A 57,671-nucleotide genomic window follows, 5' to 3' on the forward strand; every position below is an offset into this window, starting at 1 on the left:
CTTCATCATTAATAAAACTAAAAAACAAGTAAATTATGTGAAGTTGTAAGTCAGAAATGAAAAATGTTCTAGAAATGAGTGAATCTGAGTTCAATAATAGCATCCAATCAGGATCACTCAAAATATGTGTAATTGGAATTGGGAGAATAGGTCTTCCAACTGCATTATCGTTTGCCAATTCTGGTCTATCTACTATCGGTCTTGATATCAACTCTGAACTAGTTGATATGGTCAATCAAGGAGAATTTCCTTTAAAGGACGAACCTGGATACCCTACAATCTTTGAAAAAGTTTTAAAAGAAAAAAAATTCACTGCAACTACTAAAATTCAAGATGCTGTTCCTCAGTCAGATGTAATAGTTTTATCATTGCCTACACCAATGGATAAACAAAACGTACCAAATTATGATGCCTTACGTTCAGTAGGAAGACAACTCCACGAATTTTTAACTCTAGGTTCTATAGTCATTGTTGAAAGTACCATTGAGCCAGGTTTTATTGAGAACGAATTAAAATCAATTATAGAAGGAAATGATCTCAAACTAACTGCTGGCAAAAATTTTGGTATAGGAGTATGTCCAGAAACTGCAAATCCAGGACAAATTCTTAATGACTTTGAGAGATTACCTAGATTAGTTGGAGCAATAGATCAAAGAACACATAATATAATAAAAAAAATCTACAAACATGTTTTTACTGTAGACTTGATTTCAATGCCTGACTGTAAAACAGCAAATGCAGTAAAGTTGACAACAAATGTTTTTCGTGATCTAAACATTGCATTTATCAATGAGCTGGCATTAATCTTTGAAAAATCTGGAATAGATATCATGACAGTTTTAGAAGCTGCAAAGACAAAATATAACTTTCAAGTTCATTATCCTGGAGCTGGAGTTGGCGGACCGTGTCTTCCTGTAAACTCTTATCAAATGATAAATTTTGCAAAAACCTTTGGCTTTGATAACTTTTCAATTGTTGAAACAGGAAGAAGAATCAATGAATCAATGCCAGATCATGTAGTTGAACTTTTGAAAGATGCTTTTAGCGAATCTTGTACAGACATAAAACAGTCAACAATATTGGTTTTAGGCGTAACATACAAACCTGATGTAAAAGATGTTCAATTAACTCCTGCTGAACTAATTATCTCAAAATTACACCAATTAGGTTCTAATGTAAAAATATATGATCCGTACTTTAAGAATTCAACTCTGTTTGGAATAAACTGCGAATCAAATCTTGTGGAATCTTTGAGGCAGTCAGATGCATTAATTGTGGTTACAGCTCATAAAGAATTCCATGATCTAGAGCCAGCATTCTTAAAATCAACTATGAAATCACCCGTGGTAATTGACTCTAGATGTATAATTAATCAATTTGATGCAAAAAATGCTGGATTGATTTATCGTGGAGTCGGGCGTGGAAAAATCTAGTTCAAAATTAGCTCCTAATTCAATCAAAAATATTCTTACTCTTAGATACAATCCAACAAAAAATTCACTAATTCCAAAAAAAACCTGGAAAGATTTTGTAGAAAAACCTATTTTAAATCCAGTTGACTTTGTTGAAGATTCTATAAAATCAAACATAAAACATTCTATAAAAAATCCCAGAACAAAGGTGGCAGTTGCATTAAGTAGCGGCGTTGATTCTACTTTGGTTTTGGCACTTTTGAAGAAAACATATCCTACAATTCCAATCAGTACAATATCTGTAAAATTTGCAGAAAGCATAGATGAATCAAAACATGCTGCAAAAATTGCACAAAAGTTTGATGCAGATCATCATATTTTATATATTGAAAACTATCTTGCGGAACTTCCTGCAGCCCTAAGTATTATCAAGCAACCCTTTTGGGATTTGCATTGGTATTATATTGTAAAAAAGGCAAAAACCCTGTCCGAGTATCTTGTATCTGGTGATGGCGGTGATGAGTTATTTGGAGGATATACTTTCAGATATGAAAAATTTCTTTCACTTACAAAAAAAAATTCTTCCCCAATTGCAAAGATAAAGGCATACATGCAATGTCATGAAAGAGATTGGGTACCTGATCAGCAAGACTTGTTTGGGCAAAGGGCAAATTTTTCATGGAAGGAAATATACAATTATCTTTTGCCACATTTTGACAATTCATTACACCCACTTTCACAGGTGTTTTTAGCTGATTTTAACGGTAAATTACTCTACAATTGGATTCCACTAAACACTGCATTTCATAGACATTTTAGAGTAAAACCTGTAACGCCAATTCTATCAAAGAATGTGATTTCTTTTGCTACTAATGTCCCAATCGATATGAAATATGATCAAAAAAGAAACACAGGCAAATTAATTTTGAGACAAATTTTACAAAAGTACTCACTTGAAAAAATGCTCATAAAGAAAAAACAAGGCTTTTCTGTAAATACTACTAATTTATGGAAATCACACGGATATGATCTGTGCAATTACTATCTATCTGATGCCAGAATAACACAAGACAAATGGATAAACAAAACCTGGATTCAAAAACATTTTCATAAAAATGATCTAGATATAAGATATGTAAATAAATTTTTAGGAATATTGGCATTGGAAATTTGGTATAGGTTGTTTATCACAAAAGAAATGAAATCAACTACAATCCTTTCTTAATTTTTCAATTATTTTTTATCAATATGTTCTTGAACTATTTTGAGAAATCCATTTGCCATTCTTTCCCAACTGAAATTATCTATGACAAATTTCCTTCCAGAATCTCCCATATTTGCTGCCAATACTTTATCATTTATCAACAAAGTCAATTTATTGATCCAATCTTCATGATCTCCTTTTTTGATTAAAAATCCTGTTTCCTTATCAATCATTAATTCAGGTATTCCACCAGCATTGGTAGCGACAACTGGTTTTTTCATGAGCTGAGCTTCCTGCAATGTCAAAGGAGACATGTCTATTCCACTTGCCAAGGCGTATACATCCAGTGCTGCAAGATACTGTCTTACTTTATCTGGATATTCCAAGGCGCTAAGCCATTTGAAATTATTATATTTACCAAGTACATCTGTAATCTTTTGTCTGTATGGACCATCGCCTGCCCAGTAAAATGTAACATCAGGCATTGCCTCAATTACTTTAGTTAATGTAAGAATTTCTTTTGTTTTCCCCCATATCCAAGCTCCTTGTAATAATCCTACACATGGATGCTTTAATTCCATTTCTTTAACTGGATACCATTTTGAAGAGTCTATTCCACCATACAATACTTGAATTGATTTTTTTGGATAGTGTTCTTTTACTATGGGTTCCAGATATTTGCAGATTGGCAAAATTACTGCTGCACCGTTGAAACATTTTTCTGCAATTCTCTGCTTCCACCATAACACTATACGTTTTATTGGTGATTTGTAGAGTGTTTCTTTTGCCCACTTCATCTCAGACCAATAATCTCCTCTTAACAAAATAAACAATGGAATCTTGGAAATAACTGCGGCAACTCCAAAATGTGCTTGCCTATCGATAAATATTGCATCAGGTTTGAACTCTGATACTAGTACATCGAACTTCTTACGTGTTTGAAACCATTTTCTAATATCTCTACTTGGAAAACCTGTGTAAACATCAAGATCATGAACCAGTTTGTATTCAACACCAAGCTTTGCTAATGCATCACCAAACTCCTTTAGATGGAAAAATTTTGGTTTTGCACCTGCAATGAGTAATCTCAACTTAATCTAACCTCATTATCCATGTTTTTTCTAAATTCATGACTGACAAATTTTGATATCTTGTACATTTATTGCATACAATTAATTTTTATTTAGCAAATTAAGGGTCAAATTTGATTGAAATCCATTCTTGTAAATTACCTTGCATGTCCTGAATGCGGTAAAGGTTTTACGCTAAAATCACAGATATCAAAGGGTACTGAAATAATAGAAGGCAGACTTGTATGTACCAAAGGTCATAAATTTAGCATTATTCGTGGGATTCCAAGATTTGTTGTTGATAAAACCGCTGGTTTTGTAAAAACTGAAGACGCATTCTCATCTAAATGGAAAAAATTCAACAAAACATATCATGAAAAAAAATGGCTCCTTCACCAACAAAACTGGTTTTTGGACAGATTTGGATGGAATAATCTGAAAAATTTTAATAAATTCCTAAAAACACGTACCTTAATTCTTGATGCTGGTACTGGCATTGGCAACAGTGCAAAGCTATTCTCTACAAACCCTGATGCCCAAGTTTTTGCAATAGATGCAAGTGCAAGTGTGGAATTTGCTTACAAAAGATATGGGGCAACTCCAAACATTCATTTTTTACAGGCAGATCTTCGTAAACTTCCATTTAAAAAACAGTTCTTTGATTTTATCTGCTCTGATCAAGTTCTTCATCACACAAAAGACACAGAGACTTCCTTCAAATACCTAACAAAGTTTCTGCAAAAAAGTGGACTTGTCTCAATTTATGTGTATAACAAAAAAGCACCAATGCGTGAATATGCAGATACATACATTCGTGAATTCACTACAAATATGAGTGAAAAAGAATGTATCGAGTTTTCAAAAGACATGACGTATCTTGGAAAATCCTTGTCACAACTAAAAAAGAAAATTACAATTCCACGTGACATTCCAGTTTTGAAAATTAAAAAAGGAACGTATGATGTTCAAAGATTTATCTACTGGTATTTTCTAAAATGTTTTTGGGCTGAGGATGGAAACTTTGAGCGAAGCGTTGGTGTTAACTTTGATTGGTATTTCCCAAAATTTGCCTACAGACACACGCCAGAAGAAGTACGTAAATGGTTCAAAGATGTTAAAGTAAAGATTACCCACTTTAAAGAAATTGAAAGTGGAATTAGTGTAAACGGAAAAAGTTCAAATTAATTTTTTTGTTATTTTTATTACTGTTTGAACAATACCGGTACCATTTTCTTGAGGCTTAATTACAAATTCATCTTCCTTTAGTTGTTTTAGAAGAGTTTCTTTTAATTGAATTAGTGATATATCATTATAATAACAACCATCATCATCTCTCCAACTCATTTTATGTTTTTTTAAGTCAGGGAAATATCCTCTATATGCATTAATGTAAGCATATTTTTTACATTGTGTGCAAATCTTTGAAATAAACTGTTCAATATCATATACATGATCCACTACTGCATGCGAATAGATTAAATCATATTTTTCAATACTCTCCATCTTTATCCAATCTCCACAAATAAACTGAAAATTAGATTGCTTTTTACAATAATCAATATTTTCTTGTGAAATATCTATTCCTGTATAATTTAGATCTTTAAACAAATGTTTGTATTTTATTGGGTAAATACCAGTTCCACAACCTATCTCCAAAACTGTAGAAATATCCCTTTTTTCTTTTAAATATCTAATAAAATCTTCATGTAGCAAATAATTTCTTTCATGTATCTGAGAATACCATTCATTATCAGCTTTTTTCCATTCTTTATTCCCATAATTTGACTTTCCAATAATTTTCTCTTTAATTCTCCTACGAACAGTTTTTGAAATTGCAGATATGTCCAACTCTTTCTCTAAATTCATTTTTTACTCTTAAATAAAACTTAATCTCTCTTAATCTTCTCTAAGGTTATTAAAAGAGTAAATAATGATGAAGAACTGATGATAAAAAATGAAATATCAAAAATTAGCAAAAAATATTATTTTTCAGATTTTACTGAAAAAATTATGAAAAACTTTTAAGTTTGGCTAAAATTAATTATTCCTTTATTTCATTCTAGAATCCAACTAAATTACCTTATGTTTTATGGAGACATGATGTTGATTTCTCAATTCATAGATCACTACGTCTTGCTGAAATAGAAAATAAAATAGGTGTAACCTCAACTCGGAAACCATCATACAATTAATTGTAAAAACTGTAAAAATACATTTACAGTTACTGAAAGAATACCTAGATTTGTTGTTGACAAATCTAAAGATTTTATTAAAACTGTTCATCTATTGGCATTTTTTAAAATGTTTTTGGGATCCTTCTGACAATTTGGAAAGAAGTGTAGGTGTTAATTTTGATTGGTACTATCCGAAATATGCTTACAGACACACTTCAGAAGAAGTTAAAAGATGGTACCAACAATCTAAAATAAAAATTACACATTTTCAAGAAATTGAAAGCGGTATAAGTGTTACAGGCAAAAAATAATTCTCTTACCTATGTTGAAATTTTAACTCATCTCTAGCTCTATGTTAGTCATATTTAGTAAAAATTTTTTATGAATTTCTTTATATTAGATGATTTCTTCATCAATAGAGAATGTTATGGTAGTTATAAATAAAAATTTGGGATTCAGAGGCTGGTTTTATTTTAGGCAAGGGTGGAGTACATATTTTGCATTTATTTTTGCAGCTATCAATACAATGGTAGTTACTTATTATCTTGCAATAGAAAACATTCCTGCATTAAAAGAAGTATTTCCAACTTTTTACATCTATTTTTTATTCATGTCTTTAATTGGCATCCCAATACTGATTGCAGCTGGATACATTCATTTTAAACGAACCCAAGCATTCAGAGCAGAAGCTGATATTTCTTGGGAATCAAATCCATTTCAACTAAGAATGTTTACCAATTCTGAAATTTTAGTTAAATTAAATCTTCAACTTATTGATAAATTCATCAAGTTTTCCCAAACTGGACAAATTAAGGAAGAGGAACTACGTGAAATAGAGAAAATAAAAGAAGAACTTGAGAAATTTGTTAATACAAGAAGTTTTCAAAATAAAACTGATCTGGATTTTTTTAAAAAGATTAGACGGACATAAATTTTTTACAGGTTTAATTTGTTTTTTCCATAAAATCGTTCTCTCTAAACCATATTCTAAATTTACTGTGTTTCCATAAATCCTTTTTCCCATAATCCTTTGTTTCAATTCTCTTTTTAGTATTCTTGATTGCAACTAATCCATTGAATCATTCGGGTTATTCAAACATTAATTGTTACATTACCAGATAAGATAGTTCTGCTACAAATTATTTAGATGTCTAATTTTTTCTTTATTTTACCTGGTACACCAACACATAACGAGAAATCTGGCACATCATTTATCAATACAGTACCGGCTCCAATCACACACCATTTACCTACATGAATTTTTTCTTTTGTCGTTGTACCAGAACCCAGAAATACCCCTTTTTCTATGATATTGGACCCGTTTATGTGGACACCAGGACTCAAGTCTACAAAATCATCAATTTTGGAATCATGAGCAATTGAACACAAATTATCAATCCTACAATGTTCACCTATTTGTACGTCAACCGTAATGATAGTTCCAGCTTGAATTATAGTTCCTTTTCCTACTATAACTGATTCAGACATGATAACTGATGGATGAATCAGGGTTGCAAATTTCACATTCCTTTTTTCAAGAAGCGCAACAATTTTTTTTCTTATTAATCCGTTACCTATAGCAATTACACACTGAACATCTTTCGCCGTTTTATTTTCGAACCACTCTATACCACCTAATACTTTTTTTTGATGAATTAATTTACCATGTAATTTAGTATTATCATCTATGAAACCCAAAATCTCATAAGTATTTGAAATCTTGTTGTGTTCTAGTAATGTCCATAATACCTCATTTCCAAATCCACCAGCTCCAATGATTACAATTTTATCAGCTTTTTTCATATTCATTTTTATACATTAATTTAAAAGATAAGTTATTGATAAACACCGCTGTAATTCCAGCCGCAGGATTTGGTACAAGATTATTGACACTAACAAAAGAATCACCTAAAGAAATGGTTCCATTGTTTTACAAATCTAATAGTGAAATTACTGTCACTCCTTTGATAGAGAGAATATTCTTGCAGCTTTTTGATGCTGGAATAAGAAATTTTTGTTTTATAGTTGGGAAGAAAAAAAGGGCAATAGAAGATCATTTTACTATTGATAATGAATATTCTAAATTGATTAAAAAAAATAATAAAAACTTTAAACAAGTATTAAAAAATTTCTCTAAAAAAATTGAACAATCAAACATAGTATGGATCAATCAAAATAATCCAAATGGTTTTGGTTCTGCTGTTTTACATGCAAAAGAATTTGTAGGCAACAAGCCATTTCTGGTACATGCAGGGGATGCTTTTGTACGTAGTAATGAAAAACACATCAAGCAGATAATTGACGCTCATAAAAAATACGAATCTATCGCAACTCTATATGTTCGAGAAATAAAAAATCCAAAATTATATGGTGTTGCAGAGGCAGCAAAGATAAACAAAGAATTATACTCAATTCAACGAGTTGAAGAGAAACCAAAACAACCCAAAAGCAATTTTGCCTTAATGCCAATCTACGCGTTTACGCCTATTATATTTGAAGCACTTTCAAAAACAAAACCAGGTTTAAGAAATGAATTACAACTAACTGATGCAATACAAAAACTGATTGATTGGAAATATCTTGTAAGAGCAATTAAATTTAAAAATGCCGATGATTGTATAGACATTGGAACACCAGAAAATTATTTTCGAGCACTTACAGTTTCTTTTAAAGATGCTAAATTGAGGAATTGAAATTTCATCTTTCAAAAAATTCGCGTATGGAGTCTGCAATTAATACTATTTCTTCTTTTTTTAAGTTAGGATACATTGGTAAACATAAAATTTGATCGCTTACTTTCTCTGTAGTTTTTAAAATCCCTTTTTTATATCCGAATCTCTTCTTGTAGAATGTTGTTAAGTGTATTGGTTCGTAAATCACTTTTGTCTGAATCTTTTTTCTATTCATAAAATCTCGAAGTTTATCTCTTGTTTTCTTGCCATTTTTTATTCTTATTGGATATAACATAAAATTACTTTTTCTATCTGCTGGGATTTTGGGAGTTTCGATGTGCTCTATTTTTGTTAATAATTCCGACAAATAATTTGCATTATTATTTCTTAATTCAATTAGTTTTTCTAATTTTGCTAGCTGAGAAAGACCTAAGGCAGCATTTATTGAAGACATTCTCCAATTGTATCCAAGCGAAACATAATCTGGAGAGGCTGATGATATGAAGTAGTTTTCTTTATCAATTCTACCGTGAGAACGAATACGAATCAGTTTTTCATAATCTCTCTTAGAATTTGTAAAAGCAACTCCACCTTCACCTGATGTTATAACTTTATTCCAAGCCATGCTAATGATGGAAAAGTCTCCAAACGAACCTCCATTTTTCCCTTTAAATTTAGAACCCAAGGCAGTTGCCGCATCTTCAATTAATACAAGATTATTCTTCGTTGCTATTTTTTGTAATTCGTTAATTTTACAAATATTTCCTGCATAATGAACAGGGATTATCGCTTTTGTTTTATTTGTTATTCTGGCTTCAACATCAAGTGGATCTAACCCAAAAGTCTCTTCTTCAATATCTGCAAAAATTGGAGTTGCACCTACATATTGTATTGAATTTGATGTTGCAATAAAAGTAAATGATGGTGTGATAATTTCATCACCTTTTTTGAATCCATTGATGATCATAATTGCATGCAAGGCAGAAGTTGCCGAATTAAACGAAACACAATATTTCATTCCAGTTTTGTCACAAAAATCCTGCTCTAATTTTGTAATCTCAGATGAAAGTCCCCAATACATTCCTCTTCTTAACACAGATAGCACATTACTCTCATCATTTTCATCATAATGCATTTTAAAAAGTGGGATTTTCCAATCAATCATTAAATTAAATTAATTTCATGAATAATTAAACAATTTGGAGAAATATGTTATATTGCGCCATAACCCTATAACTCATAATGGAAAGTAAAAAAGAAAGAATTAACGTTGCATTTGTTTATAAACCATGTCCTACGCTTACTAGCACTAACTATCATACTCTCTCATATAATTTTTTTATGAAAGCATTAAAGCGTAATACAAGAATTAAAGTAACCGACATTGCTACTAATGAAAATTATGATGCAAGTTCATTAAAAGACAAATTTGACATCATTTTGCTTTTTGAGAATAGTAATTTTGGTCCTGGATGTATGCCAGATGAAATCTCAAATATGGAAGATCTAGACATACCAGTGATTACAAGAGCTGGTGATCCGTGGAATGCAGATCAGAAAAATATAATGAAAATACACAAAAAAAATAAAATAGATGCCTATTTTGGATTCCATCACCCAGATCTATTCTATGAGTATTATCCCAAGGATTTTGCATATGGTGTTGTGCTATATGGACTAGAACCATTGTTATACAAGCATCTTCAACCATACAACAGCAGAATCAGAAACAGAATTCTAAATTCAGGTGCAGTGGCAAGCAAGAAAATATCCTCTAAACTTATTTATAAATTTAGAAAAAAAACTTTAGATCCTAGAATGCATTATAATCTTCGAGCTAAATGTAATGATTTATCATATGTTGACTATACATCAACTATTCAACATGCATATACTGGAGACAAATATCCATTACTTTTACAAAAATATACTGCCGCCATAGCTGCGATGACGACAAGTTATACTACAAAGTATTGGGAGATTCCTGCTGCAGGATGTCTAACTTTTATGGAAGTTACAGAAAAAAATCATGGCGAATATCTTGGTTTTGTTGATGGTGAAACTGCAATATTCATAAATGAAGACAATTACAAAGAAAAATTTGAACAATATCTAAAAGATACAGATAATCCAAAATGGGAAAAAATTGCTAATGCCGGAAAAGAATATGCATTAAACTATCTAAATAATGATGTAGCTTTGAATTCATTAGTGGATTTAATGGAAAAATTACTCTAAACAGGTTTGTTGAATTTGTGAATTCAATGCTTAATTCAATTTTTGTTATGTAGATACCAATCAATTGTTTGTCTAATACCGCTCTCAAAATCAATTGTTGGTAACCATCCAAGCTGAGTTCTGATCTTTGATGAATCCATACTATATCTATAATCATGCCCAGGTCGATCTTGTACATATTCATAAAGATCTTCCGGCTTGTTCATTATCTTCAAGATTTTTTTCACTACAGTTAATGCATCAATTTCATTTGCCGATGAAATATTATATGATTCTCCAGATTTACCATCCTCTAAAACTCTCATAATTGCTTTGCAATGATCATCTACAAAGATCCAATCTCTAATTCCTTTGCCTTGATTCTGTATCGGTATTTTTTTATTGTAATGAGCAAGCATAATTGTTTTTGGTATTAATTTTTCAAAAAATTGGTGAGGGCCATAATTATTTGTACATCTTGTAATAACAGCATCTATCCCATAGGTTACAACATACGAATTAACAAGTAGTTCTGCAGAAGCCTTGCTTGCAGAATATGGACTAGATGGATTAAATCTAAACATCTCACTAGCACTACCTACTTCTAGACTACCAAAAACCTCATCTGTTGAAATATGCACAAGTCGTTTTTGATACAGTTTTATTTTTTCCAAAATTGTAAAAACTCCATAGATATTAGAATCAATGAATGGTTTTGCGTTATCGATACTTCTGTCTACATGTGATTCAGCTGCAAAATTAATAACTGCATCACAATCTTTAATCAGAGTATCCATTAGTTTACTGTCTGTGATATTTCCTTTTACAAATTCATAATTTTTGCTATTTTGTATTTCTGTTAGATTTTTATGATTAGAACCAGTAAGCTCATCATCTACGTTCACAACTTGGTGATTGAAATTTTTCAAAACATGCAGTATAAAATTACTACCTATGAATCCTAGCCCACCGGTTACTAATAATTTCATGATTTCTCTTAATTTCTAATATTATATGAACTCTCATATCTATTATAGTTAATCTCAAAAATCTTTACTTTGTATTTTTTTAAATTATTTTCATTATTGATTTTTTCAAGAAATGAATAGTCAGATTCATTTTGATAAATCATATTAAAAATGCTATTTTGACTATCTTTCTCTATTACTAAATGTGTTAAATTATTCTGTTTTGCATACGTCATTAACTGTTCAATAGACTCGTAGTCAATGTTTGGAATTATCTTGATTTTATGTTCTAGACTAGTTCTTATGGATTTTCCTTCTTCCCTTTGAATCAAGAAATCCCTCTTAAACTCTTCTACATTATTTGGTAAATCCGAAGATTCTAACAAATTGCTATTAGGATAGAAGTCATTCAAAATTTTAGGAGATTTGTTTAATTCTTTGGTGATTTCCAATACTTCTAGTTCATATTCAGAATCATATTTTATTAAAATAAAGATTGTTGATAATATAATAATAACACACAATGGAATTACTAAATGAATTTTTGAAAATTTATCAAATTTCTTTACTAAAAATATAGTCCATATTGAAAGTAATGGATATAGAGGAAGTAAGTATCTGGTATCTTGTAGCGGTATTGCATAGGAATAAAAAATTGGAGTAGACAGGATTATTCCAGTTAAAAATAGAGAAAATTTATTGAAATCCAGTTTTTTAAAGGATAGAATAAATCCAACTGGTGCAAAAATAATAAAATTTGGTATTAATATCCATCCTAAATACTTTGGAAAGTTTTCAAGACCTTTTATCAAAAATGGAATACCTGAATTATTTTCAGTCATTTTAGGATCTTGTATATGATATGCAACAGTATTTTCTAACCTGTTAAAAAGTAAATCATTACCATGGATATTTTGTTGATAATTCATAAATGGATAAATTGTTACTAAAAATATTAACAAACAAAATCCATATTTAAATAATTCAGAATGATTTTTTCTATGTTTTATGAAATACAATATGGTTAGCGTAAAAAATAGGAATAATCCCTCTGGTCTAACTGACGATGCCATTCCAGCAGTAAAAAATGCAATATAAGAAAGAAAAATATTTTTTCTCAAAAATAGTGCTAAACTTGTTGCTATTAAAAATACAAACATGGGGTCTGTTGAACCTAAACTTGAATTACTTACTACTCTTGGATCAAAAACGAAAATTATTGCAGCAAGTATTCCATATTTTTTTGGAAAAAATAATTTAGATAAGTAAAATATTGGTATTGCAGTAATTGAAGAAAAAACTACACTTGTTAGTTTTTGTATTTCCATGAATGTGTATGTCTCATTGAAAGGAATGATACTAAATAGACCGGATAAGAAAAATGGCCACCCTGCTTTTGATGGTGAGTAATTTGGAATTTCATGGGTGAATTTTATGTCCATTGCAAACATATAGTAATCAAAACTATCAAGAACGACGGGAATCTTTATTGAAAAAAATAACAATCTGAGAACTATTCCAGAAATTATTATTAGCCCTAAAACAAAAAATGGATTTTTATAAAATTGCGAATTATTATCTAAAATTGTTTTACTCACTCTCCGTCTAATTTTTTCATATAATTAAACATTAAATTCCTATTTTGTGATTATCGCATATTTTTTTATGCAAATTAAAAATACTGCGTAAGAAGTTTGACCTAAAACATATGCTATAGCTATTCCTAAGACATCAAATTTTGTGCCTAAAATCATTATTGATAAAACAAGAACAAGAATTGATATGGCATATCCTATAATTATTGGCTTGCTGTTTTCTTGGCTCAAAAATGAAGAAATTAACATTGATGAAATAGTAGAAGGGATTACTGCTAAACTCAATATTGGAATCAATGTGACTGATTCTTGATATTGAGGAAATACATGTGGTATTACTAATGGTGCAACAAAAAATCCTAAAATTGCTAATATGAAAGACAATAAGATAGTATATAATTTAATTCTCTTTGTTGAATTACCGGCAGCTTCTTCTGGAATTACAAAATTTGAAACAATTCCAGGTACTATAGAAAGCAAAGAAAGTACTTGTAATCCTAAATAATAATTTCCCAAAAGTGAAAATCCGAACATGGGACCAATTAAAATTTTATCAATATTCCCGTTTAATGCTCTTCCCAAATCTCTTAAGTATATATTCATTACAAAAACTATTTTTTCTTTTAGTAATGTAAAATTAATTCCATTTTCTTTAATTGTTTTAAAAAAATATTTTAACATAACTAAAAATGATAATGCGACTCCTAGAATAACACCTGTTTGATTTAAAATAAAAAATAATCCAATCGCTAAAACAAACTGAAGAATTTTTTGGATTAAAAAAAGTTTTGAATACTCACTATATGTTCTTCTACCTAATAATTCTGCAATAGTTAAATTATAAATTACACTTCCAATAACAAATATACCAATCTCAAGATTTTGTAAAAATACATAAAGAATAACTGCTGAGATTATGCTTGTAATAAACGAAGTCACATAAATTGTACCTTGAATTTGAATCTTCTTTGCAGAGAAAATTACTATGGCTTGAGGACCACCAATTAAACAAACTGTGGCAACAATTCCTCCTATAGATAACAAATAACTTAATTCACCATATTTTTCGGTTTGTAACATCCCTGCAATAATAAACCATAAGCCTACTGAAATGACACTACCAGCTATATTTGCTATCCCGATTTTAGAAATATTTTCTAATTTAGAGCTCCATTTCATACTAATAATCAAAATAAAATATTAACTATAATCTATCTGTTTTTTCCCAAATGGTTACCTATTAATTAAATTGATTTATTCTTGAATTAATTGAAAATCCCTGAATCATTAGCGCATATAATTCAAAAATCCGCAAATAAATTTGGATATAAATTTGAACCATTCTATAACCCAAATTTAACAAACTTTGAATCTGATGTTTTATCCTCAGTAAAACCATATACTTTTACTCCCATTCATGCCATTTTGAGTTTAATAGATTCTGTAAAATATATTGTAAAAAATGATGTGAGTGGTTGTTTTATTGAATGTGGTGTCTACAAAGGTGGTTCCATAATGACTATGATAAAAACACTGAATGAACTCAAAATCAATGATCGTGAAATTTTTCTATTTGATACTTTTGAAGGTATGCCACCCCCAGGAAAATTTGATTATAGACCAAAAACTGGTACTGTTCCAAATCTTGAAAATGATGAAACAATAGTATCATTAGATGAAGTCAAAAATAATGTTCTTAGCTTGGAATATGATGAATCAAAAATCCATTTTATCAAAGGAAAAGTAGAAGACACTCTACCTAAAACAGAGCTTGGTTCTATTGCTTTATTGCGTCTTGATACTGATTGGTACGAATCTACAAAAATTGAGCTAGAATATCTCTATCCCAAACTTTCACAAAATGGAGTGATAATAATTGATGATTATGAATCGTATTTTGGAGCAAAAAAGGCCACTGATGAATATCTGAATGATAAATTATACTTACACCGGATTGTTCCATCTGGTGCAAGAATTGGAATTAAAACAAATTAAATGGTTTTGTCTGCATACTTTTTAATACAATTGATCACAAAATCTAATTCTTCTTTTGTAATTTGTGGATATAATGGCAATGAAATGATTCTTTCATATAATAACTTGGAATTTCTTAATTCATCATATGTTTTTCCAATTTTTTTAAATGCAGAAAATTTATGAACTGGTTTATAGTGTACTGATGTTCGAATTCCTTCTTTTAGTAACTTTCTAAATAATTCATCTCTAGAAATTCCGTACTCATTTGTAATCTGAACTATATACAAATGATAAGAATCTACATTTCCTTTTGATAATTTAGAAATTTTAACTCCTTTTATTTTATTTAGATTTAAATTATAATGAGTTACTGCCTTTTTTCTTAAATTATTCAATCTTTGAAGATTTTGTAATTGACTAATTCCTAATGCGGATCTTATTTCATCTAATCTATAATTATATCCTGGGATTTTAACATCATATTCCCATGGCTTACCTTTATGGTATCTCTCCTCAAGTGTTTTGGTAATACCATGATTTCTTAATATCCGAATTGAATCAGCAATTTTTTTAGAGTTTGTAATAATCATACCACCTTCAACGGTTGTTATGTTCTTCGTTGGATAAAAGCTGAAACAGCCAGCACTTCCAAAATTTCCAACATGTTTATCTCTATACTTACTACCTATAGCATGAGCACAATCTTCAATTATAGTAAGATTAAATTTTTTTGCTATTTTTCTAATCTCAAACATATTACATGGTTTACCTGCTAAATGAACAGGAATGATCGCTCTAGTTTTTTTTGTAATATTTTTTAAAATAGAATCTGATGAAATATTCATATCATCTTCTAAAACATCAGCAAATACTGGTGTAGCACCTAATAGCGATACTGCACTAGCTGTAGCAACAAATGTAAGATCAGGAATAATTACTTCATCATTGGGTTTTATACCAATTGATTTTAGTGCTAAATGTAATGCTGATGTACCATTCGATACACCTACTGCATATTTTGAACCAGTCATTAACGCAAATCTTTTTTCAAATTCTCTAAGCACTGGTCCATCGGTAAGCAATGGAGATTTTAATGCCTTTTGAATTTCTTTTACATCCCTATCTGAAATATATGGTAAAAAAAATGGTACTTTGATTTTATTATTTTCAAAAGAATCTTTACTTTTTTTCATCAGGGAATCCACATCACTTCTGATTTTTTAACTGTATGGTTTTTTCATAAATAGAAAGAATTTCGTTTGTCATACTTTCTAGATTTGCTTCTTTTATAATCATATTATAACCTGCTTCTCCTAATCTTTTACATTCATTTGGGTTTTCTAATAACTCTATGATTGATTTTGCTAACGCCTTTGGATCTGAAGCAGGAACTAAAATACAATTTTCATTATGTGTGATTGTAAATGGTATTCCGTGTGCAGTAGTACTTATTGTTGTTTTTCTGCATGCAAAACCTTCTAGTGGGGTTAAAGGAGATAACTCCCATTTTGACGGTAGTACAAGAAACTTACATTGATGATATGCAGAGATTACATCTTCTCTTGGTGGTTTTTTTATAACCATGATCTTTTTCTCTAAATCCAATCTTTTGATCATTTTCTCCATTTCGGATTCAAATCCAAAATCCACCCCCATTATAACAAACCTAATTTCATTTAAAATTGGTTCATTTTTAATTAAGCTAATTGCTTCTAGTAATGTATCAATCCCTTTTACCTTATGAAATCTTCCTAAAAATAAAATGAATTCTTTATCAATATAATATTTTTTAGAAAAATCAATTTTTGATTCTTGAAGATCATCAAAATCAATTCCATTTTTTACAATTAAGATTTTTGATGTGTCACAAAATCCTAAAAATATATTCTTTTCATATTCATTTGGAACAATTATGGTATCTGCTTGTTTTATAATATAATTTATTAATGGTCTTTGCAAATTGATAAGAATTTTTTTTTGAATTGAAGAATTTTTCAAATCTGGATGTGTTGTTAATCCACCCTGATCAGAAATTACTAAAGGGATTCTTTTCTTTTTAGCAACTAATGCTGCAATTAAAGCTTGGAAGCTTCTAATTCCTATAATGTGAATTATATCAAATTCATCTTCCATCATTTGTTTATACATTCTAGGATTGACAAAAAATAGAAATTTTGAAAAAACTACATGAGTGCGTTTTATCCAAAAATTTCCAATTTTTTCTTTTCCAGGTAATTTTTTGTTAAATGTAGATGTGTTATTAGCAAAATCAAGATCAGTTGTGTATATTGTAACGTGGTTACCTATATTGGAAAGTTTTTTTGCAATATGTATTGATAAAAACATGATCCCTCCAAACTGAGTTGCAGGTAGAGAAGCAGGACATGCAATTGCGATTTTCATTATGTTCTTCCTATTTTTTACCTATAGTTAAAGTAATTACTTTAAAATTTAAAATGGCTAATTATTTTTTGATGCATATAATATTCCCATATCTGGAGTGGTTGAATCCACTTTGATTTTAAAATTCTGTGATGCCAAAATCAATTTTATCTCCTCTAATTTTTCAGGAAATTTATTAAACATATGATATTCCATAACAATTTTATTGATTTTTTTGAAATATTCTAAAGGAAGATTCTTAAGAATTTCATATTCTGCTCCCTCGCAGTCCATTTTTAATAGATTACAGAATTGAATTTGATTTTCATCAAAAATATTTTTTAATGATGTGGATTCTACTAATACACTATTTTGTGATTTTGTGTATATACTATGACCTGCATCATCATCATTTAAGAAAATTTGAATTTTTTTCTTTGAATCTAATACTGCACAATTATATGCATTTACTTGTTTTAAACTGTTAATTTTGATATTTTCAATCAATAATTCAAAATTTGTTTTGACTGGTTCATATGCATAGATTTTACCCTCCTTACAAAACTGTGATACATATAGTGTAAAAAGTCCTATATGAGCTCCAATGTCTATAACAACATCATTAGAATTTATTTTCAAATATTTCTTATCATATTCTTCAACTACCCAGACATTGATTAATGCCATTAAATCTGTTGAATGATTTCTAATCTTAATTTTAAAATCATTATGTGTTTTAAAAATTGTGAACTTATAAAAATTTAAATTAAAATATACAGGAATGATATTTATCCAGTTTTTGAATATTTTTCTTGATTTATTTAAAATAAAGATCTTCTCTTTAATTGTGAGCAATTACAAATTGAATTAATTAGATATTAATAAATTAGAAGAATTTATTCTAAGATTATAAAGTGAATTCAATGAAAATTTTGATTACAGGTGGAGCTGGATTTGTGGGAAGTCATCTAGTTGAGCATCTATTATCCAAAAACCATGAAATTACAGTAATTACCAGAAGCCATACACATAATTTACATAAAATTCGTAGAGACATAACAATTGAGAAAATAAATGTAACAAATTTCTTGAAGCTGGAACATTCCATAATTAAAAATAAACCTGAATTAATCATACATTTAGCTGGAAATACATCTCATTCTAAATCATTTGAAAATCCTTTTGATGATCTTTCTTCTAATGTAAGATCTACTCTTAATATTTTAGAAATAATACGACATTCACTTCATGATTGTAAATTTATTTTAGGTAGTACTTTTGTTGTAATTGGAAAGCCATCACATATCCCTGTGGATGAAAAAACCCCTTGTAATCCAACTACATTGTATGGTGTTAATAGATTATCCAGCGAATATTACACTACTATTTATCATAACCTTTACAATATTGATTCGAAAATTTTTAGAATTACAAACTCATTTGGGCCACGTGAACAAATTATTCCAAATAAAAATGCCATAAATTATTTAATTTACAAAGCATACAAAGGAGAAGATATTACTATATACAATAAAGGTAAATTTTTTCGAGATCTTGTATACATATCAGATGTGATTAATGGAATAGAAAAAATTATTCAAAAAGGAAAGTCAGGTGAATTATACTGGATTTCTTCTGGTAAGAAGACATGGTTTTATCAGCTAGGACAGTGGTTAGAAGAATTAACACATTCAAAAATTTCTTATGTTCCTGCTCCTACTTACACAAAAAAAGTTGATGTTGGAAACTTTGTTGTTAATAATTCTAAACTACGCTCTTTAGGATGGAAACCATCAATTTCTGTAAAAGAAGGTATTCAAAACACTCTAGATTATTTCAAAGACATAAAATTATAGTGATTTTTGGTATTTTTCAAATGAAGTAAATTCAAAGTTTTGAAGAATTTCATTCATTCTGTCAAATGTTTTCCTAATATTATGAAATGTTATAAAATGATCTTTTTTTGGCAAGGATATATCTGGCATTAATTCTGGAGTTAGCTCCCATGAATGTACATAATACGTTGCAGGAACATTGTTGCTTTCATATCTTTTAATCGTATCTTTAGAAACTTTCATTGGTAATGTTCTTAAATAAAATCCCCCACACGAAGGGATTTTTTTTCCTAAGATATTAGTTACAGCTAGTGGATATTCTATAATCTTTGCACTTGGATTATTCTTTTCAATAATCTCACTAGATATTCTATATGGTTCTTTTTGTGCATTAGTAATTCCATACATAGAAGTTTTTGCAGGCACAATACTACTATCATATTCATAATCGTTTTTCTCTAGGACATTAATTGCCCATGATGTCGAATAATTTAGTGAAAAGCTAGGAGCTCGAAATCCTTTGGATCTTTTTCCGGTAAGTTTTGCAAATTTTTCAATTTCAATATTAAATTTTTCTTCATTACTTTCTGTTAAACTATCATGATACATTGAATGAAATGCAATTTCATGATCATTTTTTAAAATTTTATCTAATATCTCTGGTCTAAATTCAATTAATTCACCAACCACAAAAAAAGTTGCAATAGTGTCAGTTTTTCTTAATAACTCTAGAATTTTATCAATTCCATCAATTATTCTTGGAATTTTTTTTTCATTTGTAAGATGTTTTTTTATTAAATGAGGATGAAACCAGTCTTCAAAATCAATGCCGATAATGTTCATTTCTTCTCGATATGGTTAGTTTGATATATTATTCAATCTTTTTTACTATTCTTGCAGGATTACCCATCACTACACATGAATCAGGAACGTCTTCAAAAACAGCACAGTTTATTGATACAATAGAATTTTTCCCTATTGTAATACCTGCAGTAATTACTGAACCAGGATTAATTACTGCACCGTCCTTGATGACGACTTTTCCAATTTTTCTTGGATATTTTTCTTGTTTTAAAAATAAATTGGCTGTAGGATTAACATGAGCAAAAATCATTACATTTGAACCTATGGTAACATTATTTCCGATCTCAACCAAACTAGGATATACTAGATCAATTAGGACATATGGAGAAATATGACAATTTTCACCTATCTTAACTCCTCGTGATCTTTGCATACTTATTACAAAATTTGATCTCGGTGAGGAATATGCTAATTTATGGTAAATCCACGATTTCAACATTTTTAATTTGAAATTTAGTTTACCTGAATTTCCAGATAATCCATAATATTTTAGTAATTCTTCTTCATTTTTTTTGAAAATATTGTGATCATTCAATATGTACCTATCAAATCCAATTAATCTTTAAAGCTTATGCAAAAATATTCAAGAAATATCTAAATTAGTATGAAACATTTATTGTGTTATCCTCTTGAATCATATAATGGAAAAAGCATTATCTGAATATATGCTGATAGCAGAAAAACTGGAACCTAAAGATCATTCTAAAAATATTAAACTTGCTTTTCTGTCGAGTTTCACAATTAATGGTTTAGCTGAAGTAGTAAAAACCAAGTGTCATTACAAAAAAGTATTTTGTAATACATACGTTGGATCGTATAATCAATATAATCAAGAGATATTAAATAATAAAAGTAATTTGTATAAGTTTAATCCAGAATTAACATTTCTTATTTTAGATGTACGTTCTATTTTTGATGAATTATATTATTTTCCTCATCGTTTTTCTCTTGAACAAAAAAATAATTTTATTTCAAATAAAGTTAATGAACTTATAAATTTAGTCACATATTTTAAAACCAATTCAAATTCAAAATTAATTTTATCAAATCTTCCACTAATGTCTCAAAATTCTCATATTATATCAGAATCAAAAACTGAGTTTAATAACAATCAAATGATATTACAATTTAATAAATTACTAGAAGATAAAATACGTAATCTAGAATCTGTTTTTATTTTTAATATGAATGACTTTGTAATTAAATATGGTGAAGAGAATGTCTTTAATTATCAAAACTATTTTTTTGGCGATATAAAAATTGCATTAAATTTTATTCCACATCTTGGAAATATGTTGATGTCATTTATTATAGCATTTTTAGGGATTTCAAAAAAGTGTATCGTTTTAGATCTAGATGATACTTTATGGGGAGGAATAGTTGGAGAAGATGGATTTGATGGAATTAGTTTAGGACCTCAACCACCTGGAAATTCTTTTGTGGAATTTCAAAAATACCTAAAGGCTATGAGTGAAAGAGGAATAATTCTTTCCATAAACAGTAGAAATAATGTACACGATGCTCTAAATGTTATCAGAAATCATCCGTATATGATTCTAAAAGAAGAAGATTTTTCATGTATTGTAATCAATTGGGGTGATAAAGTTGAAAACTTGCGTGAAATTTCTAAAAAACTGAATATTGGGCTTGACAGTATGGTATTTTTTGATGATGATCCAGTTAATAGAGAATATGTTAGAAATCGACTTCCAGATGTACAAGTCCCAGAAATGCCGTCAGATCCATCTGACTATTGTAGAGTATTGTTAGACATGAATGAGTTTAGTTCCTACGAAATAACTGAAGAAGATCTTAAGCGTAAAGAAATGTATTCACAACAACAAAAAAGAATTGAACTACAACAAAATAGTTCGAATCTTGATGATTTTCTTAATACCTTAAATCTACATGTAATTCTAAAGAATGCAGACAGTTATTCAATTCCAAGAATCTCACAACTAACATTAAAAACTAATCAATTCAATTTAACTACTAAAAGATATCAAAAATCGGAAATTGACGCATTCAGTAAATCTCAAAATATGCTAGTGGGATCTGCTCAAGTATTAGATAAATTTGGTGATAGTGGAATTACTGGCGTGTATATAATAAAAAAGACTAACTCAAAGGAATGGGAGATTGATTCATTTCTTCTTAGTTGTAGAGTAATGGGCAGAGAAATTGAAAAAGTTATGATGGAACATATAATAAATTTAGCACGAAAAAATAATGTGGAAATTCTAAAAGCAAAATTCATTCCAACAGAAAAAAATGAACCAATTAAATCTTTTCTACCAGCATGTGGTTTTATAAAATCTGGTGATTCTTGGGTTTATGATATTAAGCAACCATTTACTTCTCCTACTTTTGTTAAAAAGGAGATAAAATAATGTCCGAAAAGCTTTATTCGTTAATTTCAAAAATTCTAGGAATTCCTATACAACAAATTAATGATGATTCTGGTCCTGGAAATCTTTCTTCATGGACTTCATTCAAAAGCTATGTTTTACTTTATGAACTAGAAAGCACATTTGATGTAAAATTCAGTATTGATGAGATAATGGATGTGAAAAATGTATCTGATATAAAACGACATTTGAAAAATCACGGAAAATCATTTGACTAATTCACAATCTTTCAAATTTAATGAAATCCAGGTAGGACAAGAAGCATCTTTTCAATTAAAAATAACTAATGATATGATTAACAAATTTGCAGAAATTTCAGGAGATTATAATCCACTACATGTAGATGAACAATTTGCAAAAAATTCAAGATTTGGAAATAAAATATGTCATGGAATGTTACTCGGTTCTTTTATCTCACAATTAGTTGGGATGCATATGCCAGGAACAAACTGCTTATACCTCTCACAGAATTTAGAATTTGAAAATCCATGTTATGTTAATGATAAAATTACGATTAAAGGCATAGTTGTTGGAAAAAGTAATAGTACCAAAATCCTAGAGATTTCAACTACTATCATAAATCAAGATAAAATAGTCCTTGTAAGTGGAATTGCAAGAGTTATGGTTTTGGAATGACTTATGATAGATAAAATTGGAATTGGAATCGATTTAGTAAAGGTTAGTATGTTTAACAGTTTACCATATGATTCTAATAAAAACTTCTATACAAAAATTTTTACAAATTCCGAAATCAAATATTGTCTAAAATTCTCAAATCCATATCAACATTTTTCAGGAAAGTTTGCAATAAAAGAAGCTGTACAAAAATCTATTTTAGACAAAATACCAATACTTCATATAATTACTGATCATAAAAATTCAATTCCAACAGTCAAAATTAAAAATAATCAAAAATATTCATTTAAGATCTCATTGTCTCATGAAGATGAATATGCTGTGGCTGTTGTTATTTCTGAAAAAATCTAAGTTCTAAATTTTTGTTTTTGTTGCTTGCTTAAAAATTCCAGAATTTTTAAAAAAATTTTTCCTTCAATCCCATCAGAGACATTTTTTGGAACCTCAATCTTATCAGGAAAAGAATTAATCAATTCTATGTCTGATACAATTTTATTTTTCTCGATCTCGATTTGTTTTCCTTTAATAAAGTCTTTATTATCTCGTAAACTCTTTTCAGCATTAATTTTGACACGTAAATATCCTTTCACTAAATAAAATACCCAGACAAGAATTTCTGTCAATACAAGATTTATTTTCATTTTTTTTAATGTATCATTTGAAAAATGTGTTAAGAGACAATACTTACGATTTCTTTCTAACCAATAAAATTTAGCTTTACTCCATTTCAATGAATAACTTTCAGCATGAAAAATCACTGCTTTAGGTACAAAAAATGACTTAATTCCTTTTTGTGCTGCTCGCCAGCCAATATCTAGATCATCATGATATAAAAATAGAAATTCGTCAAAATAATTTAATTCCTCAAAAATGGTTTTGGAAGAAAACAGACAAGTCCCTGATGCATAACCTACTTGAGAAATTTCTGTATATTGTTCTAAATCCATTTTACCTTTATCTCTTGCAAATCCAAACCCAAAAATATGAATCATGTTTCCTGTACTTTGAATAATTTTTTTATCCTCTATCGATAAAATTTTTGGTTGGTATAATCCTCTACCTTTATTTTCATATGCATTAAGTAATTCGTAAACAAATCTTTTTTCAACTATTGTATCTGGATTTAAAATGATCACAAATTCTCCATTTGCAGCTTTTATTCCCACATTATTTCCACCACAATATCCAAGATTCTTTTTATTTTCAATCAAAATAATATCAGGAAATTTTTTCTTGCATTCAATATGGCTGTTATCCGTTGATAAATTATCAACTATTATTACTTCTATATTCTTGTATGCTTGTTGAAAAATTGAATTAATGCAATCATCCAATAGTTTTCCTGCATTATAATTTAAAATAATTATGCTAATTAGTGGTTCTTTCATTAACATCTCTTCAATATGGGTTTAGACTATTAAAGAAAAATTCTTGTTCCTTCTCCGAGTAAGAATGTCTTTGCTTCATCATTATGAACACTTAGCTCTGAATTTGATGCTATTATGCTGTTTCTTATTTTTATATCAACTTGAATTTTACAATCATTCATAATTATTGAATTTTCAATTTTTGCTTTAGCAATCAAACAATTATCTCCTATACTTGTGTTAGGACCAATCACTGATCCACTTTTAATTATTGATTTTTTTCCAATCAATACTGGACCTATTAATTTAACATTATTCTCAATGATTGCTCCAACTTCAATAATAATTGGATCATTAATTATCTGATCCACATTAACATCTTTTTCAATATGTGTATGCATTTTTTCTAAAATCTCTTTATTTGCATTAATAATATCTTCTGGAGTTCCAGTATCCTTCCAATAGTCAGTAATCATATGATAATCAATTCTATTACCTCTTTCAAGTAGCATATGTAGTGCATCTGTAATCTCTAACTCATTCCTCCATGAAGGTTTTAAATTTTCAATCATATCAAAAATTTTCTTATTAAGAAAATAAATTCCAGTCACTGCAAGATCTGAAGGAGGATTTTTTGGTTTTTCAATAATTTTCACAATTTTATTATTTTTTATTTCAGCAATACCAAATCTTGATGGATTATCTACTTTACAAAGTAATAGTGTTGCATCACTTGTAGAAGTTTCAAATTCTCTTGCAAACTCTTGAATTGATTTTTGAATTATATTATCACCTAAAAATACTAAAAATTTTTCTTCACCAACAAAATTTCTTGCTAGCATTATTGCATGAGCAATACCTCTAGGAGAATCTTGTTCTATATACTCAATTTTGACTCCAAAATTATTTCCATCTCCGTAGTATTCTTTTACTTTGTTAGCACCAATTCCTCCGATTATTATCACAATTTCTTTTATTCCAGCATCTTTCATACTTTCAATGCAGTACTGAGACATAGGTTTGTTTGCTATGGGTAAAAGCTGTTTTGGTCCAGTGTGGGTTAACGGTCTTAAGCGTGTTCCATGACCACCATGCAATAATATTCCTTTCATAACAATACCTATTTCTATTTCTTAATAAATTAATTATTGATTTCTCTAAACATTATATCTAAGATATCAGGATGTTTTACATGCGTCCAAATTTGTTAATAATTCTAGTTGATTCATTACGCGCCGATAAATTTTATGGTAAAGAAAAATCATCTGATACTCCAAATATTGACTCATTTATATCAAAAGGAGTTTATTTTAATAAAAATTTTAGTTCATCAGATGGAACTGTTTTATCTTGGTCAAGCATATTTACTTCTTTACATTCATTTAAAACAGGAGTCACTGGAAAAAATTTCAATAAAATTAATAGCAATATAAAAACGCATTTTCAATTATTACAGGAATCTGGTTATCATGCTTATTCATGTGTTCCAAAAATTGCTTATGTAGTTGGTCTATTAGATAATTTTTCAAATGATGATAAAACATATCCGAATTTCCTAAATCTAGACGAAGGTCTTGCTGAAAAAATTATTACAAAATTAAAATCAGGTCAGATGCTAGAGCCTTGGATCTTTTTTATTCATATTAATGATATTCATTTTCCAATTAAACCCCCACAAAAATTTGATAAGGAAAAATTTGGTGTTACCAAATATGAAAGAATGATTTCCTCAATTGATTACTCACTTGGTAAAATTTTGGAACATGTTAATCTAGAAACAACTACAGTTGTTCTGTCTGCAGATCATGGAGCCTATATTCCAAGTATAAAAAATTCTGATATTAAAATTAATTTTGAACCTAATGGTCAATTACAACGCACTATTACAAAATTTGCTAATAAAATACCCTCTTCTTTAGAGCCAATAAAAAGAAAATCATTTTTTATTTTGGAAAATATTAGAAAAAAATCTAAAGAACAAAAACTCAAAAATCTGGATTTATCAGAAAAAGAAAAACGAGCGTTATTATCACAACGTGGAGATTCGGATCATTTCCTCTTTGACGAAAAAATACACGTGCCACTACTTTTTATGGGATATGGAGTTAAAAATCCAAAAATTGTAGATCAGCTTTCAAGGAGTATTGATATTTTTCCTACTTTGTTGGAAATAATCGGTATAACTTATCCTAATGTGTCATTTGATGGTCAGAGCTTATACCCACTTTTTGAAAATAAATTATTAAAAGAATTACCAGTGATAATACAAAGTAGTCCTCAAGTAGAAATTAAATCAAATGATGTAATTGGAGTTAGAACAAAAGATTTCAAATATTTCAGAGATATAGATAATGCCGGAAAAAGAGTATTTCTTTTCGATTTATCAAGTGATCCTGACGAAGAAAATAACATTGCTTCTTTAAATCCTGAAAAAGTTTTTGAGCTTGAGAAAATTTTACAAAAAGAATCTTTGAATTCCATTCATAAAAATGAAATGGAGATTGATGAAGATGAAATCAAAAATATAGAAAAGGAACTCAAAAAACTAGGTTATGTTTAATCTCTATTAATCCATTTTAACAATTCTCTTTTTAATTCTGATTCAATTTTTATTCCTGTTCCATACAAATTTTTTGTTTCATTGGGATCATTTTCTAAATTATATAATTCCCATTTATCAGGTGTTTTGAGATACATAAGCTTGTATGATGGGGATTTTATACAAAAAACATTTGGTTCCATTGGAGATGGATATGGCCCATGTAGAGCACCAGTCTCAGAAAATGTATATTTTTTTTCACTAATTCCTTTACTATCGTCTTTTAAGAAGTTTACAAAACTATCTCCTGGTAGATTTCCATATTCTATCTCACAATAATCTAGTATTGTTGGTAAGATATCGATTGATTCTCTCAATTTGCTAGTCTTTCTACCACTCTTAATCTCTGGTCCTATGAAAATATAAAATGATCTTATGGTTTCTTCAAATGTAAACGAACCATAATTTCTTTCACCAAATCTCTCTCCTATGCCAGTACCATGATCACTGAAAAATACAATTAAAGTATTTTTTTCTATTTTTTGTTGATTTATTTTTTCAATAATTTTTGTAGCATATTTTCCTGCCTCAGAAAATACTAAATCATAATTTTTTAAATTTTCTTGTTTATTTTTATAAAATCTCTCATCATTCCATTCATACTTTTTTAAAATTTCTGAAACAGTAATTGTATGGATTCTGGTAAAATGAAGAAATAAAAATATTGGCTTATCTTTTGCCTGTTTTATACAATCTTCAATAAACTCTGGATGTCTATTAAACAAATTATCCTTGTATTCGTCATGTGATTGATGAATGTCAAATCCCCGATTTGCTATTATTTTATCTGATAAAAGATCACATGCTGTGAAATACCCATTCTCTTTAAAGTATTCTGACATAATTTTAATTGAGTTTTTCAATCTGAACATCTTGTAATATGCGTTTATTCCGTTTTCTTTTCCATAATTACCTGAGAATAATGCATTGACTGAGCCTATGGTGTATGGAATTGCAGTTGTTACATTATCTAATAAAGTTCCGTTTTTAAGGACGCTGGTGAATTCTGAATTATTTATTCTGTCCCATCTTGCTCCATCAATTAAGACTATAATTACATTATATTTCATTTCTCAGCTCTAAAAAATCTTGAAATATTTCCATTTTTATACATTTTATTATATAATTTATAATCATTAATAGAATCTAATTCTAACCACCCATTTTTTATTGATACTGCTTTAATTTTTTCTCCTGAATTAATTAAATACATTAGGAAATCTGTCATAAACGATTTTTCAAATGTTGTATTGGGATTCATTATGTTTTCACCGTTTAAACTTGCTTTTTTTAAAGCATCATATTTTTTTCTGATTTTATTAATGCTTTTTCCTTGAAATTTCATTAGACCAATATATTGCCCATTTATTTCCTCTATGTTTTTCACTTTCTTTCCAATATCTGTAATGTACCCGTTTTTGTTAATTTTTAGGCTCTCTGCATCAGAAAGTGGCTCAACAAATCGTAGATTCCAATACTTTTTCCAATTTTTATCAATTACAACTGAAAAATCTTCTTTAACTGATAATAACTTTTTTAGAATTCTCTCTTCAAAAATTATATCTCCATATGATACTATAATGGAACTTGAATTTTTGAAAAATGGTTCAGCACAAAATAATGAATACATCATGTTTGTTTTATGAAATTTTTTATTTTTTAAATATATGATATTTGGAAATCTAATACTATCACCTAAATATCCTGTAACTACAATGATGTTATTTATACCACAATTTTTGAAACACTCTATCTGATATTCTAATATTGATTTTCCAAATAATTTTACTAAACATTTTGGTTTGTGTACAGTTAAAGGCCTTAACCTTCTTCCTTCTCCTGCAGCTAAAATTATTGCTATTGGCTTATTTGTCATTCCCTTTTAAAAAATCTAATAAGTGTATTTGAAAGTCATTCATATCTCTTTCAGGATGCCACATGACACCAATGATTGGTAGTTTTGTATGTCTTATCCCTTCAACTGATTCATCATCTTGGCATTTTGCAAATATCTTTAAGTCTTTTCCTAAATCATTTTCTTCAATTAGATTTCTATGAAAAGAATTTACTTCTATGACATCAGTAATATGTGGCACATCATTAGAAATAAATTTGATATTGTGTCGTTTACTTACATGATCCACTGATTTATTCTTTTTAATATTTCCACCAAAAAATACATTTATGGCTTGCATTCCTCTACATACACCTAAAATTGGAATTTTGTTTTTTATCCCAAAATCAATTACTTTTTTTTCTGTTTGATCTCTGATAAGATCATCACCTAAATTATCTCCTCCCGAAATTATTATCCCTTCTATTCCTGATTCTGACAAATATTCATTTATGTTTTCAATTGAATTGGGAATGAATATGGGTAACAAATTTAATTTGTTTAAAAATTTGCCCCAATCATGGCTTATCGCATCTCTTTTTTCCGTATATGATTGAGAATCTGAAATTCTCATTGTGATGCCAATTTTTTTTAAACTCATCATTAAAACTTAGATGATTTCCTTATTTACTTTTTAGTTATTTTATATAACCTAATGAACGAAGTGTTTTTTTGACTTCCAGAATTTCATTAATTGTTTCATTTTCTAAAATTGTTATCTGTTCATTCTTACAGTCCAGCATTATCTTTTTTGATTTTTTTAGATTTTCAAATAACATTTCTCCACAACCTATAGCTGCTGGCAATCCTAATTCAGAACATCTAATTGCCATATGTGATGCGACTCCACCGTATTTTGTTATTAATCCTAGAGGATTTTTAGTAAATATCCAGTCATAACCAGGATCTGCATTCTCTATTAAAACAATTTTATTTTTCAAATCATCATTATTCAAGTTTTTTATAATTTTTATGTCTGCAGTTATTTTTTTTTCTGAAATATAATTTGGTTTTGACACAAAATAATCAACAATAAAAAAATCCTTGATGTCTGAGATTATAGGTGGTAATTGAAGATAATTGTTAATCTCTTTATGAATTGCATTTTGTTTTATCTTAGAAGACCATTTTTCTGTTAGTTTCTTCCTAGATAATTTTTGTGAATTAATTATTGTACTTAAATCAAGATTCGCCATATCTTTTCTGGAGAAGCCAAGTTTTTCTCCAGACAATGCAATGAATTCCAAGGATTCGCTAAGATTTTTAGTAAACTCAAATTTCAATCTCTCTCTTTCTGAAATAGAGCTTTTTACCAAATCAATAAAATCATTATATTGGATTTTTAACCCTTGTCTTTCTAAAACTTGTTCTATTTTCTTTTGATTAATTTTTTTATTTATGTGACTTTGAATAGGTTGAAATTTGTATTTTTCAAAAAATTTTTCATTGTCATATCTTGTTGCAGTAATGTCGTATGTTCCAGGTCGTAAGTGTCCATATTTTTTAATAAATTGTTTAAAAGTCATTTTTTTGTTTGAAAATAATGCAAAATCTTTTCTAAAATCGGTTAACGGTGATTCAATTGACTCTAATATTGAATTATAATCTTTGACGTTAAGTATATTCTTAGATACAAAGCTCTTGATAATAATTGAACTAATAAATGCAATTCTTGCCATTGTTGAAAATGGTATTGTTCCAAATTTTTTACAATCTTCTAAAAGAATTTTCGCTGTATCAAGATAATCTACATAAGTTTTATTCGAATTTTCTAAATTTTCAATAATTATTTCTCTATGTGTTTTTAATTCCTTAATTGAATTTTGAGAATCTTTTAATATCTTTGAAAAGTTTTCAAAAATAGTATTTGTAAATTGTTTTAACTCCATTTCAATATTGTTAATTTCTTCATTTGTAAATCCATATTTTTTTAACTCCTTTAATCTCTTTGTTACTGTTAAATCATAACATGAAAATAATATTTCAAATTCTACTTTATCATGTAAATATGGGTATTTTTGTAATTTTGATAAATAATACTTCATTATTTTTTTTTCAATTGATGTTGAAAATTGTTTTGGAAAAAATGACGAAAAACTAGTTGTGACATTGACATATGGTTTATTTCCAAATTTTTTCATTAGGTTTTTACTGTATGGTTTTTTATATCCAATGACTGTTCTGCCTTTAAACCAAGCATAATTCATTATCAAATTATCATATATTGAATAATCCAATTGGTTGGGGTTTTTTCCAATTATCTCTGATGGATTCCAATCAGCCATATCTGAAAAAATACTAATTTGTTCATTTGGAGAATTTTTACTTCTTATGAAGTCATATTCTAATTTAGAAATTCTGTTCTGTAATCTTAAATCATTATATGAAAAACTCTGATTAGATAATCCTGTTAATGGTCTTACCTGAAAGATCACAATATTTTGGTTTTTCCTTATGCCAAATTCTACATCTAAAATATCGGAATTTAGGATCTTTTCTAATTCAAAAATTGATAAAATTAATTTTCTCCATTTTTTTGGAACATAATTTTTTTGGCAATATCTGTAAATCTTTATTGTGCGATTTACAAGTCCTTTCGTTACACTATTTGTAATTCTTGAATCGTCATAATTTATTATAAAATATGGTGCTCCTGTGTCTGGTGTTCTACTAAAAATCACTCCACTAGTAACAATGTTTTTTGATTGATTCTGAATTAATATTTTATTTCTAATTTCAAAATTATTTTTAATTTTATATGAATTAATTACTCTATTTATGGCATTAATAGTTGATTTTTTATTTGTTGGTAATACATCTAAAACACTTTCATAACTTCCAGCTAATGAACTATTTTGTGAATCTTCATCAATAGCAGAGCTTCTAACAATAATTTTATTATTAAATGAACTTGAAATAGTTTTTAGAATTTTTTCAGGATCTGAATTCCATTCTTCAACAGTAAAGAAAAATAATTTTTCAATTTCTGCTTTTTTGATTTTTCGTTTTAATAATGCTAATATGTCAGCTTTTGTATTGAAATTCTGTTTTGCATCTTTGTCAAATATTTTTTCATTTTTAAAATTATTCATATTTTTAGATTTTCTTATTTTGAAACTTCTTAAATCGTTCAATTATTTCAGAATGTATTACTCCATTTGTAACTAATAATCCGTTCTCATGATTTATGCTCTCTGTATTGTACACTAACTTTTCTCCACACATATCAGTCATTTTTCCTCCTGCCTCATGGATTATACAATATGATGCTGCTGTATCCCATTGTTTGATCTTATTTGTAGTTGTAAAGTACATCTGTGCTCTCCCTGTAGATATGTCCATTACTTTTAATGAACTTCCTCTTGACACAAATTCTTTTAAACCAAGAGAATCCGAAAATTCTTTTTCAATAGGTGCTAAATGATGTCTGCTTCCAACTGCAATACATTGTGAAAGGTCTGAGATTGGATTTATTGAAATTTTTTTCCACACCCCATTTTCATTTTGGAATGCCCCCCTACCTTTTTCTGCAACAAAGAGAATTCTATTTTCTGGCCAATATACAATGCCTACTGTTGGTATCTTATTTTCTATCAATGCAATCATTACCGTGAATTCTCCTGTTTTATTTATAAAATCCGCTGTACCATCAAGAGGATCAATTATCCAAATTGAATTTTCTTTAATTCGACTTTTATCATCATTACTTTCTTCTGATAAAACTTGTATCCCTGTTTTTGAAAGATACTCTAAAATTATTTCGTTACTTGCAATATCTGCACGAGTAATTGGCTCTTCATCTTTTTTATAAGATGTTTTAAAGTCAGAGTCATAAATCTCCATTATCTTTCTCCCTGCAAGTATAATACTGTCTATAGCAATTTCAATATGTTTTGAAAATTCAAAAGGTTTTTCCATTATGATAAAAATATTTATTCATTATAAAAATTAGTGTTTTTAGTATTTCTTATTTCATCTCTTATAAAATCAAATTTTAACAATTTCCTTATCTCGTTTTAATAATAAATTCACGTCTACTAATTCTTCATTAGGATATTTTTTCATTAGACTGTTCACATCCGTTTTTGTAATTGTTCCTTTATTATCATCAATTTCAAAGATATTGAAACCCAAGCTTACTAATTCTTGTAAGTGCTTATCAGGTTTTATATTATATTTTTTTATTGCGTCTGGCCACCACTCCATCATTAATTTTAAATTTTTATTCTTTTCAATAGTTTTTCGCATACCTTCTATAACTAATGGTTCAGAACCTTGAATATCCATTTTTATAAAATCAACTTTAATGTCTTTATCTTGTAAATATTCATCAATAGAAATTGATTCTACTTCAATCTCACTATGTTTGACATCTGGTTTGAAAAGTTGATTTTCTGTACTACTATCTTCCCCAATGAAGAATTTTACAACTCCTGATTTTTCAGAAACTGCTTTTTTTTCCACAATTACATTTTCAAAATGATTTTCCTCAACATTTTTCTTTAAAATTTCAAAATTTCTAGGCTCGGCTTCAAAAGCAATAACTTTTCCACTAGAGCCAACAATTTTTGCGAGTAATAATGTATAGTACCCAATGTTAGCTCCAACATCTATTGTAATATCTCCTTCATTTACTAATTTTTTTACAACTTTTGTTTCTGTCTTTTCATGATACCCATACACAGATAAAAAGAGAGAATCTTTGTCATCAAGAAACATCTTATTACCTTCAATTATTACAAAGTCTGGTTTTAATTTAGAATTAATTCTATTGTTAATTTTTTGAATAGCACCATATTTTGATAAATTTGATCCTGATAAATCACTTACAAATTTTTTATAAATTTTAAATAGACTTTTTTTCATTAAGGCTTTCTATGATGCCCATCTAATAATTATTCTCATTTCTCACTTTATTGTTTAAATTAATTTTTATATGGATTTTTTTTTCTCTGAGTATGAAAAAACCTAATTTATTCATAGTTGGGCAAACTCGTTCTGGAACAACATCATTAAAAGAATATCTAAATGGTCATCCAGATGTCTATATTTATCATGCAGGAAAAGGGTTTTTTGGATATGGAAAATCTGAAATTAAATCGGAAGAAGAGTATTGTAATCTGTTCAAAGAATTTCAAAATAAAAAAATAATTGGTGAAAAATGCAGTGATTATCTACACTGTCCAATATCTGCTGAAAAAATAAAAAATTTTTCTCCCGATGCTAAAATTATCATTATCCTGCGAAATCCTGTTGATATGATGTATTCTTTACACAATTGGCAATATAACATGGAAACTGTTGAAACTATAGCTGATTTTGAAGAAGCATTAAAAATCGAAGAAAAACGTAAACATGAAAGAACGCAAAATCCTTATGCGTACCATCCGCATATTTTTTATCAGGAACTTGCTGATTACTATACACAAATAAAAAGATACATAGATCATTTTGGAAGAATAAATGTTAAAGTAATAATTTTGGAAGAGTTTGTTAAAAATCCTGAAAAAACATATCTTGAAGTACTAGAATTTCTAGAACTCGATTCTAATTATGTTCCAGACTTTGATCAACATAATGCAAATCGTATCCCACGAAACAGAAATTTACAAAAATTTGTAAAAAATGACTCTTTCTCACTACTCAAATTCTTAAAAAAAATTCCTGGCACTGGAAAATTATATGAATCAATTAATTTACCTGAACACGAAAGAATAATTCTTGATTCCTCTCTTCGAAAGAAACTTTTAGAAAAACTCTCTCCAAACATAGTAAAACTCTCCAAACTCTTAGAAATGGATTTCAGTTTATGGGAAAACTAATTTTTGTATAAGGTTTTTATTCAGTTGACTTTTTAAAACATTGTGAGAATTTTTTCACAGAATTTATCAAACTATGATCTTCCATTACCTAAGGATTGTATTTTTAGGATCAATTTAGCTTGGGTGAATGGCCTTGAAGAGTTAAAGTCTATATTATTAAAACATGTTTCACACCAAATTTTCCTTGATTTACCTATAAACCGTACAAAACCACCTCATAACAAATATTCTATAGAAGAATTGATTCCCATAATTAAAGAATTTTCTAATATTAGATATTTTGCTATTTCAAATGTTGAAAAAAAAGACGATGTAATTAAGTTTAAAACTATTTTACCTTCATCAGTAAATATTGTTCCAAAAATTGAAAGTAAAACTGGAATTGATAACATAGAAGAAATTACAAATGAATTAACCTCGAAAATTATCATGTTAGATCATGATGATCTTTTTTCGTCACTTATCAAATTAAATGAAGATCCCATAACATTCAAAACTTACATAAGTATTCTATCAGATTTTTGTAACAAAAATAATGTTATATTATTAAGAACTATTGGTGTAATATTTAGTGATGAAGAGACTAAAATCAGTAATTATGTTCGATAAATCACTTTATTAACTAATTTTTAATATGTATTAATAATAAGAAATTAAGTGTTAATAGTTTATGATTGAAATTAAAAACTTAGAAGTTCATGAAACCAAGAATATTCATACATCTAAAGCCAATGGAAATCTAACCGTTGTTTATAGAGACTGGGACAATTATCTAAAAATACCCCCTGCCATGATCTATATTACTTCTGTACATCCTAATGAAATCAAAGGTCCTCATCTTCATAAAAAGCGTAATAGCTATTTTTTATGTATTGATGGAAAAGTTTTATTTGTTATAAAAGACAGAAATGGAAAATATGAGGAAATTATTACCGATTCTAATAAACCACAACTTATTTTTGTTCCAAAAGAAACTCCATCAGCACATCTAAATTTATCAAAAGATAATTCATCGATTCTTGTTTTAGCTGATCTCGCATGGAGGCCAAATGATAATGAGATGGATAATATAGAATTTAGTGATTATGATTGGTCGAAATGGAAAAACAAATAGGAATAATCGAAAATATAATTTTGATAGATTCCTCTTCAGAGATTGAAAAACTTCTTCCTCTTATCAATAAAAATTCTGTTGTTTATGCATTTGATTATGATACTCATAAAAAATTATCTGAACTTGGTATATCACATAAAAATTCTGAAAGTATTTTAAATAATAACAATATTACAGAAATTCAAAACAATGTTTACAAATTTTCTTATTGGTATAATAACAAAGAATTTTCAGAATTTGTATTCTTTAATGAAATCAATATTGGAAGATTATTTCATGAAGAATTCTTAGATTATATTGTTCAATTTTTTAAAAAATTTTATGAAATTCATTTTTTAATTGAACACCATCCTAAATCAAAATTTATTGCTGGTGGAGAATTATTTGAGATCTTATATTTAATGTGTAAAACTGGGCGAGAAGTGGCTTTTACTAAAAAAGAATATCTTTTTACTCATGATAAAGTAAGATTTTCAATTCCTTTAGGTTCCAAAAACATATCATTGATTTTACCATTTTCATTCTATAAAAAAATCAAAAATATATCTGAAAATTTTTTTAGATTAATTCTAAAAAAATTTACTTATCCTTCTGTACTATTTGTTGAATTTGATACTATTAGATATAAAAAATTAATTCAAAGTGGAAAAAAATATGGTGTTCCAATTTCATTATTTGGAATAAGAAGACCTTCTATATGGAATTTTGAATCATATAAAATAATTAAAAATTCAAATTCTAAAATTATTACACAAAGTTCATTACTAAGTCATAATCGTTTTGATAATACTGACCACAAAAAGATAACTAATAATTTTGAATTATTATTTCAAACTACCACTTTCAAAAACTATTTTTCTTTATTTGATATAGAATTCAGTTCTTTAATCAAAAAAATTTTGAAATCCTTAATTTTACCACGCATAAATTCTATTCTACTAGATATTATTACTATTAATTCTCTTTTCTTAAAACATAAAATTACTTCAATTATGTTATTATCTGAAGTGGGTTATACCGAGCAACTTGTTCAATTTTTTGCTCGAAAACATCATATTCCTACATATATGTTACATCTAGGACTACATTATGATACCATTGAAGCAAAAGAAATGAATTTCTCTCAATCAGCATATCCTGTAAATTCTGATAAATTCTTTGTTTGGGGAAATATTGTAAAAGAAGACGCAAAAATTCATGGTAATATTCCAGACGAAAAAATTATCATTACTGGTAATCCTAGGTTTGATGATTATTCTAGTCTCAATACAAAAAATGAAGATTATGTTTTAATAGCAACATCTGGCCCTCAACATGAAGATATTAATGGTTTATTGATAGCAAACCATGAAAAATACGTAAATGCTATTTATGAAATTTGTAAAATATTAAAATCATTAAATAAAAAATTTATCATAAAACTTCATCCATCAATTAAAGAATTTGATGTGGCACCTATTGTTAATGAGATTGATAATACAATTCCAATATTAAAAGATGGTGAGATTTTTCCATTAATACAAAAATGTAGTTATATGATTATACTTGGATTATCTACTGCTATAATCGAAGCTCAGATCTTACAAAAACCTGTAATTAGTGTCAAGATTATTGATTATAATCTAGGTAATCCATCTGTTTTTGCTTCTAAATCATGTATTGTTTCCAATATTGATTCCTTAGAAAATAATTTAAAAAAATTGGAAAATGCTGATTTTCGTAAAGATGTTATCTCAAATGCTAATAACTTTCTTAACAATTATCTTTTACATAGGAATAATGCTACTGAATCATTTTTCGAAAATCTAAAGAAGCTTAACAATTATTAATTATCATAATTAATTTTTGTTAAATTTCCCTTATCATCTCGTAATAATTTTCCATTTGTATCTTTTTTAAAAAGATCATAATTTGCAAACTTATCTATAACTTCCATGAAATCTTTTCTTGACAGTTCGAAATCTGTCAAATATTCATCTAAGTAAAGTTCCGGAATTTTACCCTCAAATTTTTTTACTAATTCCATTCCTTCTTTACGTGTAATTCTACCATGTCTAATGTCTATTGATGCATTATCTGTTGCTCTTCCATAACCAAATTTTATCCATTTTAAATAATCATGTAATCCTTGTCCTTTATTATCCAAATTTTCGAAATTTGTGTAAGTGCCCTCACATGGTTTTTCATTAACTTGAAAGCCAATTTTTTTTATAATCTCTAGTTGATTTCTAGCATCCCATTTTATATAATGTCCTAGAAAAACTCCTACAATACCTAGCTTTTTAATTTCGTCCTTATCTGGAAATTTATAAGGTAACAAATCCTTTTTATCAATTCCATATCTTAACATATGCTCAGGTTCTCTATATCCACTAGTTTTATCATTGGTTTCTATTTTTGTTCCATATTTTTCTCTCCATTTTTCATCTAAAAATGGATTGAGACTATCCTCTAATGGACCACCATATTCTGCTTGAGAGTTTTCTCCCCAAATCAATAATTTTATTTTATAATTTACTGCTACCTGAAATGGAACAGTAAAAATCCCAAAATGTTCTGGCCATGAAGCATCTCCAAAGTCAAGTAATCCGATTTTTTGCATTTTTTTGTATATGTCTTGTTTTGGAGTAAATTCAATACAATCAACATCTAATTTCTTTTTCAGATTCTCTAAATTTTTTCTACCTAACTCAGTCCATTCTCTAGGTCTAAATGCTACAAGTAATGGGTTTAGTCCAAATTCTTTCTTTATAACATATGTTTGATAATGTGAATCTTTTCCTCCACTTACAGGTATGATGCAATCATAATTTGAACCATCTTTGTTTCTATATTTTTCTAAAATCTGTCTCAATTCTTGTTTTCGTTCATCCCAATTAATCTTGTTTTTAACTTCTAAAAAGTTACAAGCATTACAAACCCCACTCTCATCTAGTTTCAAATCTGGTTTTGTTTCTGGATAAACACAATTTTTACAATATCTAATCATGATGTTGTTAATTTTATTCTCTATATGAGTATTTTGTATAAGAAAATATGCTTTTTATAATTAGTCTTTGAAATAATTATGATGATTGGTTGTATTATTCAAGCTAGAATGGGATCAACTAGATTACCTGAAAAAGTTATGAAAACATTAGAAAAGAATGTAACTGTTTTAGACTTTGTTATTGAACAAATTAATAAATCTAAATTTATTGATAAAATAATTATTGCAACTACAACTCTTTCAGAAGATGATGTGATAGAAGATCATGTAAAAAGCTTAGGCATTTCTGTTTTTCGAGGTAAATCTCATGATGTTCTAGATAGATATTATCAATGTGGAAAAAAATTCAACCTTCCAATTATTGTGAGAATAACTTCTGATTGTCCCTTAATTGATCCTGAAATTAGTGATCTTGTAATTTCAAAATTTGATCCATTAAAATATGACTATGTTTGTAATACTCACCCAAGAACTTTTCCTCAAGGCACCGAAACTGAAATTTTTTCATTTAAATCTCTTAAGATAGCATGGAAAAATGCAAAGCTTCCATCTGAACGGGAACACGTTACTCCCTTTTTTTATAATAATAAAAATAAATTCAGAATTTTAAATGTCAAAAATGAAGAAGATCTTTCCAATCTTAGATGGTGTTTAGATCGAAAAGAAGATCTTATAGTATTGAGAAAAATTGTTTCAACAATAAAATCTAGACCGATTCTTACAAAACATATTTTAAATATGTATAAAATGGAGCCTAAAGTTTTTGAAAAAAATAAACGATATTCTGCTCTTGAGGGTTATATGAAATCGCTTAATGACGATGTAAAATTCTTGCATAACCAAGATTAACTTATAATACAGGTTTTTATATAAATATTTGAAAATTACTCTATGAAGGTCCTGTTAATTCATCCTCCAGTCAGAGTGGATCATGATCCTTTGGATATACCAGCTGGATTGTCTATTTTAGCCAGTATATCAATGAATGAGGGTAATAAAACAGCTCTTTTGGATCTTAACATCGAGAGGCCCATTCCAAGTTGGAATGATATTGCAAAACAAATAGCTGTGGAATCTTGGGATTTAATTGCAATAGGTGGTTTGAGTAGCATGTACAAAGATATTAAAAAAATATTGTATATTTCAAGAAAGCTTAACCCTAATTCTCTAATTGTTTGTGGTGGAGGTTTCATTACATATATGCCAGATAAAATCATGAGATTTAATCCAGAAATTGATATTGCTGCAATTGGTGAAGGAGAAGACACCTTTAAAGAAATTTTACAAAACTTTGATTCAAAGAAATGGGATTCCATCAAAGGTATTTGTTATAGAGAAAACAATGAAATTGTATTTACTGCTCCACGTCCACTAATTCCAAATTTAGACGTCATTCCATATCCTGCGTGGGATTTATTGGATATGGAAGAATATTTCAAGTATTCTGGTTCTATGTGGTTTAATGGTGCATGGAAAAGCAAACGCAGAGTGAATTTTGTAACTGAAAGAGGATGTCCTCGTCAGTGCACTTTTTGTACGCATAATGGAATGAATAGATGGGATCAAATTGCTTTATTAGGAAATGAAAAAGTTAAACTACTAGATCAAGAGGCTGGGTTTCAAGCGATTACAAGATTCTTTTCCCCAAAGTATGTTGTTGAACATACATTATATCTTTCTGAAAAATATGGGATTGATTACATTTGCCTCCTTGATGAAAATTTAACATCAAGTCCAAAAAGAGTTCATGAACTCTGTGATTTATGGATTAAAGAAGGATTGAATAAAAAAATACAATTAGGCACTGCAGGAGACGCTCCTAGCATAACCCCAGAAATTGTAAAACACATGAAAGAAGCTGGATTTACTTTTATAACCATTGGTGGAGAAAGCGGAAGTGATAAAGTATTACTAAAAGATATAGGTAAAGGTGTTACTAGAGCCCATAACCAACAAGCGGTTGATACGCTAATTGCTGGTGGTGTTTCTCCTGTGATGACATTTATGGTTGGTAATCCCAATGAAGATATCAATGATGTTCTTGAAACTGTAGACTTTTTTATTCAAAATAATGTAGAAATTAATCCTTTCATTTGCACTCCATATCCTGGAACCAAGATATTCATGGATAACCAAGATTTTATTTTAGAACAATATGATGAAAAATTAAGACTTCTTCAAGCAGGTAGATTTCCTAACATATCCAAGGACAAAATAACTAAATGGAAAGATGAAGCACTAGAAAAATTTCTTCTTTCACTGAATAATGCCACTGATTATTCATGTACAGTAAGTAAACATTTTGATTTCTCTGATTTAATTTCTATTCGGTATTTTATGCATACAAAAGATGTATCGAGATTATTGAAGCTATCACATCTTAGAAATTGGTCTCATAAACCAAAATGGGATAAAGAGTGTCCAGTTTGTAATGCAGAAGAAATCCTAAATAAAATTTGTATTAATCCCTAATAACTCATTTTATACTTTTGAATTAAATATGAAATAATACTGTCTCTCTAACACCTAATTTTATATTGCAAACACCTTACTAAATATTAAATGGACTCTGATTCTATTTCAAATTTTGATTCACATTCCATTGGGAAAAAAATGACTGAATTAATGAAGATTCTTTTCCCTATTCCAAGAAGTATTACTGGTAACGGTGTTAGAGACACCCTAAAAATTATCCAAAAATACATTAACTTAGAAATTTCTGAAATACCTTCAGGTACAAAGGTTTTTGATTGGATCGTGCCTGAAGAATGGAATATTAAAGATGCTTATATAATGAATTCTAATAATGAAAAGATTATTGACTTCAAAAAATCTAATTTACATATTTTACAATACAGTATTCCAAAAAAAACAAAAATAAGTTTTGAGGAATTAAAAAAACACATCTTTACACTGCCTAACCAACCTAATGCAATTCCCTATGTGACCTCATTTTATTCAAAAAATTGGGGGTTTTGTATGACTCATAATGAATTTCTAAAATTAAAAAATGATGAATATTTTGTGCTTATTGATTCTTCACATACAAATGGAAGCTTAACCTATGGAGAATATCTAATTAAAGGAAAATCAGAAAATGAAATATTAATCTCAACATATGTATGTCATCCATCATTATGTAATGATAATCTATCTGGATTGGTTTTATGTTCAATTCTCGCTGAATACCTTAGTCACTTTGACTTGTATTATTCTATCCGATTCTTATTTATTCCAGAAACAATAGGTGCCATTACTTGGCTCTCATTAAATGAAAATATTGTAAATAACATTTCTCATGGATTAGTTGCAACATGTCTAGGCGATTCAGGAATTTCAACATATAAAAAATCACGTAATGGTAATAATACAATTGACGAGGTTGTTGAACTTGTACTAAAAGAATCTGGCGAACCATATAAAATCTTAGATTTTTGGCCATCTGGAAGTGACGAACGACAGTTTTGTTCACCTGGCTTTAATTTACCAATGGGTTCTTTGATGAGAACTCCTTATGACATGTTTGAACAATATCATACATCATTAGATAATTTAGCTTTTATGAATGAAGCCTGTCTAGTAAATAGCTTTTTTAAATATGTCAAAATTATTGAAAAATTAAATAAAAATTACCAAGATACGCACATAAGATCTAATACATTCCTTAAAAATAAAAAATCAATTGACGGTGATCCGGTTTTTCTTAATTTATTTCCTAAATGTGAGCCACAATTAGGAAAAAGGGGGTTATATAATAATCAGGGTGGAATAAAAGGCCAAGAAATTTTAATACAAAAAAAAGCAATTGCTTGGTTGCTAAATTTTTCTGATGGAAAACATTCATTGAAAGATATTGAAAAAAAATCAGGTTTAGATTATAACATTTTATATGATGCTTCAAATATTTTAATCGAAAATAAACTTATAATTAAGTTGTAAAATCTAACTTTTATAAAATGATCAAAAACTCTGCACGTGATTATTATGATCAAGAAGCTAATGCCTATAAAAAAATGTATGAACCAAACTATAAATTTTATCCAGCAAATTTGATTCGCTTAAAATTACTAATAAAATTACTCAAAAAAAATCATTTGAGAACTGTATTGGATATTGGATGTGGTACAGCTATACCTATGATTAAATTATTAAATCGTGGTTTCAATGTAACTGGATTAGATTATTCAAAAAAAATGGTCCATTTTGGAAAAATTGAACTAGAAAAAGCAAATTATTCTTCTAATTTAATATATCATGCTAATATTGAGAAAAAAAATAGTTTAAAAAATAGAAAGTTTGATGCTATTCTTGCTTTAGGTGTTTTTCCACACATTCAAAATGAAAAAATTGCATTAAGAAATATCAGAGATCTTCTAAATAAAAAAGGAAAAACATACATAGAATTTCGCAATATGTTGTTTTCTACTTTTTCCTTAAATAAATACTCGATAGATTTTTTTCTAAATGATCTAATTGATACCACTTCATTACCAAAACATATAAAACAAAATCTGATAAATTTTTATTCAAAAAAATTTTTAGTTAAAAAACCACACATTAGAAAGGATGGAAGAATTTCTTATAATGATATATTAGCAAAGTTTCATAATCCGCTAACTTTGGAAGAAGATTTGTTTAAACCCTTAAAAATGAAGATAGATGACATACATTTCTATCATTTTCATGCATTACCACCAATCTTTGAAGAAAAATGCCCCAAAGTCTTCCGAAATATTAGTTTAAACTTAGAAAGACCAGATAGCTGGAAAGGTTATTTCTTAAGTTCTGCTTTTGTGGTAGAAGCATCAAAATTATAAATTTTCTTAACATTTTTTGCAGTCATGTTTATCTATTAAATACTGGAAATTTAATCTCTCATATGTTATTTCTTATCTTTAATGATAAAGTTTTAATCCGAATAATTGATAAATAACTTGGAGAAAGTCATTTTATGATTAAAGGAAATTTTGATATAAAGAAAATAGAAAAAAAATCACTTACTGAACAAGAAGAATTTGAAAACCTGGTATCAAAATCTGGTGTTGGCTCACATATGGTATTTCGAAGCTCTAAAAAAGATGAAGAATTATTTATTGATGAATTATAATAATCATGATTCTTTAAAATGGATAATAAAAAAGAGATAATTGAAGTAACATCAAAAACTTTTGAGTTTCTTAAAAATCTCAAAACTTCTATGGGAAAATCTGAAAATAATTGGGATGACTGGTTTTCAACATATTTTAATTTACATAAAGCTACTCCTGATGCAGAGACTATTGAACAAATTTTTCAAAATGCAACTTATGAAAAATATTATGATGAATGGATACAAAATTTTACAAATAATTTATTCCATATTTGGAGTGAACACTCTGCTAGTGAACTTAAACTAATCAAAACTTCAAATCCATCATCTCTAGTAATAGGAAGAGGACCATCAATAAAGAAAAATAATCACTTAGAAGTTATCTCACAAAGTGATTATGATGGAACAATTGTATGTTGTGATGGATCACTAACAAATGCTCTGAATGCAGGAATTACACCAGATAAATTCCCAAATTTTTATGTAATTACAATTGATTCTCAACAAAGACAAAAATTGTGCTATGATCATGATATAGTTAGACAGTATGGACAAAAAATTAAATGTATTTTTTCAACAACAGTATCTCCGTTGACATATATGGAAGCTAAAAAATCCAATATGGAAATATACTGGTTAAATACACTCTTTGATTATAATAATGGTAAAAACTCATTTAATTATATATCCAATCATATGATTAAAACCAAAAATCATACAACAGGATTACCTGCAATTCAAACTGGAGGTAATGTGGGAACTTCTGCATGGGTAGTATCTTGGGCAATTTTAAAAAAATCTGTTATAGGATTGATTGGTATTGATCATGGTTATTCGTCTGATGATCGTACTGAACATGATCATCTACTTCCACAAGAAATTGATAGAAATAGTGCTGCGTTCAAAAGAGCATATCCAATACTATACAATCCAGAATTTGATTGTTATTGTCAACAGGATCCAATATTTCAATATTATTCAAATGCATTCAAAGAATTTATTGAAAGAACATCTTCTAAAATTAAAACAATTAATGCTACCGAGGGTGGAGCTCTTTTTGGAAAATTTATTGAATGTATGACATTAAAAGAATTTCTCAGGCAAAACACTATAACTTAAGTTTTTATCGACATTATTAATTAAAAAATAAAAAAGTACTTGTAACCTATGTATTTAACTAAGTTAATGATTTCTGGTAATCTGATAAATCTTCGTGCAATCGAAGAAACCGATTTAAAAGAATTAAAAAAACTACGAAACACAAAACAAGCGAGAATTCATACAAGAGAATTTCGATTATTAAGTATGATTAATCAAAAAACGTGGTTCGAGTCAATTCATACACAAAATCCACCACATTTTATCATGTTTGTTGTAGAAAACAAAAATGGTAAACTTATTGGAATTTGTGGGCTTACATATATAGATTGGAAAAATCGACATGCTGAAATTTCAATACTATTATCTCAAAAAAATTGGCAAAAAACCAATCCTGCTAAAGAAATAATCTATTTATTAGAAGAATATGGGTTTGGTGAACTAAATCTACATAGATTATGGGCTGAAATATTTGAAACAGCTCCATTAAATATTGCACTATTTGAAATGCTTAATTATAAACTAGAAGGGAAATTAAGAGAAAAATTATGGAGAAATAACAAATGGAATGATTCTTTCATCTTCTCTAAATTAATGGACGATTAGATTATGAAAGCTATCAAGTTGTTTGATGTAAGTGTTGATAATAGAGAACAACAGACATTAAAAAAAATCTTATTCAGCAAATTTTGGGCATCTGGATCTGGAACAGGATTAGTAAAAAAATTTGAAAATAAATTTAAAAATTATGTTAATGCTAAATCTTGCATTGCTGTTAATTCAGGTACTGCAGCATTACATTTGGCTATCTCTTTATTTGATATAAAAAATAAAGAAGTTATTCTACCTTCTCTATCTTTTGTTAGTACTGCAAATGCTGTTTTATACAATGGAGGTATTCCAGTTTTTGCTGATGTTGAAAAAGAAACACTTTGTATTGATCCAAATGACGTAGAAAAAAAAATTTCCAAAAAAACAAAAATGATTATTCCTGTTCATTTTGCAGGAATGCCATCGAATCTTAATTATTTAAAAAAAATCGCAAAAAAACATAATTTGCTTCTTATTGATGATGCGGCTCATGCCACTGGTAGCACATACAATGAAAAGATGATTGGTTCTTTAACTGATCTGTGTTGTTTTAGTTTTCATCCTGTTAAAAATTTAGCTATGCCTACTGGCGGCTTAATATCCATAAATCATAAAGATCATAAATCATTTTCATACGACTTATCTGCAAAAAGATGGTGTGGAATTACTGATAGAAATGGAATTGATTATAATGTAAAACATATTGGTTGGAATTATTACATGAATGAATTTTCAGCTGGTATTGGATTAGTGCAATTATCAAAATTAACAAATTTAAACAATAAACGAAAAAAAATTGCAAAAATATTTTATGAAAATATTAAATTAGAAAATAAAATGAAGTTTGATACTAATTGTTCTTATCATTTTTATTGGATACTGGTAAATAATAGAACTGCTTTTAGAAAAACTCTACAAAAATATGGCGTTGAAACTGGTATACATTATAAACCAATACATAATTTTTCACTTTATGAAAATAGATCATATGATTTACCTGTTACTGAACAGATCAAAAACAAAATAGTATCTTTGCCCTGCCATCCAAACCTTTCTTCTAATGATATTAAAAAAATCATTACTTTAGTAAATAAGTATGGTAAATAGAATGAAAAACAAATTGAAAATTAAAAATCAATATAAAATAAATTTTAAAAAAATATCTAATAATGATCTTAAACAAATTAAAGATTGGCGTAATCTTAACAAAATTCGTGAGTTTACTTATCAATATACACTCTTAAACACAAAAACACAAAATGCGTGGTATTCAAGTCTTAAAAAATCAGATGAAAAAATAATGTTTTTAATTTTAAATGAATCCCATCCTATTGGTACTTGTGGATTTGTACATTATGACAAATTGAATAAAAGTGCAGATGTGTCTATATTTATTGGTGATAAAAATTTTCATGGAAAAGGAATTGGTACAATAATTTTACAAAAATTGATAAAATATGGTTTCATCAAATTAAATTTACACAGAATTGGGGCTGAAATTTTTGAATATAATTTAATTTCTGTAAAATTATTTGAAAAAGCGTCTTTCAAAAAAGAAGCTACTTTAAGACAATCTTTATGGAGACATAATAAATGGTGGAATGTTTATGTATATTCTATAATTAATCCTGGGTTTACGCACAATCTTTAATTAAAATTCCACATCCTTTGGATATGTTTCTCTTAGATATTCTCCCTTCAATTTTTCTCCAGAATCTTGGTTCTTCTCCTCTTTTTTGGTTTCCTGGTCGAAGGAAAGCATAATTCTTATCCAACACAAATCTATCACCCTTTTTAATATCCACAATTGTCTGAATTGATCTTACCGCAAATTGTCTGAGTTCTTTTTCTATAGGCTCAATTTTTTTGATTTTTTTACCTCTAGCAATCTCACTTTTCCTAATTGCATTAATCATTTGTTTTAATTCGATTGGATTTAAAGCAAAAAAATGATCTGGACCCTCTAATGTTTTATCTATTGTAAAATGTTTTTCAATAATGGTTGCTCCTAAACCAATAGCTGTTAATGGTCCAATTATTGGATCTTCACTATGATCAGAAAATCCTATTGGTACTTTAAATATTTTTTTCATTTGTATAACTGTGTTCAAATTTAATGATTCAATCGGTGCTGGATATTTTGCAGTACATTGTAATATTGCGATATTTTTACATCCATTTTTTCTTAATAGTTTCACAGCAAAATTAATTTCATCAATATTACTTGCACCAGTGGAAATTATTACTGGTTTTTTCGTTTTAGCTATGTATTCTAATAATTTCACATGATTTATTTCATAAGATGCAATTTTATGAATTGTCACAAATTTATTGACATTTTTTGCATCATCTACTGAAAATGGTGTTGACATAAAAAGAATTTTTCTTTTTTGGCAATGTTTTGATAAAATTGGTAACATAGATGATTTCATTGAATACTCATCAAAAATATCAGTGATCTTCTTTCTTATACCATTTTTTTTTAAGTATTTACTTTCTCCAGCATTTTCAACATAAACAGATTTTGCATTATATGTTTGAAATTTTATAGCATCTGCACCTGATTTTGCTGCAACGTCAATTAATTTTTTTGCTCTGTTTATGCTTTCTCTTTTAGATGATGCTTTCCAATTCGAGCCTGCTTCAGCTATGATAAAACAATGATCTGGATTGTTAAAAAATTCATTTTTTATTTTCAATTTATAGCACCGCATATTGAGTATATGGTGTAAAAGAAAATCTTTCAAACTTCAGCTCTCTAATATTGAGAGATTCTAATAATGCCATTGTAGTTCCTGGCCAATGTTTATCATTTAAAATATTTAATGCTAAAATACTACCTTTAGGCATTCTTGGGATGAAAATTTTTAATGCAGTTTTCGTTGGTTCAAATGCTAAGAAGTCTAAATACAACAAACTAACCACAGTAGATGGATTTTTTTTCAAATATCTAGGTATAGATTGCTGTGCATCACCTTTCACAATTTCGATCTTTGGAATGTGATTAAGAAATCTATTTTTGTCAAAAACTTCTATACATTTTTTTAAATCTTCAAACGAATTTATTCCAAATCCTCCTTTTTTTGCAAATTTTGAAATTGATAGTTTATCCTCCCTAGATATTTCTGTGAGTCCTGAAAAAGTATCAAAACCAATGATTTTCCTTTCAAAATTCACTGGTTCAAATATTGAACTTAGCTGAGCAAAAGTCATTAATCCTCCACCAAAAGCTATTCCGCATTCAATTATAGAACCTGGTACATGAATAATTTTCTTAAATATCTCATATTTCGCCAAAAAATTTGTTAAGTCTTGTCTTGGTACAAACTTTGAGAAGTTCTGTAATTTTTCAATATCTGTACCTAGACTATTTTTAAAATAATTGTTTAATTTTTCTAAATATTCTAAATCATTTTTTGTATTGAATTGTTCTTCTTTAAATCTGGAAAATTTAACCATCTAAATTCACTTTCTTCTTACCTATGTTTTAAAGTATATCAAAGCAAATTTGATTTATTAATAATTTGTTTTAATTCTTCTTTAGGTATTCTTTGTACCATGTCTGATGCATAAATCTTCATTTCTGGAATCTTTTTTACTTCTGGATGTCGCTTTTCTAAAATATCATACATTAATGGATTTGAAATTAGATATGTTTTTCCCATATCCCAAGTGTATTTCACTTCATCTTCATTTATCAAAACTTCTCTTAATTTTTCTCCAGGTCTAATACCTATTATATCATGTTCTACTTGTCCAACTATCTCTGTCAATGCATCTTTTAATTCCATTATTGAATATGCTTTTAATTTTGGTACAAAAACTTCAGAACCTTCACCAATTACTGCAGATTCTAATACAAATTCTAATGCTTCATTCATTGTAATACTAAATCGTGTCATATTAGGATCAGTAATTGTAACTTTTTCTTTTTTTCTAATTTGTTCAATAAATTTAGGAACAACAGAACCGCTGCTACCGAAAACATTACCATATCTAACTGCTATAAATTTTGTAGGATGCTTAATTGGATTTAAATAATAATTTGCTGAAACAAATAATTTTTCCATAAGTAATTTTGTAGCACCATATGTGTTTAGTGGCGATACAGCTTTATCAGTACCAATACAAATCACTTTTTCAACAGAATTTTTTATTGATGCATCAATTACATTCTGTGATCCAATTACATTTGTTTTAATTCCTTCAAATGGATTGTATTCTACAATTGGAACATGTTTTAAAGCTGCTGCATGAAAAACAATATCTACATCTTCAAAAGCCAGCTCTAGTCTTTTTAAATCTCTTACATCACCAATAAAATACCTTAAACGTTCATCATGAAATTTATTTTCCATTCTGATTTGTTTTTCTTCATTTCTACTAAAGATCTTAATCCTTTCAACATTCATCTGCAAAAGTTTTTCAGTAAGCGCTTGACCTAATGAACCAGTTCCCCCAGTAATTAGAATCTGCTTGTCTTTGAAGAATGATGATAATTTTGAGTCCATATGATTTTTTTCTATAGGGAATGAGAATATTTGTTTTTAGTTATATTTTCAAAACTCTTTAAATACATAAAATTTTTAGCACGCAGTAATAAATAACCAAGGAAAACTATTATCCACACAGTGAAGTTTGATTTTTATGAAAATTTTAATAACAACAATGATCCCTACAGACAAAATTCATCCACGAACATATGTTTTTAAAAAAATTATTGATTCATTAAAATCCAGAACTTTTTGTGAAGTGAATTGGATCATGTGTTATCCTTACAAAACATCTAATTCTAAACAGGTATCTGATTATATTGACATACATAATTTTTCAAATGCCTTACAAATGCTAAATAAACTAAAACCAGATCTCATTTTTGTTGATCCACAAATTGAACCAATACAGTACGCTATTAGCATTTGTGCTAAAAAACTTAACATTCCTATAATTGCTCGACCTCCAATTGTAAATTACTTTCCATCACAATCAAGAAAATCTAATATTTTGTATAAACTTAGAAATTTCTTCTCTTCTGAAAATCCATCTGGTGAATTACAAGATAAAAAATTCTTTTCTCGAGGAAGTTTTTTCTTATACAAAATTAATTTTTATTTTAAAACTAAATTAGATTTAAATGTTAAATTCTTAAATGCAGTTTTTTCAACTATTCGATATTTTCGGATTATAGCCATTTCCAGAACTCAATTACCAGTGAATCTTTATGCTGATCTACATTTACTTGCTAGTGAAAATCAAATTAATGATTACATTAAAAATGGAATTTCTCAATCAAAATTAAAAGTTGTAGGTAATGTTTGGATAGATAAAAATTTCAACAATATTTCAAAAGTAAATTATAATATAAAAAATAACAAAATAAAAATTTTAATTGTTACTACCCCATTATTTGAACATGGTGTTTGGTCATCATCACAACGAGATGAATTCTTAAAAAAATTATTTTCTATATTAACTGATGATAAATTTGATATTTCATTAAAGATTCATCCAACTTCTGAAAATATTAATTATTATCGTTCTTTGCTTAACAAGCTAGATATTTCATGTCCAATTTTTCAGTCTGAAGATATATGGACTTTAATTCCTAATTATGATCTCTTTATCTCATATGGTCCATCTCAAGTTTTAGGTGATCTTGCATTTAGTCAAAGAAGAACCATTACTATTTCTATTGGAAAACAATTGTTAGGTATTCCTTTAGTAAAAGAAGCAATTTCTTCTGGTTTTATTACTGAATGTCAAGAAATTACTCAATTAAAAAATACAGTAATTTCAGTAGCAAATTCAATCCCTAAACCAAACCAGGAGTATTTGAATGAAATAAAGAAGCTTTTTTTTAATTTTGATGGTAAATCATCAGAGCGTTGTGCTGAAGTTATAGTGTCTTTCATGAACGATAAACACTAAATTCTATATTAGAGATTGTTTATGTTCATAAAGACAATATTTTGAAAATCTTATCAATAATTCCAGCTAGAGGAGGTTCAAAAGGAGTTAAAAATAAGAATATCAAAATTTTAGCAAATCAACCTGTTTTACAATATTCCATAAAGGCCTCACAAAATTCAAAATATATTAACAAAACAATAGTAAGTACAGAAAATCAAAAAATCATTTCTCTTGCAAAGAAACTCAATTGTCAAGTAATTATCAGACCAAAAAAACTAGCAACTGATACAGCAAAATTAGAACCTGTCATTTCTAATGTCTTAAAACAATTAGAAACTCAAGAAAACTATGTTCCCGATATTGTAGTTCTTTTGCAAAATACATCTCCTCTAAGAACATCCAGACATATTGATGAGTCTATTGAACTTTTTTTAAAAAAACAATTTGATTCTCTTCTTAGTGTAACTAATTCTCATAATTTTCTATGGAAATCAAAAAATGAAATCGGTGTTCCAATAAATTATAATCCAACACAAAGACCAAACAGGCAGGAAATGAAAAATCAATTTGTTGAAAATGGTGCAATCTATATCACTACATATAATGCATTCAAAAAATCTTTATGTAGAATTTCTGGAAAGATAGGCATGTATTTTATGAGTCCTGAAGATTCATATCAAATTGATTCTTTAGATGAATTCTATTTTATTGAAACACTTATGAAAAATAAGAATTAATTTGTCTTGATAATATAGTGAGGAGTTTTACTATACTGAAATCTTTGAATCTTTATTCTCTTGTTTTTAAAATAATCATCAACTGCCTTTGTTTCACCTGGCCATATTTTATAGTCATCCAATATCAAAATTCCACCTTTGACAATTTTTGGAAATAAGTTTTCTAAAATAGCAACTGCTGGTTCATATGAATCAGTATCCAAATTAAGCATAGAAATCCTCAACTTAGGATTTAATTTGAGAAATTTTGGTATTGTTTCTGTAACATCACCTTTGACTAATTTGACATTAGAAATTTTTTTCCTTTGTAAAACTTTCATTAATTGTTCTTTTGAAATTCCTTCATTTCCTGCATCGGTAATGAATTTTTTTCTTAACGTCTGATCTTCTTTGAATTTTGTTTTTGGAAATTTTCCAAATGCATCAAAGCCAATAATTTTATTTTTCATTTGAAAAATCTCTCTAAAAGCAGCAAATCTTAGCAAAGACGATCCTTTAAAAACTCCACATTCAATAATGTCACCATTTAGATTCTTAATTTTTTTAAATAACTCATAGTGCGCGATTATTTTAGATATTCTGCTATTTTGACATGACAAATAAAAATTATTTTCATATTCAAACGATTTATTAAAATCTGGTAAGACTATCATCGAATTTTCATCTATTTAGATTTTTAATCCATTAATTTTCAAACATATCCTTCCTTAATCTAAAATATTCCATGTCATGTTCAACCATATTTCTTACTAAATCTTTAAAACTCATTTTAGGTTTCCATCCTAGTTGTTTTTGTGCTTTTGATGAATTTCCAATTAATTCATCTATGTCCGTAGGCCTCATAATTGATTTATCGATTTCTACAAAATCATGCCAGTCTCCCATACCTGCATATTCAGTAGCTAATGTTAAAAATTCTTCAACAGAATGAGATTCACCTGTTGAAATAACATAATCATCTGGATATTTTTGTTGTAACATTAACCACATAGCTTCTACAAAATCACCAGCAAATCCCCAATCTCTTTTTGCATAAATATTTCCTAAATTGAATTTTTCAGCTTTTTTAAATTTTATTCTTGCAAGATTCCATGTAATACGTCTAGTAACAAATTCAATCCCTCTAAATGGTGATTCATGATTAAATAAAATTCCACAACATGCAAAAATATTGTAAGCCTCTCTGTAATGATTAGTAATATGATGTGCAAATACTTTTGCTGCTCCATAAGGACTACGAGGTTTAAAAATCGAATTCTCATCTTTAATTCCAGAATAATTTCCAAACATCTCACTAGAAGATGCTTGATAGAATTTTGAATTTGGAGAATTCTCTTTTAATGCATCTAGAACTCTAAGAGTTCCAAGACCTGTAATATCTGCAGTTAAAATTGGTTGTTGAAAAGACGCACCCACAAAAGACTGAGCAGCTAAATTATAAACTTCATCTGGCTGTGATTGTCTAATAGCTGATTGAATTGAAGAAGGATCAGCAAGATCAGCTTTTATTCTAGTTACTTGATCAAATGTTCTCATTTCATCTAGTCTTTCAAAACATTTGTGGCTAGTTCTTCTAAAAGTACCAAAAACATTATATCCTTTTTTTAAAAGAAAATTCGATAAATAAGCCCCATCTTGACCCGTTAAACCAAAGATTAATGCATTTTTCATGATACTATCAATCCTGCTATTCTCACCTTATCTAAAAATTCTTCGAAACCTTTACCTCCTCTTTCATGACCTTTCCATACCTCTATGGCAAAACTTTTGTTTTCAAAACCGTTTAAAATTGGAATTACTTTTTCAAATGGCAAATCTCCTTCGCCAAACTGTAATCCCTCACCATCTACATCTGCTGCGTCTGAAATATGAAAATGCTCAACATACTTTCCAATTTTTAACAATTCATCAACAACTGATAAATTATTTTTATTACAATAAAGATGTGAATGGCAAAGATCATAACATACCTTTAGACCTGTATCTTTACAATAATTGTACATGTCTTCGGCACTGAGGAAAACATTACTGTACCATCTTCCACCAAAAAACCATGCGTATGGTGGCATATTTTCAAGCAGAAAATTTATGTTTTTGAAATCTAATTGTTTTACTGAATCAATGATCATTCCTTGCATCATACTAATATCCTCTTGTTTTGATTCGTATAATGAATAACCTCCAGGATGAACTATAATTGAAGGAACTCCTTGAAATTGTTCACCTAAAGAAATTGTTTTATCAATCGCCATCTGAATCAACTCTAATGTTTTTTCTTTTGAGTGGATTTGATTTGTCTCTTTTAAACTCACGATATCCAGAAGTTTACGTTCAAAATATTCATAACAGTGAACTATCAAATTTTGATTAAATTTTCCATCAAGCTCTAATTTTAGATCGCTGTCTGAAAAGTGAAACTCTAGATATCGAGGATTAAACTTGAGCATATCATTCAAATCTGGTTTTCTGACTTTCATTCCTAAAATCATTTTAAATCATCCATCTGGAGATATTCACCTTTTTTGATATCTCGTGTTGATTTCTTACCAATCAGTTCAAAATAGTACTGAGGTGAAATTCCTCTAGCAGGTGTTTTTACATCAATATTTCTTTCAGAAAAAATATCACCACGTTTTATGTCTGATGAACATACAATACTTTTTCCTAAAACTTCTCTTTGTAGAATTTCTCCTCTAGTCATTTTTTTAATTGGATTTCCCTTCGCTTTTTCACAGATTCTGATCTCTTGTACCAATTTTTTGAAATCATTTGGTTCTAATGATGCTGCTTGATCTAATCCTTTCATAGTTTTATCTAAAGTAATGTGCCTTTCAATAACTATAGAACCAATATTTGCTGCCATAATAGATGGGGTTATTTCAGATTCATGCCCACTATATCCTATTGGAATATTGAATTTTTCTCTTAAAGTTGGAATTAAACTTAGATTTAGTAGATCGATCGGTGATGGATATGTGCTATTACAATGAAGAAGAATAAGTGGCACATTTTCATTTTTAACAAAATCTACCGTCTTTTCAATTTCTTCTATTGTAGACATCCCTGTTGAAATAATCATGGGTTTTTTTAATTTTGAAATATATTTTATCAATGGAAAATTTGTTAAATCTGCTGAAGAAATTTTATATGCTGGAACGTTGAATCGTTCCAAAAAATCTACACTTGGAATATCCCATGGAGTACAAAGAAATGTTATGCTCTTTTCTTTACAATATGAAATAATTTTTTTAAAATCATCATCCGTGAACTCTACTTCTTTTAAAACTTCAATTAAAATTTCAGTTCCTTGGCTTTCTAATGTTGGATTTTCTAGAATGTTTTTTTGATAAATATTGTCCAAATGCCTCTTTTGGAATTTTACCGCATTAACTCCTGCATAAACAGCTGCATCAATTAATTTTTTAGCTAATTCTAAATCTCCATTATGGTTAATGCCTATTTCTGCAATTATATAACATGGATTATTAAATCCGATTTTTTGATTATCTATAATAATTTGATTTTTGAAAGTATATTCCAATGTGTTTGACTACTTGTGGTTATATTTAATTTATAATAAAAAATTAATCAAATAAATTTTTCATCGTTTTTCTCTAATTATACTTACCATCGAATGTAATATTGTTGCAGTGACTAATAGAATTACTCCAATTATAACTCCGCCTACACTAGGTAATGCAATATTTGTAATTACTTGACGCTCATAAGAAAAAATTTGTAATGTCCAAACACCAAAAAATAATCCAATCCCAAGAAAAATCATACCTGGAATCCCATAGAAACTTAATGGTCTTTCCATAGCTACATATTTTATTGTACTTAAAATTACAGAAGTCCCATGTGATACTGGGTTATGAGTTGATGTATCACCTTCATACAAAACTCTAATTGGAACTTCTGAAATTCGAAGGTTTTGTTTTGCAGCTTTAATTAAAACTTCGGTAGAAACACCCATACCTATTTCAGTTAGATTAATTTTTTCAATTACATCTTTACTATATGCTCTAAAACCACTTTGTGAATCTGAAATTTTTGTTCCTGCTGTTATATTTGTAAGACCTGTTATTGCTTTAATGCCTACTTTTCTATATTTTGGAATATTTTCTGAGCTATCTAAAAATCTTGAACCAATTACAATATCTGCCTCATTGTTCAATATTGGTTGAGTTACTTTAGCAATATCTTCAACTCTATGTTGTCCATCTGCATCAAACGTTATCAAAATATCTCCACCGATCTCTTTACTTTTATCAAAAATTGATCTTATTGCAGAACCATATCCTAAATTTTTTTCATGTTTAATCACATTGGCTCCCATTTCTTTAGCTATTTCTCCAGTAAGATCAGATGATCCATCATCACACACAATTATAATATCCACAATTTTTTTTAATTGTAAAATAATTTTTGCGATATTTTTTTCTTCATTGTAAGCTGGAATTCCAACTATTGTTGTCATGAAATGAGATTTTTATCCTATGTATTTAAAGTCGTAGATTAACTATCTATACTTCATAAACGATTTTTTATGGAATTATGCCCAAATAGGATGGTTGAAAAAGAAGTAATGCAATTGATTCAACAACTTCGTGAAGGTGGATTAATTGTCATCCCTAATCAATAACACATTTGTTTTAGCTTAATAAATGACAATCTATTTTAACTATTTGAAGAAATTATAACTGTTTGAAAAGTTATTCAAAACATCTATCATCAAGATTAGAATTTGGGGAAACACAAGAAAGTTTTAGAAAGCCTATTCTTAGAAGTTCAGGAATTTTTCCTGTAATAAAAAATCAATATTATAGTTCAAGAATTTTATTTCTTGGGTATTGGCTAATTAAAAGAGATATACCTGAAGTAAGTATTATCATCACTTTAAGAGATAATTCTGGAAGTCTTTTATCAAGAAAAACGAATGTTATTTCAACAGTTCAGGCATTTTCTATAAATTTAGACTCTTTGCTTAAAGAAATACATTACATACAATCTGACTTTCTTGGTTCAATCGAACTAGAATTTAATA

General features: G+C 28.2%; 59 protein-coding genes (1 of these 59 only partly in view). 30 read left to right on the forward strand and 29 right to left on the reverse strand.

Annotated elements, in window-relative coordinates:
• The first annotated feature begins 56 nt into the window (after positions 1-56).
• On the forward strand, positions 57-1,433 hold the full coding sequence (locus K5782_RS02545) for a nucleotide sugar dehydrogenase (RefSeq protein WP_297463804.1): 1,377 nt from the start codon (positions 57-59) through the stop codon (positions 1,431-1,433).
• Positions 1,420-2,637: an asparagine synthase-related protein gene (locus K5782_RS02550; protein WP_297463806.1), complete on the forward strand. Its 1,218-nt coding sequence runs from the start codon at positions 1,420-1,422 to the stop codon at positions 2,635-2,637. Before K5782_RS02545 ends, K5782_RS02550 begins: the two co-directional genes overlap by 14 nt.
• 8 nt (positions 2,638-2,645) lie before the next feature.
• Here the strand turns inward: K5782_RS02550 and K5782_RS02555 are convergent, their stop codons facing one another.
• On the reverse strand, positions 2,646-3,707 hold the full coding sequence (locus K5782_RS02555) for a glycosyltransferase family 4 protein (RefSeq protein ID WP_297463808.1): 1,062 nt from the start codon (positions 3,705-3,707) through the stop codon (positions 2,646-2,648).
• Positions 3,708-3,824: 117 nt separating this feature from the next.
• Here K5782_RS02555 and K5782_RS02560 point away from each other — a divergent pair, with 117 nt between their 5' ends.
• On the forward strand, positions 3,825-4,871 hold the full coding sequence (locus K5782_RS02560; RefSeq protein ID WP_297463810.1) for a methyltransferase domain-containing protein: 1,047 nt from the start codon (positions 3,825-3,827) through the stop codon (positions 4,869-4,871).
• Here K5782_RS02560 and K5782_RS02565 read toward each other — a convergent pair.
• A complete protein-coding gene (locus K5782_RS02565; protein ID WP_297463812.1) occupies positions 4,863-5,552 on the reverse strand; it encodes a class I SAM-dependent methyltransferase in 690 nt (229 codons plus the stop codon). The genes K5782_RS02560 and K5782_RS02565 overlap by 9 nt on opposite strands.
• Positions 5,553-6,012: 460 nt before the next feature.
• Between K5782_RS02565 and K5782_RS02570 the strand changes: the two genes are divergently transcribed.
• Both K5782_RS02570 and K5782_RS02575 read left to right on the forward strand, forming a co-directional pair.
• On the forward strand, positions 6,013-6,171 hold the full coding sequence (locus K5782_RS02570; protein WP_297463814.1) for a hypothetical protein: 159 nt from the start codon (positions 6,013-6,015) through the stop codon (positions 6,169-6,171).
• A 116-nt stretch (positions 6,172-6,287) separates the two neighbouring features.
• Positions 6,288-6,791, forward strand: a complete 504-nt coding sequence (locus K5782_RS02575) for a hypothetical protein (RefSeq protein ID WP_297463816.1) — start codon at positions 6,288-6,290, stop codon at positions 6,789-6,791.
• Positions 6,792-7,003: 212 nt separating this feature from the next.
• On the opposite strand, the gene K5782_RS02580 is transcribed toward K5782_RS02575, so the two are convergent.
• Entirely contained in the window at positions 7,004-7,663 is a 660-nt protein-coding gene (locus tag K5782_RS02580) for an acetyltransferase (protein WP_297463818.1), read from the reverse strand.
• 35 nt (positions 7,664-7,698) lie between these two features.
• Here K5782_RS02580 and K5782_RS02585 point away from each other — a divergent pair, with 35 nt between their 5' ends.
• Positions 7,699-8,553 carry a sugar phosphate nucleotidyltransferase gene (locus tag K5782_RS02585; RefSeq protein ID WP_297463820.1) on the forward strand — a complete coding sequence of 285 codons (855 nt, stop codon included), beginning with the start codon at positions 7,699-7,701 and terminating at the stop codon, positions 8,551-8,553.
• A 4-nt stretch (positions 8,554-8,557) separates the two neighbouring features.
• On the opposite strand, the gene K5782_RS02590 is transcribed toward K5782_RS02585, so the two are convergent.
• Positions 8,558-9,697 carry a DegT/DnrJ/EryC1/StrS family aminotransferase gene (locus tag K5782_RS02590; RefSeq protein ID WP_297463822.1) on the reverse strand — a complete coding sequence of 380 codons (1,140 nt, stop codon included), beginning with the start codon at positions 9,695-9,697 and terminating at the stop codon, positions 8,558-8,560.
• 77 nt (positions 9,698-9,774) lie between these two features.
• Between K5782_RS02590 and K5782_RS02595 the strand changes: the two genes are divergently transcribed.
• A complete protein-coding gene (locus K5782_RS02595) occupies positions 9,775-10,770 on the forward strand; it encodes a glycosyltransferase (RefSeq protein ID WP_297463824.1) in 996 nt (331 codons plus the stop codon).
• Positions 10,771-10,805: 35 nt separating this feature from the next.
• On the opposite strand, the gene rfbB is transcribed toward K5782_RS02595, so the two are convergent.
• Genes rfbB through K5782_RS02610 form a run of 3 tightly spaced genes read right to left on the reverse strand, consistent with a single transcriptional unit; the run spans position 10,806 to position 14,491 of the window.
• Positions 10,806-11,738, reverse strand: a complete 933-nt coding sequence (gene rfbB, locus K5782_RS02600) for a dTDP-glucose 4,6-dehydratase (protein ID WP_297463825.1) — start codon at positions 11,736-11,738, stop codon at positions 10,806-10,808.
• Between the two features lie 8 nt (positions 11,739-11,746).
• Complete coding sequence (locus tag K5782_RS02605; RefSeq protein ID WP_297463827.1) at positions 11,747-13,315, reverse strand: phospholipid carrier-dependent glycosyltransferase; 1,569 nt, start codon at positions 13,313-13,315, stop codon at positions 11,747-11,749.
• Positions 13,316-13,354: 39 nt separating this feature from the next.
• Positions 13,355-14,491 carry a hypothetical protein gene (locus tag K5782_RS02610; RefSeq protein ID WP_297463828.1) on the reverse strand — a complete coding sequence of 379 codons (1,137 nt, stop codon included), beginning with the start codon at positions 14,489-14,491 and terminating at the stop codon, positions 13,355-13,357.
• 90 nt (positions 14,492-14,581) lie between these two features.
• Between K5782_RS02610 and K5782_RS02615 the strand changes: the two genes are divergently transcribed.
• Positions 14,582-15,307, forward strand: coding sequence for a TylF/MycF/NovP-related O-methyltransferase (locus tag K5782_RS02615; RefSeq protein ID WP_297463830.1), 726 nt, complete (start codon positions 14,582-14,584; stop codon positions 15,305-15,307).
• Here K5782_RS02615 and K5782_RS02620 read toward each other — a convergent pair.
• The 3 genes from K5782_RS02620 to K5782_RS02630 are packed head-to-tail and all read right to left on the reverse strand — an operon-like array spanning position 15,304 to position 18,358.
• Positions 15,304-16,482, reverse strand: coding sequence for a DegT/DnrJ/EryC1/StrS family aminotransferase (locus tag K5782_RS02620; RefSeq protein WP_297463832.1), 1,179 nt, complete (start codon positions 16,480-16,482; stop codon positions 15,304-15,306). The genes K5782_RS02615 and K5782_RS02620 overlap by 4 nt on opposite strands.
• A gap of 13 nt (positions 16,483-16,495) precedes the next feature.
• The gene (locus K5782_RS02625; protein WP_297463834.1) at positions 16,496-17,692 is read right to left on the reverse strand and encodes a glycosyltransferase family 4 protein; all 1,197 of its coding nucleotides are present in this window, start codon (positions 17,690-17,692) and stop codon (positions 16,496-16,498) included.
• A gap of 57 nt (positions 17,693-17,749) precedes the next feature.
• A complete protein-coding gene (locus tag K5782_RS02630) occupies positions 17,750-18,358 on the reverse strand; it encodes an FkbM family methyltransferase (protein WP_297463836.1) in 609 nt (202 codons plus the stop codon).
• A gap of 236 nt (positions 18,359-18,594) precedes the next feature.
• Between K5782_RS02630 and K5782_RS02635 the strand changes: the two genes are divergently transcribed.
• Positions 18,595-19,527, forward strand: coding sequence for an NAD-dependent epimerase/dehydratase family protein (locus tag K5782_RS02635; RefSeq protein WP_297463838.1), 933 nt, complete (start codon positions 18,595-18,597; stop codon positions 19,525-19,527).
• On the opposite strand, the gene K5782_RS02640 is transcribed toward K5782_RS02635, so the two are convergent.
• Both K5782_RS02640 and K5782_RS02645 read right to left on the reverse strand, forming a co-directional pair.
• Positions 19,522-20,349 carry a polysaccharide deacetylase family protein gene (locus K5782_RS02640; RefSeq protein WP_297463840.1) on the reverse strand — a complete coding sequence of 276 codons (828 nt, stop codon included), beginning with the start codon at positions 20,347-20,349 and terminating at the stop codon, positions 19,522-19,524. The two genes, K5782_RS02635 and K5782_RS02640, sit on opposite strands and share 6 nt — an antisense overlap.
• Before the next feature lie 28 nt (positions 20,350-20,377).
• Complete coding sequence (locus K5782_RS02645) at positions 20,378-20,905, reverse strand: acyltransferase (RefSeq protein WP_297463842.1); 528 nt, start codon at positions 20,903-20,905, stop codon at positions 20,378-20,380.
• Between the two features lie 106 nt (positions 20,906-21,011).
• On the opposite strand from K5782_RS02645, the gene K5782_RS02650 reads away from it, so the two are divergent.
• The 4 genes from K5782_RS02650 to K5782_RS02665 are packed head-to-tail and all read left to right on the forward strand — an operon-like array spanning position 21,012 to position 23,765.
• Positions 21,012-22,760, forward strand: coding sequence for an HAD-IIIC family phosphatase (locus tag K5782_RS02650; protein ID WP_297463844.1), 1,749 nt, complete (start codon positions 21,012-21,014; stop codon positions 22,758-22,760).
• Positions 22,760-22,996, forward strand: coding sequence for an acyl carrier protein (locus K5782_RS02655; RefSeq protein ID WP_297463846.1), 237 nt, complete (start codon positions 22,760-22,762; stop codon positions 22,994-22,996). The genes K5782_RS02650 and K5782_RS02655 overlap by 1 nt, the downstream gene beginning before the upstream one ends.
• Complete coding sequence (locus K5782_RS02660) at positions 22,989-23,414, forward strand: MaoC family dehydratase (RefSeq protein WP_297463848.1); 426 nt, start codon at positions 22,989-22,991, stop codon at positions 23,412-23,414. Before K5782_RS02655 ends, K5782_RS02660 begins: the two co-directional genes overlap by 8 nt.
• Positions 23,415-23,417: 3 nt before the next feature.
• Positions 23,418-23,765 carry a 4'-phosphopantetheinyl transferase superfamily protein gene (locus K5782_RS02665; RefSeq protein WP_297463850.1) on the forward strand — a complete coding sequence of 116 codons (348 nt, stop codon included), beginning with the start codon at positions 23,418-23,420 and terminating at the stop codon, positions 23,763-23,765.
• Here K5782_RS02665 and K5782_RS02670 read toward each other — a convergent pair.
• Entirely contained in the window at positions 23,762-24,802 is a 1,041-nt protein-coding gene (locus tag K5782_RS02670; protein ID WP_297463852.1) for a glycosyltransferase family 2 protein, read from the reverse strand. The genes K5782_RS02665 and K5782_RS02670 overlap by 4 nt on opposite strands.
• 29 nt (positions 24,803-24,831) lie before the next feature.
• A complete protein-coding gene (locus tag K5782_RS02675) occupies positions 24,832-25,893 on the reverse strand; it encodes a glucose-1-phosphate thymidylyltransferase (RefSeq protein ID WP_297463853.1) in 1,062 nt (353 codons plus the stop codon).
• A gap of 80 nt (positions 25,894-25,973) precedes the next feature.
• Between K5782_RS02675 and K5782_RS02680 the strand changes: the two genes are divergently transcribed.
• Positions 25,974-27,341, forward strand: coding sequence for a sulfatase-like hydrolase/transferase (locus tag K5782_RS02680; RefSeq protein ID WP_297463854.1), 1,368 nt, complete (start codon positions 25,974-25,976; stop codon positions 27,339-27,341).
• On the opposite strand, the gene K5782_RS02685 is transcribed toward K5782_RS02680, so the two are convergent.
• From K5782_RS02685 to K5782_RS02710, 6 genes are all read right to left on the reverse strand, one after another.
• Positions 27,338-28,450, reverse strand: coding sequence for a sulfatase-like hydrolase/transferase (locus K5782_RS02685; protein ID WP_297463856.1), 1,113 nt, complete (start codon positions 28,448-28,450; stop codon positions 27,338-27,340). The two genes, K5782_RS02680 and K5782_RS02685, sit on opposite strands and share 4 nt — an antisense overlap.
• Positions 28,447-29,256, reverse strand: a complete 810-nt coding sequence (locus tag K5782_RS02690) for a phosphocholine cytidylyltransferase family protein (RefSeq protein ID WP_297463859.1) — start codon at positions 29,254-29,256, stop codon at positions 28,447-28,449. Before K5782_RS02690 ends, K5782_RS02685 begins: the two co-directional genes overlap by 4 nt.
• On the reverse strand, positions 29,246-29,875 hold the full coding sequence (locus K5782_RS02695) for a gamma-glutamyl-gamma-aminobutyrate hydrolase family protein (RefSeq protein ID WP_297463861.1): 630 nt from the start codon (positions 29,873-29,875) through the stop codon (positions 29,246-29,248). Before K5782_RS02695 ends, K5782_RS02690 begins: the two co-directional genes overlap by 11 nt.
• A 37-nt stretch (positions 29,876-29,912) precedes the next feature.
• Complete coding sequence (locus tag K5782_RS02700) at positions 29,913-32,408, reverse strand: PEP/pyruvate-binding domain-containing protein (RefSeq protein WP_297463862.1); 2,496 nt, start codon at positions 32,406-32,408, stop codon at positions 29,913-29,915.
• Positions 32,371-33,192: a 3'(2'),5'-bisphosphate nucleotidase CysQ gene (locus tag K5782_RS02705; RefSeq protein ID WP_297463863.1), complete on the reverse strand. Its 822-nt coding sequence runs from the start codon at positions 33,190-33,192 to the stop codon at positions 32,371-32,373. Before K5782_RS02705 ends, K5782_RS02700 begins: the two co-directional genes overlap by 38 nt.
• A 69-nt stretch (positions 33,193-33,261) precedes the next feature.
• A complete protein-coding gene (locus K5782_RS02710; RefSeq protein ID WP_297463864.1) occupies positions 33,262-34,140 on the reverse strand; it encodes an FkbM family methyltransferase in 879 nt (292 codons plus the stop codon).
• Between the two features lie 92 nt (positions 34,141-34,232).
• Here K5782_RS02710 and K5782_RS02715 point away from each other — a divergent pair, with 92 nt between their 5' ends.
• The 4 genes from K5782_RS02715 (at position 34,233) to K5782_RS02730 (ending at position 38,039) form a co-directional block, all read left to right on the forward strand.
• Positions 34,233-35,096 carry a sulfotransferase gene (locus K5782_RS02715; protein ID WP_297463865.1) on the forward strand — a complete coding sequence of 288 codons (864 nt, stop codon included), beginning with the start codon at positions 34,233-34,235 and terminating at the stop codon, positions 35,094-35,096.
• A gap of 42 nt (positions 35,097-35,138) precedes the next feature.
• Positions 35,139-35,705 carry a hypothetical protein gene (locus tag K5782_RS02720; protein ID WP_297463867.1) on the forward strand — a complete coding sequence of 189 codons (567 nt, stop codon included), beginning with the start codon at positions 35,139-35,141 and terminating at the stop codon, positions 35,703-35,705.
• A gap of 61 nt (positions 35,706-35,766) precedes the next feature.
• Entirely contained in the window at positions 35,767-36,210 is a 444-nt protein-coding gene (locus K5782_RS02725) for a WxcM-like domain-containing protein (RefSeq protein WP_297463868.1), read from the forward strand.
• Positions 36,195-38,039, forward strand: a complete 1,845-nt coding sequence (locus K5782_RS02730; RefSeq protein WP_297463869.1) for a hypothetical protein — start codon at positions 36,195-36,197, stop codon at positions 38,037-38,039. Before K5782_RS02725 ends, K5782_RS02730 begins: the two co-directional genes overlap by 16 nt.
• Here K5782_RS02730 and K5782_RS02735 read toward each other — a convergent pair.
• Positions 38,036-39,199: an N-acetyl sugar amidotransferase gene (locus K5782_RS02735; RefSeq protein ID WP_297463871.1), complete on the reverse strand. Its 1,164-nt coding sequence runs from the start codon at positions 39,197-39,199 to the stop codon at positions 38,036-38,038. The genes K5782_RS02730 and K5782_RS02735 overlap by 4 nt on opposite strands.
• 81 nt (positions 39,200-39,280) lie before the next feature.
• Here K5782_RS02735 and K5782_RS02740 point away from each other — a divergent pair, with 81 nt between their 5' ends.
• The 9 genes from K5782_RS02740 to pseH all read left to right on the forward strand — a co-directional run bounded on the left by K5782_RS02740 (position 39,281) and on the right by pseH (position 47,628).
• On the forward strand, positions 39,281-40,048 hold the full coding sequence (locus K5782_RS02740) for a glycosyltransferase family protein (protein ID WP_297463872.1): 768 nt from the start codon (positions 39,281-39,283) through the stop codon (positions 40,046-40,048).
• A 42-nt stretch (positions 40,049-40,090) separates the two neighbouring features.
• Positions 40,091-41,671: a radical SAM protein gene (locus tag K5782_RS02745; protein WP_297463873.1), complete on the forward strand. Its 1,581-nt coding sequence runs from the start codon at positions 40,091-40,093 to the stop codon at positions 41,669-41,671.
• Between the two features lie 90 nt (positions 41,672-41,761).
• Positions 41,762-43,138: a DUF4910 domain-containing protein gene (locus K5782_RS02750; protein ID WP_297463875.1), complete on the forward strand. Its 1,377-nt coding sequence runs from the start codon at positions 41,762-41,764 to the stop codon at positions 43,136-43,138.
• A gap of 17 nt (positions 43,139-43,155) precedes the next feature.
• The gene (locus K5782_RS02755) at positions 43,156-44,016 is read left to right on the forward strand and encodes a class I SAM-dependent methyltransferase (protein WP_297463876.1); all 861 of its coding nucleotides are present in this window, start codon (positions 43,156-43,158) and stop codon (positions 44,014-44,016) included.
• 134 nt (positions 44,017-44,150) lie between these two features.
• Complete coding sequence (locus K5782_RS02760) at positions 44,151-44,306, forward strand: hypothetical protein (RefSeq protein ID WP_297463878.1); 156 nt, start codon at positions 44,151-44,153, stop codon at positions 44,304-44,306.
• 18 nt (positions 44,307-44,324) lie between these two features.
• Complete coding sequence (locus tag K5782_RS02765; protein WP_297463879.1) at positions 44,325-45,407, forward strand: 6-hydroxymethylpterin diphosphokinase MptE-like protein; 1,083 nt, start codon at positions 44,325-44,327, stop codon at positions 45,405-45,407.
• A 48-nt stretch (positions 45,408-45,455) separates the two neighbouring features.
• Positions 45,456-45,992 (forward strand): GNAT family protein, encoded by a 537-nt coding sequence (locus K5782_RS02770; RefSeq protein WP_297463880.1) that lies wholly within the window; start codon positions 45,456-45,458, stop codon positions 45,990-45,992.
• Between the two features lie 3 nt (positions 45,993-45,995).
• A complete protein-coding gene (locus K5782_RS02775; RefSeq protein WP_297463881.1) occupies positions 45,996-47,084 on the forward strand; it encodes a DegT/DnrJ/EryC1/StrS family aminotransferase in 1,089 nt (362 codons plus the stop codon).
• Complete coding sequence (gene pseH, locus K5782_RS02780; RefSeq protein ID WP_297463883.1) at positions 47,074-47,628, forward strand: UDP-4-amino-4,6-dideoxy-N-acetyl-beta-L-altrosamine N-acetyltransferase; 555 nt, start codon at positions 47,074-47,076, stop codon at positions 47,626-47,628. Before K5782_RS02775 ends, pseH begins: the two co-directional genes overlap by 11 nt.
• Here the strand turns inward: pseH and K5782_RS02785 are convergent.
• From K5782_RS02785 to K5782_RS02795, 3 genes are read right to left on the reverse strand one after another with little or no spacing between them, the layout of a single operon-like run.
• A complete protein-coding gene (locus tag K5782_RS02785) occupies positions 47,612-48,676 on the reverse strand; it encodes an N-acetylneuraminate synthase family protein (protein WP_297463884.1) in 1,065 nt (354 codons plus the stop codon). The two genes, pseH and K5782_RS02785, sit on opposite strands and share 17 nt — an antisense overlap.
• Position 48,677: 1 nt before the next feature.
• Positions 48,678-49,436 (reverse strand): class I SAM-dependent methyltransferase, encoded by a 759-nt coding sequence (locus K5782_RS02790; protein WP_297463886.1) that lies wholly within the window; start codon positions 49,434-49,436, stop codon positions 48,678-48,680.
• A gap of 38 nt (positions 49,437-49,474) precedes the next feature.
• Positions 49,475-50,488, reverse strand: coding sequence for a polysaccharide biosynthesis protein (locus K5782_RS02795; RefSeq protein ID WP_297463887.1), 1,014 nt, complete (start codon positions 50,486-50,488; stop codon positions 49,475-49,477).
• A gap of 136 nt (positions 50,489-50,624) precedes the next feature.
• On the opposite strand from K5782_RS02795, the gene K5782_RS02800 reads away from it, so the two are divergent.
• Together K5782_RS02800 and K5782_RS02805 are read left to right on the forward strand one after the other, a co-directional pair.
• On the forward strand, positions 50,625-51,905 hold the full coding sequence (locus tag K5782_RS02800) for a hypothetical protein (protein ID WP_297463888.1): 1,281 nt from the start codon (positions 50,625-50,627) through the stop codon (positions 51,903-51,905).
• Positions 51,906-51,946: 41 nt separating this feature from the next.
• The gene (locus K5782_RS02805; protein ID WP_297463889.1) at positions 51,947-52,624 is read left to right on the forward strand and encodes an acylneuraminate cytidylyltransferase family protein; all 678 of its coding nucleotides are present in this window, start codon (positions 51,947-51,949) and stop codon (positions 52,622-52,624) included.
• Here K5782_RS02805 and K5782_RS02810 read toward each other — a convergent pair.
• The 5 genes from K5782_RS02810 to K5782_RS02830 are packed head-to-tail and all read right to left on the reverse strand — an operon-like array spanning position 52,621 to position 57,104.
• A complete protein-coding gene (locus tag K5782_RS02810; RefSeq protein ID WP_297463890.1) occupies positions 52,621-53,277 on the reverse strand; it encodes a TylF/MycF/NovP-related O-methyltransferase in 657 nt (218 codons plus the stop codon). The two genes, K5782_RS02805 and K5782_RS02810, sit on opposite strands and share 4 nt — an antisense overlap.
• A gap of 31 nt (positions 53,278-53,308) precedes the next feature.
• Entirely contained in the window at positions 53,309-54,295 is a 987-nt protein-coding gene (locus K5782_RS02815) for a GDP-mannose 4,6-dehydratase (RefSeq protein ID WP_297463892.1), read from the reverse strand.
• On the reverse strand, positions 54,292-55,113 hold the full coding sequence (locus tag K5782_RS02820; protein WP_297463893.1) for a TIM barrel protein: 822 nt from the start codon (positions 55,111-55,113) through the stop codon (positions 54,292-54,294). The genes K5782_RS02815 and K5782_RS02820 overlap by 4 nt, the downstream gene beginning before the upstream one ends.
• Complete coding sequence (locus K5782_RS02825) at positions 55,110-56,165, reverse strand: N-acetylneuraminate synthase family protein (protein ID WP_297463894.1); 1,056 nt, start codon at positions 56,163-56,165, stop codon at positions 55,110-55,112. The genes K5782_RS02820 and K5782_RS02825 overlap by 4 nt, the downstream gene beginning before the upstream one ends.
• 60 nt (positions 56,166-56,225) lie before the next feature.
• On the reverse strand, positions 56,226-57,104 hold the full coding sequence (locus tag K5782_RS02830) for a glycosyltransferase family 2 protein (protein WP_297463896.1): 879 nt from the start codon (positions 57,102-57,104) through the stop codon (positions 56,226-56,228).
• Positions 57,105-57,331: 227 nt separating this feature from the next.
• Here K5782_RS02830 and K5782_RS02835 point away from each other — a divergent pair, with 227 nt between their 5' ends.
• Positions 57,332-57,671, forward strand: partial view of a hypothetical protein gene (locus tag K5782_RS02835; protein ID WP_297463897.1) — the 5' portion only. 1,235 nt of this gene lie beyond the right edge of the window; only the first 340 of its 1,575 coding nucleotides appear in the window; its start codon is at positions 57,332-57,334; its stop codon lies off the right edge, out of view.

This window comes from Nitrosarchaeum sp., from assembly GCF_025699065.1.
Classification (GTDB): Archaea; Thermoproteota; Nitrososphaeria; order Nitrososphaerales; family Nitrosopumilaceae; genus Nitrosarchaeum.

Excerpts from the sequence above, each read along its gene's own strand:
- K5782_RS02705 (WP_297463863.1), bottom strand. The coding sequence starts at position 33,192 with ATGGAAAAACCTTTTGAATTTTCAAAACATATTGAAATTGCTATAGAC.
- K5782_RS02765 (WP_297463879.1), top strand. The coding sequence starts at position 44,325 with ATGGATAATAAAAAAGAGATAATTGAAGTAACATCAAAAACTTTTGAG.
- K5782_RS02575 (WP_297463816.1), top strand. The coding sequence starts at position 6,288 with ATGGTAGTTATAAATAAAAATTTGGGATTCAGAGGCTGGTTTTATTTT.
- K5782_RS02800 (WP_297463888.1), top strand. The coding sequence starts at position 50,625 with ATGAAAATTTTAATAACAACAATGATCCCTACAGACAAAATTCATCCA.
- rfbB (WP_297463825.1), bottom strand. The coding sequence starts at position 11,738 with ATGAAATTATTAGTAACCGGTGGGCTAGGATTCATAGGTAGTAATTTT.
- K5782_RS02830 (WP_297463896.1), bottom strand. The coding sequence starts at position 57,104 with ATGACAACAATAGTTGGAATTCCAGCTTACAATGAAGAAAAAAATATC.
- K5782_RS02670 (WP_297463852.1), bottom strand. The coding sequence starts at position 24,802 with ATGAAAGAACCACTAATTAGCATAATTATTTTAAATTATAATGCAGGA.
- K5782_RS02595 (WP_297463824.1), top strand. The coding sequence starts at position 9,775 with ATGGAAAGTAAAAAAGAAAGAATTAACGTTGCATTTGTTTATAAACCA.
- K5782_RS02710 (WP_297463864.1), bottom strand. The coding sequence starts at position 34,140 with ATGAAAAAAAGTCTATTTAAAATTTATAAAAAATTTGTAAGTGATTTA.
- K5782_RS02610 (WP_297463828.1), bottom strand. The coding sequence starts at position 14,491 with ATGAAATGGAGCTCTAAATTAGAAAATATTTCTAAAATCGGGATAGCA.
- K5782_RS02695 (WP_297463861.1), bottom strand. The coding sequence starts at position 29,875 with ATGAGTTTAAAAAAAATTGGCATCACAATGAGAATTTCAGATTCTCAA.
- K5782_RS02730 (WP_297463869.1), top strand. The coding sequence starts at position 36,195 with ATGGAAAAACAAATAGGAATAATCGAAAATATAATTTTGATAGATTCC.
- K5782_RS02565 (WP_297463812.1), bottom strand. The coding sequence starts at position 5,552 with ATGAATTTAGAGAAAGAGTTGGACATATCTGCAATTTCAAAAACTGTT.
- pseH (WP_297463883.1), top strand. The coding sequence starts at position 47,074 with ATGGTAAATAGAATGAAAAACAAATTGAAAATTAAAAATCAATATAAA.
- K5782_RS02630 (WP_297463836.1), bottom strand. The coding sequence starts at position 18,358 with ATGGCATTAATCAATGTCTGGGTAGTTGAAGAATATGATAAGAAATAT.
- K5782_RS02760 (WP_297463878.1), top strand. The coding sequence starts at position 44,151 with ATGATTAAAGGAAATTTTGATATAAAGAAAATAGAAAAAAAATCACTT.
- K5782_RS02655 (WP_297463846.1), top strand. The coding sequence starts at position 22,760 with ATGTCCGAAAAGCTTTATTCGTTAATTTCAAAAATTCTAGGAATTCCT.
- K5782_RS02755 (WP_297463876.1), top strand. The coding sequence starts at position 43,156 with ATGATCAAAAACTCTGCACGTGATTATTATGATCAAGAAGCTAATGCC.
- K5782_RS02795 (WP_297463887.1), bottom strand. The coding sequence starts at position 50,488 with ATGGACTCAAAATTATCATCATTCTTCAAAGACAAGCAGATTCTAATT.
- K5782_RS02750 (WP_297463875.1), top strand. The coding sequence starts at position 41,762 with ATGGACTCTGATTCTATTTCAAATTTTGATTCACATTCCATTGGGAAA.
- K5782_RS02685 (WP_297463856.1), bottom strand. The coding sequence starts at position 28,450 with ATGAAATATAATGTAATTATAGTCTTAATTGATGGAGCAAGATGGGAC.
- K5782_RS02740 (WP_297463872.1), top strand. The coding sequence starts at position 39,281 with ATGATTGGTTGTATTATTCAAGCTAGAATGGGATCAACTAGATTACCT.
- K5782_RS02580 (WP_297463818.1), bottom strand. The coding sequence starts at position 7,663 with ATGAAAAAAGCTGATAAAATTGTAATCATTGGAGCTGGTGGATTTGGA.
- K5782_RS02620 (WP_297463832.1), bottom strand. The coding sequence starts at position 16,482 with ATGAAAAAAAGTAAAGATTCTTTTGAAAATAATAAAATCAAAGTACCA.
- K5782_RS02640 (WP_297463840.1), bottom strand. The coding sequence starts at position 20,349 with ATGAACATTATCGGCATTGATTTTGAAGACTGGTTTCATCCTCATTTA.
- K5782_RS02775 (WP_297463881.1), top strand. The coding sequence starts at position 45,996 with ATGAAAGCTATCAAGTTGTTTGATGTAAGTGTTGATAATAGAGAACAA.
- K5782_RS02715 (WP_297463865.1), top strand. The coding sequence starts at position 34,233 with ATGAAAAAACCTAATTTATTCATAGTTGGGCAAACTCGTTCTGGAACA.
- K5782_RS02745 (WP_297463873.1), top strand. The coding sequence starts at position 40,091 with ATGAAGGTCCTGTTAATTCATCCTCCAGTCAGAGTGGATCATGATCCT.
- K5782_RS02675 (WP_297463853.1), bottom strand. The coding sequence starts at position 25,893 with ATGAAAGGAATATTATTGCATGGTGGTCATGGAACACGCTTAAGACCG.
- K5782_RS02625 (WP_297463834.1), bottom strand. The coding sequence starts at position 17,692 with ATGAAAATCGCAATTGCATGTCCTGCTTCTCTACCTGCAACTCAGTTT.
- K5782_RS02815 (WP_297463892.1), bottom strand. The coding sequence starts at position 54,295 with ATGAAAAATGCATTAATCTTTGGTTTAACGGGTCAAGATGGGGCTTAT.
- K5782_RS02590 (WP_297463822.1), bottom strand. The coding sequence starts at position 9,697 with ATGATTGATTGGAAAATCCCACTTTTTAAAATGCATTATGATGAAAAT.
- K5782_RS02665 (WP_297463850.1), top strand. The coding sequence starts at position 23,418 with ATGATAGATAAAATTGGAATTGGAATCGATTTAGTAAAGGTTAGTATG.
- K5782_RS02735 (WP_297463871.1), bottom strand. The coding sequence starts at position 39,199 with ATGATTAGATATTGTAAAAATTGTGTTTATCCAGAAACAAAACCAGAT.
- K5782_RS02790 (WP_297463886.1), bottom strand. The coding sequence starts at position 49,436 with ATGGTTAAATTTTCCAGATTTAAAGAAGAACAATTCAATACAAAAAAT.
- K5782_RS02820 (WP_297463893.1), bottom strand. The coding sequence starts at position 55,113 with ATGATTTTAGGAATGAAAGTCAGAAAACCAGATTTGAATGATATGCTC.
- K5782_RS02690 (WP_297463859.1), bottom strand. The coding sequence starts at position 29,256 with ATGACAAATAAGCCAATAGCAATAATTTTAGCTGCAGGAGAAGGAAGA.
- K5782_RS02770 (WP_297463880.1), top strand. The coding sequence starts at position 45,456 with ATGTATTTAACTAAGTTAATGATTTCTGGTAATCTGATAAATCTTCGT.
- K5782_RS02545 (WP_297463804.1), top strand. The coding sequence starts at position 57 with ATGAAAAATGTTCTAGAAATGAGTGAATCTGAGTTCAATAATAGCATC.
- K5782_RS02650 (WP_297463844.1), top strand. The coding sequence starts at position 21,012 with ATGGAAAAAGCATTATCTGAATATATGCTGATAGCAGAAAAACTGGAA.
- K5782_RS02635 (WP_297463838.1), top strand. The coding sequence starts at position 18,595 with ATGAAAATTTTGATTACAGGTGGAGCTGGATTTGTGGGAAGTCATCTA.
- K5782_RS02680 (WP_297463854.1), top strand. The coding sequence starts at position 25,974 with ATGCGTCCAAATTTGTTAATAATTCTAGTTGATTCATTACGCGCCGAT.
- K5782_RS02725 (WP_297463868.1), top strand. The coding sequence starts at position 35,767 with ATGATTGAAATTAAAAACTTAGAAGTTCATGAAACCAAGAATATTCAT.
- K5782_RS02810 (WP_297463890.1), bottom strand. The coding sequence starts at position 53,277 with ATGATAGTCTTACCAGATTTTAATAAATCGTTTGAATATGAAAATAAT.